Origin of the sequence: Kluyvera ascorbata ATCC 33433, from assembly GCF_000735365.1 — a bacterium.
Classification (GTDB): domain Bacteria; phylum Pseudomonadota; class Gammaproteobacteria; order Enterobacterales; family Enterobacteriaceae; genus Kluyvera; species Kluyvera ascorbata.
In genome coordinates, this window is the sequence record NZ_JMPL01000005.1 from 1 (window position 1) to 57,671 (window position 57,671).

General features: G+C 51.8%; 49 protein-coding genes and 4 pseudogenes (1 of these 53 running past the window's edge). 12 read left to right on the top strand and 41 right to left on the bottom strand.

Annotation, left to right across the window (positions count from 1 at the left end; genetic code table 11):
- The 13 genes from GKAS_RS02380 to GKAS_RS24740 all read right to left on the bottom strand — a co-directional run.
- Positions 1–353 (bottom strand): site-specific integrase (locus tag GKAS_RS02380; RefSeq protein WP_035891884.1); only part of this gene is annotated, 353 nt, incomplete at its 3' end.
- 60 nt (positions 354–413) lie between these two features.
- On the bottom strand, positions 414–2,033 hold the full coding sequence (locus GKAS_RS02385) for a TraI domain-containing protein (RefSeq protein ID WP_016807924.1): 1,620 nt from the start codon (positions 2,031–2,033) through the stop codon (positions 414–416).
- Positions 2,034–2,099: 66 nt separating this feature from the next.
- Complete coding sequence (locus GKAS_RS02390) at positions 2,100–3,608, bottom strand: UvrD-helicase domain-containing protein (RefSeq protein WP_026055876.1); 1,509 nt, start codon at positions 3,606–3,608, stop codon at positions 2,100–2,102.
- Positions 3,609–3,918: 310 nt separating this feature from the next.
- Positions 3,919–5,775 carry a DUF2357 domain-containing protein gene (locus GKAS_RS02395; RefSeq protein ID WP_016807926.1) on the bottom strand — a complete coding sequence of 619 codons (1,857 nt, stop codon included), beginning with the start codon at positions 5,773–5,775 and terminating at the stop codon, positions 3,919–3,921.
- An 11-nt stretch (positions 5,776–5,786) separates the two neighbouring features.
- A complete protein-coding gene (locus tag GKAS_RS02400) occupies positions 5,787–8,345 on the bottom strand; it encodes an AAA family ATPase (RefSeq protein ID WP_016807927.1) in 2,559 nt (852 codons plus the stop codon).
- Between the two features lie 338 nt (positions 8,346–8,683).
- Positions 8,684–9,616, bottom strand: a complete 933-nt coding sequence (locus GKAS_RS02405) for a DUF1281 domain-containing protein (RefSeq protein WP_016807928.1) — start codon at positions 9,614–9,616, stop codon at positions 8,684–8,686.
- A 105-nt stretch (positions 9,617–9,721) separates the two neighbouring features.
- Positions 9,722–10,708, bottom strand: coding sequence for an ArdC family protein (locus GKAS_RS02410; RefSeq protein ID WP_016807929.1), 987 nt, complete (start codon positions 10,706–10,708; stop codon positions 9,722–9,724).
- Between the two features lie 81 nt (positions 10,709–10,789).
- Positions 10,790–11,137: a hypothetical protein gene (locus tag GKAS_RS02415; RefSeq protein WP_016807930.1), complete on the bottom strand. Its 348-nt coding sequence runs from the start codon at positions 11,135–11,137 to the stop codon at positions 10,790–10,792.
- A 67-nt stretch (positions 11,138–11,204) separates the two neighbouring features.
- Entirely contained in the window at positions 11,205–11,807 is a 603-nt protein-coding gene (locus GKAS_RS02420; RefSeq protein WP_016807931.1) for a DUF3085 domain-containing protein, read from the bottom strand.
- Positions 11,808–11,882: 75 nt separating this feature from the next.
- A complete protein-coding gene (locus GKAS_RS02425; RefSeq protein ID WP_016807932.1) occupies positions 11,883–12,530 on the bottom strand; it encodes a hypothetical protein in 648 nt (215 codons plus the stop codon).
- Between the two features lie 84 nt (positions 12,531–12,614).
- Positions 12,615–12,980: a hypothetical protein gene (locus GKAS_RS02430; RefSeq protein ID WP_016807933.1), complete on the bottom strand. Its 366-nt coding sequence runs from the start codon at positions 12,978–12,980 to the stop codon at positions 12,615–12,617.
- A 78-nt stretch (positions 12,981–13,058) separates the two neighbouring features.
- Positions 13,059–13,433, bottom strand: a complete 375-nt coding sequence (locus GKAS_RS02435) for a hypothetical protein (RefSeq protein ID WP_016807934.1) — start codon at positions 13,431–13,433, stop codon at positions 13,059–13,061.
- On the bottom strand, positions 13,426–13,794 hold the full coding sequence (locus tag GKAS_RS24740; protein WP_045282254.1) for a hypothetical protein: 369 nt from the start codon (positions 13,792–13,794) through the stop codon (positions 13,426–13,428). Before GKAS_RS24740 ends, GKAS_RS02435 begins: the two co-directional genes overlap by 8 nt.
- Positions 13,795–14,197: 403 nt before the next feature.
- Between GKAS_RS24740 and GKAS_RS02445 the strand changes: the two genes are divergently transcribed.
- The 3 genes and pseudogenes from GKAS_RS02445 (at position 14,198) to GKAS_RS02455 (ending at position 16,013) form a co-directional block, all read left to right on the top strand.
- Positions 14,198–14,500 carry a PIN domain-containing protein gene (locus GKAS_RS02445; protein ID WP_016807936.1) on the top strand — a complete coding sequence of 101 codons (303 nt, stop codon included), beginning with the start codon at positions 14,198–14,200 and terminating at the stop codon, positions 14,498–14,500.
- A gap of 28 nt (positions 14,501–14,528) precedes the next feature.
- Positions 14,529–15,237: pseudogene (locus GKAS_RS02450) on the top strand (IS1 family transposase).
- A gap of 78 nt (positions 15,238–15,315) precedes the next feature.
- A protein-coding gene (locus GKAS_RS02455) for an IS1-like element IS1A family transposase (RefSeq protein WP_100214959.1) occupies positions 15,316–16,013 on the top strand; the annotation gives its coding sequence in 2 pieces (ribosomal slippage) (positions 15,316–15,565 and positions 15,565–16,013; 699 coding nt in all).
- Positions 16,014–16,027: 14 nt separating this feature from the next.
- On the opposite strand, the pseudogene GKAS_RS23590 reads toward GKAS_RS02455, so the two are convergent.
- The 4 genes and pseudogenes from GKAS_RS23590 to lacI form a co-directional block, all read right to left on the bottom strand.
- Positions 16,028–16,168, bottom strand: a pseudogene (locus GKAS_RS23590) (maltose acetyltransferase domain-containing protein); the annotation flags it as partial.
- Between the two features lie 65 nt (positions 16,169–16,233).
- Entirely contained in the window at positions 16,234–17,487 is a 1,254-nt protein-coding gene (gene lacY, locus GKAS_RS02460; RefSeq protein ID WP_035891885.1) for a lactose permease, read from the bottom strand.
- Between the two features lie 51 nt (positions 17,488–17,538).
- The gene (gene lacZ / locus GKAS_RS02465; protein ID WP_017145107.1) at positions 17,539–20,610 is read right to left on the bottom strand and encodes a beta-galactosidase; all 3,072 of its coding nucleotides are present in this window, start codon (positions 20,608–20,610) and stop codon (positions 17,539–17,541) included.
- A 121-nt stretch (positions 20,611–20,731) separates the two neighbouring features.
- Positions 20,732–21,813 (bottom strand): annotated as a pseudogene (lacI, locus tag GKAS_RS02470) (DNA-binding transcriptional repressor LacI).
- A 293-nt stretch (positions 21,814–22,106) separates the two neighbouring features.
- On the opposite strand from lacI, the gene GKAS_RS02475 reads away from it, so the two are divergent.
- Positions 22,107–22,313, top strand: a complete 207-nt coding sequence (locus tag GKAS_RS02475) for a YdgH/BhsA/McbA family protein (protein WP_016809494.1) — start codon at positions 22,107–22,109, stop codon at positions 22,311–22,313.
- A gap of 190 nt (positions 22,314–22,503) precedes the next feature.
- Here GKAS_RS02475 and GKAS_RS02480 read toward each other — a convergent pair whose 3' ends face one another.
- Both GKAS_RS02480 and GKAS_RS02485 read right to left on the bottom strand, forming a co-directional pair.
- Positions 22,504–25,488, bottom strand: a complete 2,985-nt coding sequence (locus GKAS_RS02480; protein WP_016809495.1) for a Tn3 family transposase — start codon at positions 25,486–25,488, stop codon at positions 22,504–22,506.
- 54 nt (positions 25,489–25,542) lie between these two features.
- Positions 25,543–26,166, bottom strand: a complete 624-nt coding sequence (locus tag GKAS_RS02485) for a recombinase family protein (RefSeq protein ID WP_016809496.1) — start codon at positions 26,164–26,166, stop codon at positions 25,543–25,545.
- A gap of 424 nt (positions 26,167–26,590) precedes the next feature.
- Between GKAS_RS02485 and GKAS_RS02490 the strand changes: the two genes are divergently transcribed.
- From GKAS_RS02490 to GKAS_RS02500, 3 genes are read left to right on the top strand one after another with little or no spacing between them, the layout of a single operon-like run.
- Complete coding sequence (locus GKAS_RS02490; protein WP_016809498.1) at positions 26,591–28,069, top strand: SulP family inorganic anion transporter; 1,479 nt, start codon at positions 26,591–26,593, stop codon at positions 28,067–28,069.
- 17 nt (positions 28,070–28,086) lie between these two features.
- Entirely contained in the window at positions 28,087–28,914 is an 828-nt protein-coding gene (locus GKAS_RS02495; RefSeq protein WP_016809499.1) for a universal stress protein, read from the top strand.
- A gap of 60 nt (positions 28,915–28,974) precedes the next feature.
- A complete protein-coding gene (locus GKAS_RS02500) occupies positions 28,975–29,523 on the top strand; it encodes a glycosyltransferase (protein ID WP_016809500.1) in 549 nt (182 codons plus the stop codon).
- On the opposite strand, the gene GKAS_RS02505 is transcribed toward GKAS_RS02500, so the two are convergent.
- From GKAS_RS02505 to GKAS_RS02535, 7 genes are all read right to left on the bottom strand, one after another.
- Positions 29,520–30,077 (bottom strand): recombinase family protein, encoded by a 558-nt coding sequence (locus GKAS_RS02505; RefSeq protein ID WP_003100847.1) that lies wholly within the window; start codon positions 30,075–30,077, stop codon positions 29,520–29,522. The genes GKAS_RS02500 and GKAS_RS02505 overlap by 4 nt on opposite strands.
- Positions 30,071–30,442, bottom strand: a complete 372-nt coding sequence (locus GKAS_RS02510; protein WP_003100853.1) for a hypothetical protein — start codon at positions 30,440–30,442, stop codon at positions 30,071–30,073. The genes GKAS_RS02505 and GKAS_RS02510 overlap by 7 nt, the downstream gene beginning before the upstream one ends.
- On the bottom strand, positions 30,439–30,939 hold the full coding sequence (locus tag GKAS_RS02515; protein ID WP_003100856.1) for a hypothetical protein: 501 nt from the start codon (positions 30,937–30,939) through the stop codon (positions 30,439–30,441). Before GKAS_RS02515 ends, GKAS_RS02510 begins: the two co-directional genes overlap by 4 nt.
- A complete protein-coding gene (locus GKAS_RS02520; RefSeq protein ID WP_003100858.1) occupies positions 30,936–31,262 on the bottom strand; it encodes a hypothetical protein in 327 nt (108 codons plus the stop codon). Before GKAS_RS02520 ends, GKAS_RS02515 begins: the two co-directional genes overlap by 4 nt.
- A gap of 254 nt (positions 31,263–31,516) precedes the next feature.
- Entirely contained in the window at positions 31,517–31,873 is a 357-nt protein-coding gene (locus GKAS_RS02525) for a cupin domain-containing protein (RefSeq protein WP_000215515.1), read from the bottom strand.
- Entirely contained in the window at positions 31,863–32,264 is a 402-nt protein-coding gene (locus GKAS_RS02530) for a HepT-like ribonuclease domain-containing protein (RefSeq protein WP_001293886.1), read from the bottom strand. The genes GKAS_RS02525 and GKAS_RS02530 overlap by 11 nt, the downstream gene beginning before the upstream one ends.
- Positions 32,261–32,551 carry a nucleotidyltransferase family protein gene (locus GKAS_RS02535; RefSeq protein ID WP_001247892.1) on the bottom strand — a complete coding sequence of 97 codons (291 nt, stop codon included), beginning with the start codon at positions 32,549–32,551 and terminating at the stop codon, positions 32,261–32,263. The genes GKAS_RS02530 and GKAS_RS02535 overlap by 4 nt, the downstream gene beginning before the upstream one ends.
- Before the next feature lie 158 nt (positions 32,552–32,709).
- Between GKAS_RS02535 and GKAS_RS02540 the strand changes: the two genes are divergently transcribed.
- Together GKAS_RS02540 and GKAS_RS24745 are read left to right on the top strand one after the other, a co-directional pair.
- On the top strand, positions 32,710–35,676 hold the full coding sequence (locus GKAS_RS02540) for a Tn3-like element ISPa38 family transposase (RefSeq protein ID WP_015065644.1): 2,967 nt from the start codon (positions 32,710–32,712) through the stop codon (positions 35,674–35,676).
- A gap of 826 nt (positions 35,677–36,502) precedes the next feature.
- Complete coding sequence (locus GKAS_RS24745) at positions 36,503–36,787, top strand: hypothetical protein (RefSeq protein WP_129008949.1); 285 nt, start codon at positions 36,503–36,505, stop codon at positions 36,785–36,787.
- A gap of 69 nt (positions 36,788–36,856) precedes the next feature.
- On the opposite strand, the gene GKAS_RS02550 is transcribed toward GKAS_RS24745, so the two are convergent.
- On the bottom strand, positions 36,857–37,756 hold the full coding sequence (locus GKAS_RS02550; protein WP_026056053.1) for an integrase domain-containing protein: 900 nt from the start codon (positions 37,754–37,756) through the stop codon (positions 36,857–36,859).
- A gap of 1,195 nt (positions 37,757–38,951) precedes the next feature.
- Between GKAS_RS02550 and GKAS_RS02555 the strand changes: the two are divergent.
- A pseudogene (locus GKAS_RS02555) lies at positions 38,952–39,629 on the top strand (IS630-like element ISEc33 family transposase); the annotation flags it as partial.
- Between the two features lie 50 nt (positions 39,630–39,679).
- Here the strand turns inward: GKAS_RS02555 and GKAS_RS24750 are convergent.
- The 3 genes from GKAS_RS24750 to GKAS_RS25235 form a co-directional block, all read right to left on the bottom strand.
- A complete protein-coding gene (locus GKAS_RS24750) occupies positions 39,680–40,228 on the bottom strand; it encodes a hypothetical protein (RefSeq protein ID WP_221891797.1) in 549 nt (182 codons plus the stop codon).
- A gap of 211 nt (positions 40,229–40,439) precedes the next feature.
- The gene (locus GKAS_RS25460; protein ID WP_323807205.1) at positions 40,440–40,682 is read right to left on the bottom strand and encodes a DUF4113 domain-containing protein; all 243 of its coding nucleotides are present in this window, start codon (positions 40,680–40,682) and stop codon (positions 40,440–40,442) included.
- A 35-nt stretch (positions 40,683–40,717) separates the two neighbouring features.
- Positions 40,718–41,260: a DinB/UmuC family translesion DNA polymerase gene (locus GKAS_RS25235; protein WP_050547113.1), complete on the bottom strand. Its 543-nt coding sequence runs from the start codon at positions 41,258–41,260 to the stop codon at positions 40,718–40,720.
- A 53-nt stretch (positions 41,261–41,313) separates the two neighbouring features.
- On the opposite strand from GKAS_RS25235, the gene GKAS_RS02570 reads away from it, so the two are divergent.
- Both GKAS_RS02570 and GKAS_RS02575 read left to right on the top strand, forming a co-directional pair.
- Positions 41,314–42,422, top strand: a protein-coding gene (locus GKAS_RS02570; RefSeq protein ID WP_100214960.1) for an IS3 family transposase whose coding sequence is annotated in 2 segments (ribosomal slippage) — positions 41,314–41,575 and positions 41,575–42,422 — 1,110 coding nt in all. Because the reading frame shifts where the segments join, the coding sequence is not laid out codon by codon here.
- 351 nt (positions 42,423–42,773) lie between these two features.
- Positions 42,774–43,151 carry a hypothetical protein gene (locus GKAS_RS02575; RefSeq protein ID WP_016808242.1) on the top strand — a complete coding sequence of 126 codons (378 nt, stop codon included), beginning with the start codon at positions 42,774–42,776 and terminating at the stop codon, positions 43,149–43,151.
- Positions 43,152–43,182: 31 nt separating this feature from the next.
- Here the strand turns inward: GKAS_RS02575 and GKAS_RS02580 are convergent, their stop codons facing one another.
- From GKAS_RS02580 to GKAS_RS02640, 11 genes are all read right to left on the bottom strand, one after another.
- Positions 43,183–44,691 carry a conjugal transfer protein TraG N-terminal domain-containing protein gene (locus GKAS_RS02580; RefSeq protein WP_016808243.1) on the bottom strand — a complete coding sequence of 503 codons (1,509 nt, stop codon included), beginning with the start codon at positions 44,689–44,691 and terminating at the stop codon, positions 43,183–43,185.
- A gap of 2 nt (positions 44,692–44,693) precedes the next feature.
- Positions 44,694–45,032 (bottom strand): hypothetical protein, encoded by a 339-nt coding sequence (locus GKAS_RS02585; RefSeq protein ID WP_016808244.1) that lies wholly within the window; start codon positions 45,030–45,032, stop codon positions 44,694–44,696.
- 10 nt (positions 45,033–45,042) lie between these two features.
- Positions 45,043–46,518: an integrating conjugative element protein gene (locus GKAS_RS02590; RefSeq protein ID WP_016808245.1), complete on the bottom strand. Its 1,476-nt coding sequence runs from the start codon at positions 46,516–46,518 to the stop codon at positions 45,043–45,045.
- Complete coding sequence (locus GKAS_RS02595) at positions 46,518–47,510, bottom strand: TIGR03756 family integrating conjugative element protein (protein ID WP_016808246.1); 993 nt, start codon at positions 47,508–47,510, stop codon at positions 46,518–46,520. Before GKAS_RS02595 ends, GKAS_RS02590 begins: the two co-directional genes overlap by 1 nt.
- Positions 47,507–47,905: a TIGR03757 family integrating conjugative element protein gene (locus tag GKAS_RS02600; RefSeq protein ID WP_016808247.1), complete on the bottom strand. Its 399-nt coding sequence runs from the start codon at positions 47,903–47,905 to the stop codon at positions 47,507–47,509. The genes GKAS_RS02595 and GKAS_RS02600 overlap by 4 nt, the downstream gene beginning before the upstream one ends.
- A 962-nt stretch (positions 47,906–48,867) precedes the next feature.
- Positions 48,868–50,172, bottom strand: a complete 1,305-nt coding sequence (locus tag GKAS_RS02605) for a 5-methylcytosine restriction system specificity protein McrC (RefSeq protein WP_016808248.1) — start codon at positions 50,170–50,172, stop codon at positions 48,868–48,870.
- 3 nt (positions 50,173–50,175) lie between these two features.
- Complete coding sequence (locus GKAS_RS02610) at positions 50,176–51,315, bottom strand: AAA family ATPase (RefSeq protein WP_016808249.1); 1,140 nt, start codon at positions 51,313–51,315, stop codon at positions 50,176–50,178.
- Positions 51,316–51,869: 554 nt separating this feature from the next.
- Complete coding sequence (locus GKAS_RS02620; protein WP_016808251.1) at positions 51,870–54,089, bottom strand: Eco57I restriction-modification methylase domain-containing protein; 2,220 nt, start codon at positions 54,087–54,089, stop codon at positions 51,870–51,872.
- Positions 54,086–55,180 (bottom strand): DNA adenine methylase, encoded by a 1,095-nt coding sequence (locus GKAS_RS02625; protein WP_016808252.1) that lies wholly within the window; start codon positions 55,178–55,180, stop codon positions 54,086–54,088. The genes GKAS_RS02620 and GKAS_RS02625 overlap by 4 nt, the downstream gene beginning before the upstream one ends.
- A 691-nt stretch (positions 55,181–55,871) precedes the next feature.
- The gene (locus GKAS_RS02635; protein ID WP_016808254.1) at positions 55,872–56,249 is read right to left on the bottom strand and encodes a hypothetical protein; all 378 of its coding nucleotides are present in this window, start codon (positions 56,247–56,249) and stop codon (positions 55,872–55,874) included.
- Positions 56,246–57,671, bottom strand: the 3' portion of a protein-coding gene (locus GKAS_RS02640; RefSeq protein WP_016808255.1) for a conjugative transfer ATPase. It continues 1,433 nt past the right edge of the window; only the last 1,426 of its 2,859 coding nucleotides appear in the window; its start codon lies off the right edge, out of view — the gene reads right to left on this strand; the stop codon is at positions 56,246–56,248. Before GKAS_RS02640 ends, GKAS_RS02635 begins: the two co-directional genes overlap by 4 nt.

A 57,671-nucleotide genomic window follows, 5' to 3' on the forward strand; every position in this document is an offset into this window, starting at 1 on the left:
GGTTTAAAGTCCGCTTTTTTCTTTCTGTCCCGCTGTACAGTGCAATTGTTAAAAGGGTTTTTGCCCGCAGGCAATAAACCACTTTCCATAGCATAGTTATAGAGGGCCCTGAGATGTGCAATTTTATTGTTCCAGGTCTGCGCCGATTGTTGCTTTTCTCTGAGTACATGTCGCCGCCATCTGAGTACTTCATGATGTGTAACCATTGATGGGGTTATGTCTGCCCCCGTAAATTTCAGGAATCCCTTTACAACCTTTGCGTAGCTCCATTCTGTTGCAGCTCGCAGGTTTCGGGCGAAGAAGTACTCCTCAAGCAATTCTTCCCATGTCGTATAATGGTTTTTGTCAGACATACAGCATTTCCTTTTTCTAAATCAAGCTGCCCTTAAGGGCCCTCATGGACTGCCCCTCCTTCACAGGAAAGACAGAAGCCCGCTGTCTTCAGGGGAAGACGCCCCTCTGAAAAGGTGTGTAGTCTTGACAAGATATCCACTTACAGGTTTAAACGTGCCTTCTTTGCCAGGCGAGTGGTACAGTTTTGCTTTAATAAAACGCTCTCCCCTGCGCACCCTGTGAATATGCAGCTTCTCAAATTCAATTTGTATGGAATCCCTGCTTAGCTCTGCTCCGCTTTCTCTGATGTAAAGATAAAATATGTCCGGAACCCTGAGAAAGATGAACCCTGCAACTGCATGCGCCCTCGAATCAGGCTGATTAATATCAATTCGCTTGCTCTTAAGTCCTTCAGAAAGCCACCTGACAAATTCAGTGCCAGTCTGTTTTTTTATCACTGTTTTTTGTGCGTCAATGTTAATGCTGTGTAAAGGGATGTTATCCTCTACAGCGCGTTCAGGGAAAGAGTCTTCTGCTACTGTCTGATTTATCTCAGGCTTATCAGCTTCGGGACTTAGTTCATTAAGGGGGGAAAATTCTGGCACACTTTCTGCTCTCGTACTGATTGAAGGCTCTTCATCACATGCTTCAGTCCCGGTCATATCAGGCTCTGCAATTGCACTGAACAGACTTAGCAGCATCTCTGTATCAGCCTTCTCTGTTTCGTTTGGATCACATTCCGTAATCTCGCCTGCCTTTTCATTGCTGACGAGATTGCTGTCATCAGCCATCGGCACCGGTGCAATAGAAGATGCGAGTTGAATACCCTGCAAATCTGGAACTTCTGGCGATGCAGTTTTAAGTTTTGCTTCTACTGACGGTTCTGATTCAATCTCTTGATCAGACGGCGTTTGCGTAACTGAAAGGGCCGGCTCTATGAGGGTGTTAACTTTCTCATTTGCCCCGGATACCTCCAGCGAAGGCGATTCCACCTTTTCAGCAGCTTGCTTCATTAAGCTTCTAATAAGTGGCATCGCCGGATGCTGGTTCCATAAGGCCCCGGTAAGATTGCCCAGAGCTTCGGGATTTTCTGCCAGCCATCCTGTCGCCTCTGCTGGCACAAGTTGTCCTGCTGCCAGCGCTGCAAAAGCTGAGGAGTTGTCAGCTTCCCGGAAGCGAAATCGATAAGGTGAGTCCGGAACGGTTATTCCCGGAAGCCAGCTTTTACCATCAAGCAGCTCACCCTCCAGAGACGCCAGGAGCGGCAAATGCCAGAACAGTGCAGACCAGAAAATGACTGCATTCCACATCACGTTTTGCTCTGCCTGCTCTTCTGGCGCAGCTCCGGGTGGAAACATGTATCCTTTGGCCAGTCTGACCGCACAGGTTGTGAACTGCAGCGTAAGGTCCCCGAAGCCGTCTGACTGCGACCACCTTCCCTGCTGTGTTGCCGGCACATTCTGTACCCTGGCCAGTAAGCCATGCAGTGGCGTTATATAAAACCGGTGATAAACATCCGCCGGAAGTGAGCTGTTTTCCCATATTTGTTGCAGGCAGGTTTTTCTCAACGGACTACAGCACAGCGTATCGACCGTACGCGGAGTGTGGTAGCCGGCAGGTGTGACAGCGGATACATGATGTGCTGGTTCCGGTTCACCTTTTGAAAACAGAAACCTAAGGGTCCTGATTCTGTCGCGCATGATTTTCTCCTGGTATAGGGCTGCCCAGTGTTGTGACACTCCCCGCGCTTCACCATAAAAAACCAGTTACTCACTCTCAGAAGTTTTTCCCGTTTCTTCGTGCCTGTCGGCGCTCTCTCCATTTCCGGACGGTACGTTTTCGTGCGTCGTCTCGCGGTTTTTCCCGCCTTCATCGCTCAGCCAGCGCATCAGTTCGTTAAGCACAAGCGTTCTTCTGGCCCGGGTGACAGCCACGTACAGCAGGTTAGTCTCATCCTGCCGCTCATCCTGCGAAAGAAGCGGGTCGGTAATGTCAGTAAAATCCTCACTCAGCATTACCACCGGCCATTCCAGCCCTTTGCTGCGGTGTGCGGTTGAAACCGTGACCTGAGCGTCTTTCTCATGGGTTACCACCTGACGGCGCATGATGGCCAGCTTTTGCGGTAGTGGGAAAAAGTCATCGAGAAGACGAATGGCCTGGTTCATCTCCACGTCCTGTGTGGCTTTTGCTATTGAGCAGTATTCATCAAAATCCCGGTAGTCCCGGCTGAGGCGCGGGGACTGCATCTTTTCAGGCATATCGGCGGAGAACCAGTACAGGTTTTCCAGCTCCTCTGTTTTGTAGCCTTCAATCCCCCCGACCCAGAAGACATTTTTCTCCATAAGGCTCGCCGTCAGGGCACTGCCGATCACGCCGGATACCGTCCGGCTCAGTACAGCAATATGCTCAGCCCCTGCCGGAAGGCTGCTGACGACAGCATCCTGCCCCCCGTTACCTGTCACGCGCTTTTCCTCTCCGGCACGTTCAAGCAGGATGTTGGCCATCCGCGCGACCTCAGGGCCAAACCGAAAACTCGCTGTCAGCCACAACCGGTCTGCCTGCACCAGCTGCGGGGCTCTCAGTGCATTATCTGCCCCCCGAAACCGGTATATCTGCTGGTAACGGTCGCCGACCAGAATGACCCGGCAGGGCTGATTCAGTACAAATGCACTGGTCACCGGATTGGCGTCCTGTGCCTCGTCGAAGAGGATGGTGTCCCAGCGTTTTGACAGGTCAGGATGAGAGAGCTGGAACAGTTTAAGGTAGGTGTCGTGCGTGACGGGAAAGACTGAATCAGTACGGCTCATTTCATACCAGAGGATTTGTATTGCCCCCAGAATTTTACCGGCATCGAGACCGTGGCGATCATCCTCAGACGGCAGATGTATCAGCCCCGGCTCGGGGTCAGCACTGCAGAGGAACATGTTCAGCCCGCTGAGCGCCAGCCGCGCCAGCGCCCAGTGGCGGGTATTGAGCTTTCTGGCCACATCCGTAATGCGCAGACTGGCTGTCAGCCGGTCACGGAAATGTTTGCCGAAACGGGCCCATGCAAGCTGATGCGACGTTTTACACTCTACGTTATAGGGGAATTTGCGTTCAGCCTCATCCCGCACAGCGCGATTATAGGCGAGGTAAAGCATTTTACTTTCCGGGTTGGCTTCAGCGTAACTCACTAAAGTGGAGGTTTTACCTGTACCGGCAAAGGCATTCACCACGAGATGATTGCCCTTCCACTCGATGATGGCGTTTTGTTCGGCTGTTGTTTTCCAGGTCACTGTGTTCTCCCGCAGCAGCAGATGTAAAAAAACAGCCTGACAGCGGGAAGCGTGCACTTCGAGAAAAAACCAGATCCCTTTTTTCAAAGATAAAAAACGCCCCCGAGCGGGAGCGTAAAAATGATGATCTTATTTTTTTATACTACGTATACATGACAAGTTAGCAACATCCACAAACTTGCGCTGACGTTAACAATAATCGCTATCAATTATCTTAATTGGTCTTTCATTCACTCTCTCCGCTATTCACGCACTATTTTTATCTATAGAATTCTTCAGGAGATATTTAATTTAAAACTTTACAATCCCCCTAAGCACTTAAAACGTTCATTAAGTAGCGACCTTGACCTTCTGTGTTAACACGTTGCTCCATAAGAGTTACCATCTTTAAAAGAGAATGTTGGAAACAATTATTACTTATATACTCTTCCCCAGGAGAAATGGTAGCGCATAATAAAAATGGCATAGCTGGCCTATCCGAATAAATATCAAATGATGAATTATGGAAATCTCTAATGAGTAGTTTCTCATCAGGATTTAAAATAATCAAACCAATGATGGAACTATTTGCATCTGAAATAGAATGAAGTCCATGAAGATATTTAAGCGTTAACTCAGGTAAATAATGTAAAAAGGCTTTATCAGTAGAAGTATACTTCGCATCAAGAATGAGATACTTGTCAATACCATTCCCATTGCTAATATGTATTACAAAGTCGGGAGATCGATTAGAAAATCTCCCTGAGGAAGAACGATGAGTCACCATACCATTGTAAGTTGTCCATCCTTCACTGTTAACCAAACCTCTTAGGTCTGCCATGGGATGGGTGGCCATCCAATATTTTGGCTCATATAGTAATTTTAGAGTAGCCCCTTTTCTAAGATTAAAAACAAATGATATTGATTCATTAACTGGTTCGGGCGCGGATTTAGAGCCTATATGCTGTCCTAATATCTCTCTTATATAGAAAAGAGAATAGTATTCAAACAATTTTGGAATGCTTTGTATGGATAATAACTCTTCTTGAACACTCCAATCAGGTTTCCCAAATCGGTACCAGTCAACGATCTTTTTGAAAACAGAAAGGTATAAAGGATCCTTTTTGGCTTTCATTGTAAACGTGGGCACTCCGATTATATTTTTTTTTGCAGGCATCACCTCTGCCATTATCCTTTTAAGAGAATGTAAATCTGATAATATTGATTTGCATTTTAAAATTTTTCGCCCATTAATACTCTTCTGAAATTTTTGTATTTGAGAGAAAAAACTAACATACCCTAAAGGGCTTCCATTTATTCTATTTGGATACTTATCAGGGTTTTTGAAGCCTGAAAGAAGAGAAGAAGTGGTTTGAATTAAAGTCATAACAAAACCATGCAAAACTTGATTTTCATAAACGTCAGAATCTTCTACTGCCTGGTGCTCAATAAGCTTTCTCGCCCCATAAAGCTCATCGTTAAACTCCAAAATTGCACTTTCATATGAATCTGTTTCAAATAGCTCATCAGTGTTGCTACATAGCCATGACAGCGTCAAATCATCAATATTTGTGTTGTCACTCGGATAAACATATTTCTCCCGACTTGTTAATTTAGAAATAGGTCTTTGTATTATTTTTCTTATCAGGGTTGTCGTTATTTCGACAATGCTTTCAATTTGTTCTAGTAAAATTTCAGCAGGAGTATCCCCATTTTTGAAACCTGCTTTCCGCCGAGTTACTCTGAAAAAAGCACAAAGAGCATTACTATCGATTTTTGCTATATAGTTCAGCATCTTATCAACTCGCTCTGCATTTAACTTTTTTGCCAGAACTTCTATCGATTGAAAACTAAAAAGTTCAGTCCTTTCACCGTATTGAGCTTCAAGTACTAATTCGGCTATTCCATAGTAATTATGGAAAAAACATTCATATGAAAAACGCCCTAGCCTTTTGGGAAGCCATCTGTAAGTCCAAAGCTCGCCTACACGTTCGATTAAAGTAGGTTCCACTTCATTTTCGTATAATAACAAAGAAATCTTTTCGTAATAGTTTTCACTCGTAAAGGCTATTTCTATAGCTTCATCTTCAAGAATGAATAATGATGAGTTGATTTTTTCATCGATTAACTTCAGTTCAAAAGCATCTCCCTGACGCTTCCCCCCTAAAATTGAAACCTTAATTTTCATAATCAACAATCCTAAAAATAAGAGTAAGATTCGCTATAAATATCACCATTATTTATTATATTTCTAAGTGTTGCTTTAGAAATATGAAGATCAAACTCCACAAGCTTTTGCTCAAGATTGTGCAATCTTTCTTTGAAACCTGCACCGTACCCCTCAATCAATGGCAAAACGTGCTGATTTATTGCAAAATCTAGAGGCTGAACTTGTAACCCTTCGATTTCATTAGCAATATAGCAATACCTCTTCATTGCATTATATTTTCTTTGACTGACTCTAACAGAAGTAGTTCTGGTAAGAGGAGCTTTTAATATTTCTATTATTTCATCAAGTAAGTTCTCCTCTTCCGTCGTAAAAGAAGACTCATATAAGCTCACATCAAAACAACTTTCCAACCATTCGTTTTTCACAGCGCCTTCAAATGCTAAAGATCTTATAACGTTCGATTTAAATTCTGCGTTGTGATTTAAACCTATTACGGGTACCCGGTCGATTAACCTTGGCGATAAACGTTCAGTTGACGCATCATTGTTAATAGTTGCTATAAAACGCACACCATCAGCCACGGTAATATATCTTTCGTCTTCAGATGGAATGCCAGAATCAATTTTTCTATTTCTTCCTTCGGGATCACACATACCTAGAAAGTCTGACCAATAGTGTTCGACGCTAGACAGGTTGGCCTCATCAAGTAGAATTATTTTCAAATAATCTGGATTATGATCACTCTTCAAAAACTCATAAAGACCTGTACGGGCTGGCTGGTAAACGTCTTTTAAGGAATTATAAAATCCTAAGATGTCTCGGCTTGATACCCAAGCTCTTCCGACTGGAATATTAATAAAGTTACTAGTATTGTATGTATTCTCACCATTAGTCAAGCCCATATTTTGAGCTAATCTAATAGCCGTGGAGGTTTTTCCTGTTCCCGGAGGGCCTGATAAAATTGTCATGAATGATTGATTCAAGCATATAATTAAATTCGCCATTTCATCAAATGAAAAATTCCTTCCATTATCGTTGCTAAATGAATCAACTAAGTAATTAATGTATTCTTTTCTGTTTTCTTTATTCAGTTCGATAGTTGATGGATTTATCTTTGTTTTATATATTTTCGGCGTGCTTTCTCTTGCCCTGCCACCATTCAAGAGAGTTTTGAGGTTTTGTATTGTTTGTATCTCTACAGTTTTTTCCAGAAGCTGTGGAGAGTTCAAAGTTGCTTTTTTAAGTTTAAGTGCTTTCTCAGCTGATTCTTTGTCTTTTTCAATATCCTCTTTAAGCCTTTTCAGATAATTTATTTCTTCATTCAGAGAATTATAATCATTTACCCTAGACTCCATTGAGTAGAATTGTTCAAGCTTAATGCTTGCATTTTTAATGTTTTCTTCTAACTCAGCATTTTTTTCCGTCAAAGCCTGCTGTTTTTGAAGGAGAAGGTCATGAGCATCTTCAGCAGACTGTTTTTTTATTCTCTCAAGTTCTTCTCTAGCCCTGACCTTTTCATATTCAACATTTTTTAATTCAGAATCTAATTCTGCTTTTTTATTTGTTATTAGCCTTTCTAAATCACTTATCTCTTTATTTAATTTACTCTTCTGTACTCGAGTAACTTCCTCTAGTTCTTTAGACTTTTGCTTAACCAGCAGGTCTTTATTTTTGCTGAAATAATCATCTAAATAAAGCCTGCCATCCCTACTTTCTGCTAAAAACTCTTGAACAATCTCTTGGCCGAATGGACTTGAATCTAAAAATTCTCCAAGTAGCTCCTTAAGTCTTTTAAGACGCTCGCTATTCTCTAATACTTTATTCTTCTTAACATACTCATCAATCCCTTGCGACAACTTTTGCGCTTCACTTTTTCCTAAAGGAGATTTATTTTTCGAAAATCCATTTCCAAATCCATTTTTGGTGAAGTAAGAAACAAGCCTTGTATCTGAAATGTAATCTTTTTGCTCAAACAATAAACTGGAGAGGTCTTTCAAATTTTTAATATATTTTCTAACTTCACCTTTAATAATTAACTCATAAGAAAAATCATTAGCTATAATTTCCTTTAAATCAAACCTTGCTATATGGTCTTGTTTAAGCTGTAAGGGTGACGGTGTAGATAAAGGAGATAATTGCCAATTGTTATCTTGTTTGGAGGCTTTAAACGGTCCATATACATAGCCCTCATTCTCAATAAAGAATTGAGCGCTAGGGGCGTCAATATCATGACCAAGGAAACCTGTTTTTATATCGGGGAGAGCAGATTTTATAATTGGAATAAAGTAGCTTTTATCGAGCCTTTCTACTTTACTTCCAAGTCCAAAATGCTTTTGATGTCTTGTATTAATTTTCCAGTCATCATCATTGCTTTCGTAATATTCATTAAGAATAAATAATTCATCATATCCAAACTGCTGGCTTATATTCAAAAATCCTTTGGAAATAAATATTCCTCCATTAGGAAAATCGCTAGGATCAATTTTTTCATAATTTCCATTTTCATCAAGATAAGCAACAGGAATCACAAGCCCCATATCAGGGTTAACTGTATGATTTTCTTCCTTTATAACCAATAACCTGTTCATAGAACCTCATTCGAAACCATAAGAAACGTTAATATTAATATGCTACTATTAACATGTTGAAATCATTATTAAGAATTAGCTTAATTATGAGCATTCCTTATAGAACGACTTGAAACATTTAGCAATGGATGGTAGTTGAAAACTTCTTGTTTTTGGTAAGTGGCAGGTATTGATTTGAACTCCTTAGCTCGCCAAAAAGAATTATCATTAAATTCAAATGGTTAATTATTCCGTTTGAAGCCACAATAAAAAGGAATGCATATCCTGGTCAACTGGCCGTCGGCTGAGAAAAAAATGCCACGGCAGAGCCGTGGCTGAGTCAACGGAGGAACAGGCTTTTACCCCCGGACCTCACGATATGATGCAGGTTCCTGAGCCGGTGAAGCGGGCTCATCGCTGACGAGATAAAGCACCTGTCCGGGTTGAGGCGCGCCGGACGCGCCTTTGTGTCCGTCAACATGCTCACCGCCGTCATAGCAGTCGTAACCGCTGAGCCCGCTCACGGGCTCGCTGTAGCTGTGACGCACCTCGCAGTCAAACACCGCTGAGATTTCCCCGACAACCTCACCTGACGGCGGGAGCCAGGGCATATCCATCTGCAGCGTAAGACTGTTAGGCGTATGGCGCTGCCAGTTGACGTTGTGCCCGGCCGGCCACTCCATGCCGTACTGCCGGCAGTAGAGGCTGGTTGTGGTCGACACACCGGACATCAGCCCCCCGGAGCCGTTCAGCTCTGCTGCCAGCCGCGTAGGTATGACGGCCAGCATATCGCAGGGCTGGGAGCGTTCAGGATACTGGCTGAGCCGCTCCCAGGCAGTTGCAGCATGAGACTCATCGCCGGCGCTGACCAGACCAAACCAGTCGGTATACTGTCTGGCAATCAGCTCCGCCATAACCTCACGTGCCGGGTCGGGAATATTCTCCCATTTCAGCGCGCCCAGACCTGACTGGTGATAAAGCCGGTCCACGGCTCTGATGGTTTCCGCATCGAGGATGGCATCCTTCAGCAGGAGCGCCAGCCAGCTTTCAAACGCCTGATTGGCCGCAGTGGAAAGCCCGGTGCCTGCACGGACCAGCCCCTGACAGGGCGGATACGACGTGGTCCGCACCGGCTTGAGTATCCCCGCCGCGCCAGCCAGAAACAGCTGTATGCTCTGCTGCACTGCGTGGCGGTGACGCGGTACGTCAGTGCCGTTTATCCACTGCAGCATGACATCGATGCAGACTGATTTACCGGTGATTTCCAGGCGGTTATGACACCATTCGGACATAGTGAATACTCCTCTTTCATAAAAAAAAGAGGACACAGCCCCGTGAGGAGCGGTGTCCTCACGGGACGGCGACAGTTACGGAATAACCGTCACCGGATAAGTTAATTACGCCGCCACAGCCTGACTTTCAGGCAGTGCCAGCAGATATTCCGACGCTTCCCGGGCATGCCGGCAGGCGCGGAACAGGGCCTTTTTGTCAGATTTCAGCACCTTCAGCCAGTGGTCCACATAGCTGTCGTGCTGAACCTCACCGAACACGCCGAGCTGAGCACACAAAAACGCGCTGCCCATTTCGGCGATGAGCTCCTCAAAGGCATACACCGGGTCCCCGAACTGCCGGGATGAGGAGGTTATCCCCTCCCGGTTAAGTCGCTTCGCATGACCGGTACTGTGTACAAGCTCATGCAACAGCGTGGACCAGCAGTCCGCTTCCGTAAAAAACTGCTCAGCCATCGGCATCACAATTTCATCCGTCAGCGGGCGGTAATATGCCCGGTTCTGAGGCAGCATCCGGTTTTTAACCCCAGTGGCGTTAAACATCCGGATCACCCTGTTCATCACGTCCGGACAGAGTATGCCGTCCTCATCCACCGTCGGTGGTTGCTCAGGTGAAGCCGCAACCTCTGCCGGCAACCCCTCACACTGCTCAGCGTTGAACAGCTGCAGGGGTTTGAGCATCGGCACGGTTTCCATCAGCGGTTTACCGTCACTGTCATAAAGGCGGTTACCTTCGCGATCCTCTGCCTGCTTCGTCCAGTCCTTATAAACCACCGCCAGGGTGGCTTTCTCACCCTTACGCACCTGCCCGCCAGCCTGCTGCGCCTGCCGGTAAGTCATCCAGCGGTTATTGCGAAAACCCTGCTCTTCCGCTGACATCCAGAGAAGCAGGACATTCACGCCGCTGTAGTGACGTCCGGTTGTGGCATTCAGGGGCAGACCGGCCAGACCGCTGCCGGCAGCCGCGCGCCACGGCTTACGCCAGGGCGCTACGCCGTTTTCCAGCGCGACAACAATGCGGTCGGTGATCTGGCGATAAAGGTCAGTCGGTTTTGCCGGACGGCGAGCCGCCTTGCGTGAAGTCGTTTTTTTCATGAGATATACCTTTAATCAGAGGCATACCCCTGCGCCGGCGAGCGCAGAGATACGCCCGTCGACGGGAAATTCAGAGGTCAGTTACCATGCGGCATAAAACCACAGGTATTCATGTTCAAAGTCAAAATCACTGAGCAGGCTTTCCAGCCTGTCACGCAGGGTGAAAACGTACTGCAGCCGGCGCTGAAGAAGCGGATTATCCTCATTCCCCTCTGTAAATGTCGCAATCGCACAGTCCAGCCTCTCTTTCAGTTGCTGAATATGCTCGCGTGACAGTTCCAGACAGGTCGCGTTTTCCACCTCACCGACGTGCTTATCCAGCCAGGTAATCAGTGAAAAATCGCGGCTCAGTTCACACACCGGATGATACGGTGCCGGTACTGCGACGATCTGCCGGTGCTGGCTGTAGAGAAAAATATCCAGTCCCATACGGGCCTCCTTCGGTTCAGAAAGAGGCAGGAATCTTTCCGGCAGGAAAAGTCCCTGCCGGGGTGAATTAACGTCCGGTTATTCGCAGCGCCCCCTGCGGGGTCACCTGCGATAACCTGGCCTGCAGCCTGCCACAGGCGTTCAGAAAAGTTTGATGATCTTCAGGCTTCGCCCGCTTACAGCTGATGAAGGCCGCCTGCGTCAGCAGACGCACGGCGTTTTCACGCCAGCGGCAGAGTTCATCAGGCCCGACACAGGCACTGAAGTGACAGACTGCACTCGCCAAAAGCTGATCGGCCTTCTGGCGATACTGCGCCACTTTCACCCGGTCAGTCGCAGCGGTGAGCACCTGTATCTGTGTGTCGGTAATCAGGAGCCTCAGGTCCGTCCTGCCGGACAGTACAGAGGTGGCTACCGCGTCGCTTATCGACAGTGATTCAATGAAATCATCGCCGCCGGCAAGCAGGCGTGCCGTGTCGTACCAGTCCTCATTTTTCTGAGGGTGACACCCTGCGGCATACGCAATACGCGGCACCGGATCGTTGCCCTGCCAGGCACCGGTGGCCGGCATAAGATAAACACCCTCATCCTTTGCCAGGTGAAGCTGGCCTCCCTGCATACGGGCGGTTAGCAGGACGTTAGTCAGGTCTTTATTGTCGAAAAAAAGCATGGGGCTCTCCTGTAAAAACGGGAGAGCCGCTCCGTCCGGAGTCATCTCTCCCGACGGGGTTAAAGTCAGTACTGTTTAAAACGAGTCAGATTTTTCCGCGACCCGCTTCAGTTCGTACAGATGGAATTCCGCCAGCACGAAGGCATTCCAGTCCTCATTGCTCAGCACCCGCTCACCACCGGAGAGCAGCTGCAGCAGCAGGGAATCAAACGCGCCCTCGCCTACCGGTGTTTTCAGTACCGACTGAGGCGCGGTCAGCGTCGGCTGCTCAGGCAGACCGAGATGTTGTTCAATCCAGCGTAACGGTAACGCCCAGCTGCGACCCTCGTCTGAAGAATGTATCCGGAAGCTGTCCGGACACAGGTTATGCAGCAGGACCATCACAATACGTGCAAAGAAATCGCAGGGCTGATGCTGAAAATCCAGCTCCTGGATACTCAGCGTATTGCGGTTGCGCTCCCGCTCTATAGTCATGTTGACCGGCCAGACACTGCCGCCTGTGTCGCCACGAAACGCCATGACATCAGCAACCGGAAACAGGTCAGCCGCGCGATTAAGCGACGGCAGATACGTATTCCCCGGACGCAGACGCACCGGCAGTTGCCAGAAAGTTTCTGTGACGGCCAGAACGAAAGCATGCCAGTGTCGCAACGGAACCGTGCTGACATGCTCGATGGTGTAGACAACCGACATGGAAGCCGGCGAAGAAAACTGGTTTTTCATCGATAAATCCTCCGCGAATAAAAAAGGGGGGATTTATCCCCCGGACGGGAGTAAATCCCCGTCAGGGTGTGTTCTGTCTGCTGATTACATCCGTTCGAGAGCCGCTATAGCCCGATCACACCGGGCATCCTGGATACCTTCATCCACGGCCTTCTCCCAGAAGGGCCGGTTAATTTCTTTTCCCAGCTCGTCCAGCGTGAAGAGCAGATTTTTAGACGTATCAGGCAAAGGCGGAATATCGCCTTCCCCGAGTAAAAAGACAAACCAGCCATAAGCTGTGCCGGTCCCAATGATGGAATCTTCCAGAAACGTCAGTTCATTCGTTTCATCCCGGTCCGTATGAAGATCGAGACGCTGAAATGCCCTGATGCTCAGGAGTTCACTCTCAAGCAGGCAAAGCCAGCTGAGCGTGTCCAGTGGAGTTTTAAGCGTATAAACGTCTGTGTGCATGGGTATATCCTCAGGTAAATAACGGGATATCCCCGTCAGGGTCCACAACATTTCACGGTCACGGCCTTCATCAGCCGATCAGTGCAGTGCATATGAATCAGATTGCTCCTGATACACATATTCAGGATTAAAGCGGAGGCGTTGCAGCACAGCTAACGACAGTGGATCAGCGAAATTTATGCCAGAAACGGCCACACCATCCAGTATGTCGCCGGCCTTAACCCGGGAAGAATATCCGTAATACTGACACCAGACGCAAAGTTCGGGGTCAGCCGGATCACAATCACCGAGCGGTGCGACAAAAACCTGTTCGCCACAGGAGACGTTATCTCTGAGGATTTCGCCCCTGATGAAAACGCCACTTACGGGGCCATACTGAGCGGGACATACATCCCGTCGCGTCTCAGACATCGACAGAATACGAAAAGTGACGTCGTGCAGTGCTTCAGTCATGAGAATGCCCTCCGGAAAGAAAACGGTAGCGCAGGTGTGCCAGATGCTGTGCCTGACGGCAGGCATGGCGGTATGCGTTTCGACGACCTGTTATTCCCTCAGGAAAGGAAACCGGCAGGCGGTGAAAAACATACTCGGCGCGGTGGCAGCCTGTACGAACGGTAAGAAAGACGTTAACGCCCTGGTCTTTGACAGAAGAGATATGAGCACGGACGGCATAATTGCCCGAGCCGTTGACATACCAGTTGCTGTTGCGATGCAGATAAATGAAAGATTTCAATTTCCGGACAGCTGCGTCAGCAGACTGCTGAAGCTGAGTAAGGATATGTTCAGGGAAAATCGCAGAAGAGATGACAGACATTGTGTTTCTCCATAAAAAAAGGAAACACCTGCCCGAGCGGGAAGTGTTTCCCGTCGGGGAGTCAGAAAAAACAACATTCTGACTGTCTGGTTAGTACAGAAGGAACCTTTATCGTCGCGTCATAGTGCGCTTAAATTGACGATATCTGCTCTCAAAGGTGTGCAGATTTACCAATTTTTTGCCCCTTTTCAGGTTACAGGAGCTTTTGTTGTAGCCACCCGAAGGCGATTCTCACAGGCTACTGAATCATTGGTGGTTGCAAAAGCAACGTATAAGCCTGTTCATTTTCAAAACAAAACGCAGATCTGTCAAGCCGCAGATAACCTTGTGTACTGAATCATACAACAAGTATTGGATGAGACTTATACTGAACCATCCCCCCAACCATCTCAGGAAGATGATCATGGAACTCATTACCCGCCTTGTTTATATCGATACATCTGCCTATGAACGAAAGCATTTTCAGTTTGGCTTATACATTCTTGAAAAACTGGAGAATTTTGCATCACATGATAAAGTGCGTATCCTTGTTACTGACATCACACGCAGAGAAATTGAATTACATATTCGTAAAAACGCTGAGGAAGCCTTAAAAGAACTTAATAAATTTCAGAAAACGTATGCCCCGATACTGAGAACTACTCCGGCGCATGTACCAACAGAGATATTCGTAAAACCAGGTAATGCTGCCAACTTACTGATTTAGTGTATGATGGTGATTTTAAGGTGCTTGCGTGGCTTCCATTTCCATCAGATGTCCTTCCTGCTCCGTTACTGAAGGCGTGGTGCGTAACGGCAAAAGCACTGCCGGACATCAGCGCTATCTCTGCTCTCATTGCCGTAAAACATGGCAACTACAGTTCACTTACACCGCCTCTCAGCCCGGTACGCACCAGAAAATCATTGATATGGCCATGAATGGCGTCGGATGTCGCGCCAGTGCACGCATTATGGGCGTTGGCCTCAACACGGTTTTACGTCACTTAAAAAACTCAGGCCGCAGTCGGTAACCTCGCGCATACAACCGGGCAGTGATGTGATTGTCTGCGCTGAAATGGACGAACAGTGGGGCTACGTCGGTGCTAAATCACGTCAGCGCTGGCTGTTTTACGCGTATGACAGGATACGGAGGACGGTTGTGGCGCACGTCTTCGGTGAACGCACTCTGGCCACACTGGAGCGTCTTCTGAGCCTGCTGTCGGCCTTTGAGGTCGTGGTATGGATGACGGATGGCTGACGGATGGCTGGCCGCTGTATGAATCCCGCCTGAAGGGAAAGCTGCACGTTATCAGCAAGCGTTACACTCAGCGCATTGAGCGACATAACCTGAATCTGAGACAACATCTGGCAAGGCTGGGACGGAAGTCACTGTCGTTCTCAAAATCGGTGGAGCTGCATGGCAAGGTCATCGGGCATTATCTGAACATAAAACACTATCAGTAAGTTGGAGTCATTACCCGATGCACGGTGATGCTGCCAACTTACTGATTTAGTGTATGATGGTGTTTTTGAGGTGCTCCAGTGGCTTCTGTTTCTATCAGCTGTCCCTCCTGTTCAGCTACTGACGGGGTGGTGCGTAACGGCAAAAGCACCGCCGGACATCAGCGCTATCTCTGCTCTCACTGCCGTAAAACATGGCAACTGCAGTTCACTTACACCGCTTCTCAACCCGGTACGCACCAGAAAATCATTGATATGGCCATGAATGGCGTTGGATGCCGGGCAACTGCCCGCATTATGGGCGTTGGCCTCAACACGATTTTACGTCACTTAAAAAACTCCGGCCGCAGTCGGTAACCTCGCGCATACAGCCGGGCAGTGACGTCATCGTCTGCGCGGAAATGGACGAACAGTGGGGCTATGTCGGGGCTAAATCGCGCCAGCGCTGGCTGTTTTACGCGTATGACAGGCTCCGGAAGACGGTTGTTGCGCACGTATTCGGTGAACGCACTATGGCGACGCTGGGGCGTCTTATGAGCCTGCTGTCACCCTTTGACGTGGTGATATGGATGACGGATGGCTGGCCGCTGTATGAATCCCGCCTGAAGGGAAAGCTGCACGTAATCAGCAAGCGATATACGCAGCGAATTGAGCGTCATAACCTGAATCTGAGGCAGCACCTGGCACGGCTGGGACGGAAGTCGCTGTCGCTCTCAAAATCGGTGGAGCTGCATGACAAAGTCATCGGGCATTATCTGAACATAAAACACTATCAATAAGTTGGAGTCATTACCCTTTTTTCAACTTCTGATGGATGCGAGTGATTGAACTCATACATTAATGTTTTCCCACGAAGTCTTTTTTCAGGTAAGCCTTCGCACATATCGGTAAATAGCTTGCCTGCTTTTATTTTTTCTGTCATCGACATGTTCATTTTTAACATTCCGTCCTGATAAGTTGGTCGGATAAGGCGCTCGCGCCGTATCCGACATTAATTTCTTAAGCGTCTTCATTCACCTGGCGACGCAGCAGGGAAAGTGGGCCGGGGCCGCTAAGCGTGAACACGGAAATTAAGGTGAAGCCCAGCGCCACCAGACCCAGCACCAGGTAAGCGCCCTGGAAACCGATGCTTTCATACATATTGCCCGCCAGAATAGACATAAAAATCATCGCCAGTTGCTTAAAGAAGCAGAAACAGACCAGATAAATCGTCGCTGAAAAACGCACTTCAAACTGGCTGGTAATATATTTAAAGCTGCCCACCAGCAGGAACGGTACTTCAAACATATGCAGCGTTTTCAGAATAACCACTTCCAGTGCTGAGGTAGCGAACGATGAGCCAATAATACGTACTGACATAATAGTGCCAGCCAGCAGCAGGGCGTTTTTCCCACCGATGCGATTAATGATCAGTGGCGCAAAAAACATAATCGAGGCGTTAAGTAATTCGCCCATTGTCGTTACGTAGCCAAATACCCGCGTACCCTGTTCACCGGTAGCAAAGAACGAAGTAAAGAAATTAGCAAACTGTTGGTCAAAAACATCGTAGGTGCAGGAAACGCCAATAACATACAGTGACAAAAACCACAGTTTTGGCTGTCTGAACAGTTCCAGCGCCAGCTTAAGGCTAAATGCCGAATGGTTGGCACCTACCGCATTGGCAACCGTGGCAGAAGAGGGCGCATCCGTTTTGGCGAAAAAGAGTAAAACGGCGAGGAGGAGTGCACAGCCAGAACCCAGCCAGAAAACAAACTGATTATTGATGGTGAACATGATGCCGACAATCGAGGCACACAGCGCCCAGCCAACACAGCCAAACATCCGCGCGCGACCAAATTCGAAATTACTGCGACGGCTGACTTTCTCGATAAATGCCTCTACTGCTGGCGCACCGGCGTTAAAACAAAAGCCTAGATAAATACCACCAACAATCGATCCTACTAAAATGTTGTATTGTAACAGTGGCCCGAAGATAAAAATAAAGAACGGCGCAAACATCACTAACATGCCGGTAATAATCCACAGCAGGTATTTGCGCAGCCCGAGTTTGTCAGAAAGCAGACCAAACAGCGGTTGGAATAATAGCGAGAACAGAGAAATAGCGGCAAAAATAATACCCGTATCACTTTTGCTGATATGGTTGATGTCATGTAGCCAAATCGGGAAAAACGGGAAGTAGGCTCCCATGATAAAAAAGTAAAAGAAAAAGAATAAACCGAACATCCAAAAGTTTGTGTTTTTTAAATAGTACATAATGGATTTCCTTACGCGAAATACGGGCAGACATGGCCTGCCCGGTTATTATTATTTTTGACACCAGAGCAACTGGTAATGGTAGCTACCGGCGCTAAGCTGGAATTCCGCCGACACTGACGGGCTCCAGGAGTCGTCGCCACCAATCCCCATATGGAAACCGTCGATATTCAGCCATGTGCCTTCTTCCGCGTGCAGCAGATGGCGATGGCTGGTTTCCATCAGTTGCTGTTGACTGTAGCGGCTGATGTTGAACTGGAAGTCGCCGCGCCACTGGTGTGGGCCATAATTCAATTCGCGCGTCCCGCAGCGCAGACCGTTTTCGCTCGGGAAGACGTACGGGGTATACATGTCTGACAATGGCAGATCCCAGCGGTCAAAACAGGCCGCAGTAAGGCGGTCGGGATAGTTTTCTTGCGGCCCTAATCCGAGCCAGTTTACCCGCTCTGCTACCTGCGCCAGCTGGCAGGTCAGGCCAATCCGCGCCGGATGTGGCGTATTGCTCGCCACTTCAACATCAACGGTAATCGCCATTTGACCACTTCCATCAATCCGGTAGGTTTTCCGGCTGATAAATAAGGTTTTCCCCTGATGCTGCCACGCGTGGACCGTGGTAATCAGCACCGCGTCGGCAAGCGTATCTGCCGTGCACTGCAACAACGCTGCTTCGGCCTGGTAATGGCCCGCCGCCTTCCAGCGTTCGACCCAGGCGTTAGGGTCAATGCGGGTCGCTTCACTTACGCCGTCGTTATCCAGCGGTGCGCGGGTGAACTGATCGCGCAGCGGCGTCAGCAGTTGTTTTTTATCGCCAATCCACATCTGTGAAAGAAAGCCTGACTGGCGGTTAAATTGCCAACGCTTATTATCCAGCTCGATGCAAAAATCCGTTTCGCTGGTGGTCAGTTGCGGGATGGCGTGGGGCGCGGAGGGGAGTGTCACGCTGAGGTTTTCCGCCAGACGCCACTGCTGCCAGGCGCTGATGTGTCCGGCTGCTGACCATGTGGTCGCGTTCGGTTGCACTACGTGAACCGTTAGCCAGAGTTGTCCGGCGCTCTTCGGCTGCGGTAGTCCAGGCAGTTCAATCAACTGTTTACCTTGTGGAGCGACATCCAGAGGCACTTCACCGCTTGCCAGCGGCTTGCCATCCAGCGCCACCATCCAGTGCAGGAGCTCGTTATCGCTATGACGGAACAGGTATTCGCTGGTCACTTCGATGGTTCGCCCGGATAAACTGAACTGGAAAAACTGCTGCTGGTGTTTTGCTTCCGTCAGCGCCGGATGCGGCGTGCGGTCGGCAAAGACCAGACCGTTCATGCAGAACTGGCGATCATTCGGCGTATCGCCAAAATCACCGCCGTAAGCCGACCACGGATTGCCATTTTCATCATATTTAATCAGCGACTGATCCACCCAGTCCCAGACGAAGCCGCCCTGTAAACGGGGGTACTGACGAAACGCCTGCCAGTATTTAGCGAAGCCGCCAAGACTGTTACCCATCGCGTGGGCGTATTCGCAAAGGATCAGCGGGCGCGTCTCTCCAGGCAACGAAAGCCATTTTTTGATGGACCATTTCGGCACAGCCGGGAAGGGCTGGTCTTCATCCACGCGCGCGTACATCGGGCAAATAATATCGGTTGCGAAGGTGTCGGCTCCGCCGCCTTCATACTGTACCGGGCGGGAAGGATCGACAGATTTGATCCAGCGATAGAGTGCGTCGTGATTAGCGCCGTGGCCTGATTCATTCCCCAGCGACCAGATGATCACACTCGGGTGATTACGATCGCGCTGCACCATTCGCGTTACGCGTTCGCTCATCGCGGGTAGCCAGCGCGGATCATCGGTCAGACGATTCATTGGCACCATGCCGTGGGTTTCAATGTTGGCTTCATCCACCACATACAGGCCGTAGTGGTCGCACAGCGTGTACCACAGCGGATGGTTCGGATAATGCGAACAGCGCACGGCGTTAAAGTTGTTCTGCTTCATCAGCAGGATATCCTGCACCATCGTCTGCTCATCCATGACCTGACCATGCAGAGGATGATGCTCGTGACGGTTAACGCCGCGAATCAGCAACGGCTTGCCGTTCAGCAGCAGCAGACCATTTTCAATCCGCACCTCGCGGAAACCGACATCGCAGGCTTCTGCTTCAATCAGCGTGCCGTCGGCGGTGTGCAGTTCAACCACCGCACGATAGAGATTCGGGATTTCGGCGCTCCACAGTTTCGGGTTTTCGACGTTCAGACGTAGGGTGACGTGATCGGCATAACCACCACGCTCATCGATAATTTCACCGCCGAAAGGCGCGGTGCCGCTGGCGACCTGCGTTTCACCCTGCCACAAAGAAACCGTCACCCGCAGCTCATCGCGCAGCTCGCCGTACATCTGAACGTCTGCCTCCAGTACAGCGCGGCTGAAATCATCATTAAAGTGAGTGGCTACATGGAAATCGCTGATTTGCGTGCTCGGTTTATGCAGCAACGAGACGTCACGGAAAATGCCGCTCATCCGCCACATATCCTGATCTTCCAGATAACTGCCGTCACTCCAGCGCAGCACCATCACCGCGAGGCGGTTTTCTCCGGCGCGTAAAAATGTGCTCAGGTCAAATTCAGACGGCAAACGGCTGTCCTGGCCGTAACCGACCCAGCGCCCGTTGCACCACAGATGAAACGCCGAGTTAACGCCATCAAAAATAATTCGCGTCTGGCCTTCCTGTAGCCAGCTTTCATCAACATTAAATGTGAGCGAGTAACAACCCGTCGGATTCTCCGTGGGAACAAATGGCGGATTGACCGTAATGGGATAGGTCACGTTGGTGTAGATGGGCGCGTCGTAACCGTGCATCTGCCAGTTTGAGGGGACGACGACAGTATCGGCGACAGGAAGATCGCACTCCAGCCAGCTTTCCGGAACCGCTTCTGGTGCCGGAAACCAGACAAATTGCCACTCACCATTCAGGCTGCGCGACTCTTGGGAAGGGCGATCGGTGCGAGCCTCTTCGCTATTACGCCAGCTGGCGAAAGGGGGATGTGCCGCAAGGCGATTAAGTTGGGTAACGCCAGGGTTTTCCCAGTCACGACGTTGTAATACGACGGCCAGTGAATCCGTAATCATTGTCATAGTTGTATCCTGTGTGAATTGCTATCCGCTCACATTTTCGCATAACATACGAGCCGGACACATAGAGTGTAAAGCCTGGGGTGCCTAATGAGTGAGCTGACTCACATTAATTGCGTTGCGCTCACTGCCCGCTTTCAAGTCGGGAAACTTGTCGTGCCAGCTGCATTAAGGAATCTGCCAACGTGCGGGGAGAGGTGGTTTGCGTATTGGGCGGTAGGGTGGTTTTTCTTTTCACCAGTGAGACGGGCAACAGCTGATTGCTCTTCACCGCCTGGCCCTGAGAGAGTTTCAGCAAGCGGTCCACGCTAGTTTTCCCCAGCAGGCGAAAATCCTGTTTGATGGTGGTTAACGGCGGGATATAACACGAGCTGTCTTCGGTATCGTCGTATCCCACTACCGAGATATCCGCACCAACGCGCAGCCCGGACTCGGTAATAGCGCGCATTGCGCCCAGCGCCATCTGATCGTTGGCAACCAGCATCGCAGTGGGAACGATGCCCTCATTCAGCATTTGCATAGTTTGTTGAAAACCGGACATGGCACTCCAGTCGCCTTCCCGTTCCGCTATCGGATGAATTTGATTGCGTGTGAGATATTTATGCCAGTCCGCCAGACGCAGACGCGCCGAGACAGAACTTAATGGACCGGCTAACAACGCGATTTGCTGGTGACCCAATGCGATCAGATGCTCCACGCCCAGTCGCGTACCGTCTTCATGGGAAAAATAATACTGTTGATGGGAGTCTGGTCAGAGACATCAAGAAATAGGGCCGGAACATTAGCGCAGGCAGCTTCCACAGCAATGGCATCCTCGTCATCCAGCGGATAGTTAATGATCAGACCACTGACGCGTTGCGCGAGAAGGTTATGTACCGCCGCTTTACAGGCTTCGACGCTGCTTCGTTCTACCATCGACACCACCACGCTGGCACCCAGTTGATCGGCGCGAGATTTAATCGCCGCGACAATTTGCGACGGCGCGTGCAGGGCCAGACTGGAGGTAGCAACGCCAATCAGCAACGACTGTTTGCCCGCCAGTTGTTGTGCCACGCGGTTGGGAATGTAGTTCAGCTGCGCCATCGCCGCTTCCACCTTTTCCCGCGTTTTCGCAGAGACGTGGCTGGCCTGGTTCATCACGCGGGAAACGGTCTGATAAGAGACACCGGCATACTCTGCGACATCGTATAGCGTTACTGGTTTCACATTTACCACCCTGAATTGACTCTCTTCGGGTGCTATCATGCCATACCACGAAATGTTTTGCGCCATTCGGAGGGGGCACGCCGAAGTGAGATTCAAAATGCCGACGTCAGTTCACAGGTGGGTAATGATACCAACGTGTTGATTTCGTATTTTCACTGACACCAGGATCATCCTGATGTTACAAGGATTGAATGACTACAGATTAAAATAGTCATCAACAGGTTGACAGCATTACCCAGAATATCGCAGCCTGGCTTAAGTCATCCATTTAATTATTAATCAAGGGATTATCAATGAAAAATATCATGACGTTATTCCTCTCTATAATCCTGCCTTTTTCAGTCTGTGCTCAAACCGTGACGGCAACAGGCGATACACTGGAGCAGACGGAAGAAAAAATTCGCCAGCAGGCTGACAAGCAGGGTGACAGGTATTATAATATTACCGAAGCCCGCATGGGAAATAAAGTACATATCACAGCAGAAATCCTGCCGAAATAAATAGTTCGGGGTAATACTGCCCCCTGATTTTACAGGTATGGATATTGACGCGGTCAAAGATATTAATATCAATATTACATGCTGAAGGTTTTTATTTTTGATTCATTAATAACTTTATAAACTATCATGGGTGGGGAACTGCGAGTTACCCGTACATGGGGTCCGCTTGGAAAACGGAAAATATCCTACGCTAAGCCTCTTTTTTGTACAGACTGACATCAACTGTGCGTAACGGTCGATATTTACCGGATCCCAGCTTAAGATTATTACGCCAGATGTAATCTCCGCTCAGGTTGATATGCTCCCAGCCCAGAGGGGACAGGTGAGAAACCAACGGCTCATTAATCTGGAGCCCCTTTCGTTTTAGTGATTCGATGGCCCTTTCTATATACACCGTGTTCCACAACGTGATCGCCGCAGTCAACAGCGTCAGCCCGCTGGCGCGATAGCTTTGATTTTCCAGCCCCCTGTCTCTTATTTCGCCCAACCGGTGCATAAAAACGGCCCGCGCAAGCGCATTGCGGGCTTCACCCTTATTTAAACCGGCTTGCACACGACGACGCAGGGCCGGATCGCGAAACCAGTCCAGCATAAACAACGTTCGCTCGATACGGCCAATTTCCCGTAACGCTTTTGCCAGGCCGTTTTGTTTGGGGTAGCTGGCCAACTTTTTTAACATCAGCGAGGCGGTTACCGTGCCCTGCTTGATCGAGGTCGCCAGGCGCAGTACCTCATTCCAGTGTGTCTCAATTTCTTTGAGATTCAGACTGGTCGTGGATATGATTGACTGAAGCCCAGAATATTTTTCCGCCTTTCCATGAATGAATAGCCGTTTGTCATGGAGATCCCGGATCCTTGGTGCAAATGCAAACCCAAGTAGATGCATTAGCGCAAAAACATGTTCAGTGAAACCCGCTGTATCGGTGTAATGCTCCGTAATTTCCAGGTCGCTTTCGTGATAGAGCAACCCATCCAGCACATGGGTAGAGTCCCTGACCCGGCTGATCACTTTGGTATAAAATGGGCTGTATTGGTCTGATATATGTGTATAAACCTGCACGCCGGGTTCCTGACCGTACTTTAAATTCACCTGTCCGGCATAGCGGCCATGACTTCCGACTCGAAAATTCTGGCCGTCGGAGGATGACGTTGTACCGTCCCCCCATGATGCTGCCAGTGGGCACTTTTTTTGTGCATTCACTAGTTCGGCAAGCGCGGCTGCATACGTTTCATCCCTGATGTACCATGCCTGAATGCTTTCCAGCGACGCTTTTGTGGTTCCCGGGCAGGATTCTGCCATTTTAGTCAGCCCCAGGTTGATACCATCTGCCAGGATGGTGGTCAGCAACAGCTTTTTGTCTTTTGGTCTGACGTGATTATTTTTGAGGTGAGTAAAGTGGCGGGTAAATCCCGTCCAACTGTCCACTTCATCTAATATCTCGGTAATTTTTGGGTGCGGCAGCATGCCGTAAACCAGGTCGGCAAACGGTGATACAATCGAAGGAACGCTGTTATCAAGAGGCGTGACCTTCACACCTTTGTCCGATATATCAACATCAGGCAAATCACCGGCAATCGCCATCGCATTGACCTCTTCCAGTCGCGACGCCAGCAGTGTCATACGGGAGTGAAGGTATTCCTGGCAGTCTGTCGGAATGGCAAGCTGTAACTGTTTCTCTTTGAGTGATTTTTCAAAATCAGCAGGAGGAATGAGGTAATCGTCAAAATTCCTGTAGCGTCGTGATCCTCTAACCCAGATATCACCAGATCGCAATGCGCCTTTCAGCTCATTCAGTACACAGAATTCATAATACCGGCGATCGATACCCGATGGCGTTATTACCAACTTTTTCCAGCTCTCAGGGATAAACTTTACTGGCGCTGTTGACGGAACCTTGCGGAGTTGTTTGCGGTACATTTCTCTGACGGTATCCAGCGCATCACCGAGTGGCAGTGCTGAAGGGGCTGCACTGAACTGCAATGCAGACAACATACGGGGCGCATATTTACGCAGCGTGCTGTATTTTTCGGTGATCAGATGAAGCGGATCAAAATTATCCTTTCGGGCCAGAAACTGTGTTTCCTCCAGACTGGTGATAAATTCCGGCCAGGGAAGTACGTCTTCTATCGCCGCCCAGGGATCTTCTCCTGACTCCCGTGCGTTTAGCAGCGCCTGCCCAACAGTAAGATATTGCCTTAACTTGCTCTGGATGAGTTTTCCTGTTTTCTGAAGCCGTTCGGCTTGTGTGCGCTTTGCCCTGCTGAACAAGCTACCCAGGATACGTTCGTGTAGTTCGATGATTTCATCGGTAAGCGTTGCCCTTGCTTCTGAGATAATACAAACCAGCACGGCATAACGACGTGTGCCGGAGAATTTTGCCAGGTCCCTGCTACTCATTTTCCGGCCTTCGCGAGCCAGTTTCAGCAGTCGGTTCTGGTGAACGGAAAGCGTAATACCTTCCGGCAGTGCCAACCCCTCAATGGCATTCAACCGATCAATATGTTGCAGCACGTTTTTACCGTTAATCTTACCCGGGGGCTGAAGCAGCCAGGCAAGACGGGAAAGTTGCTCATCACCTGATGCAAGCAGATTATCCAGTGCTGTTTTATGTCGTTGTTCCAGTTGCGTCGTCAGTGTAGAAAATACGGCTCTGTCTGCAAGTGTTGCGGCTTCAGCAAGGGTTCGCTCCATCACATCAACGGAAGGGAAAATAACGTTGTTGTTGTGCAACCAAGCGAGCATCTCTTCAGCAAGAATCAGGCCTTTGTCGGTCCGCATGGCGTGCGGATATAAATGGCGGATGCATGTTTTTTGCAATGACCTGTTGAAAGGCACTAATCCCAAGTAGCGATAGAGTTCGGCAAGATGCTCCCAACGGGTTTCCTCCCTCGTTGCGTACTCTCGCCATAAATCAGGTTGAAGTTTCAATCTCTCTGCCACTCTGGACATAACGCCATCGTGAGGGAGACTGTTTTTGTCTGGAGTAAAACCCGGCCCTCGCAGATAACAGAGTAAAACGGCAAAGCCCAGGCGGTTAGCGGGTCTCCGGTGTTTGTTGATGAGGACCAGATCCTGCTCACTTAAAAAGCACATCCTGGTTAGCAGAATGTCATCATCCGGCACAATCAGTAAGCGTTCTTTTTCATCACTGCTCAGTATCTGTCGCCGTGGCATAAATGCTCTCCCTGCATACGGACGCTGTCCGCTTGGACGTTCAAAATATACGCATCAAGAACATGCTTTGAGTTTAACAATGCGTATAACCGTTCGTTCTGAAACGCCACACAACCTTGCGGTATCACGGATGCTCTGCCTGTTTTTAACCCGAAGCTCTATGATTTTTTCATGCAATTGATGATCTGCCTGACGTCCCCGAAATTTACCGGCCACCTTGGCTTTCGCTATCCCTTCCTCTTGGCGCCGGCGACGATCCTGATAGTCTTTGCGAGCTATGGCGGCCAGCATATCAAGCATCATTCCGTTAATAGCCTTAAGTATTGCAAGGGTAAAGTCATCGCCAGCATGTGTTGCAAGAGCCATATGGCTCGTTGGGAGGTCAAGACTGACAACCACAAGGTGTTTTTCCTGGATAAGATGCTTTAGTTTTTGCCAGCCCTCTTCATCCAGGCGCGAAAGGCGATCAACCTGCTCGATGAGAATAATGTCACCAGGTGCAGCATCATCAAGTAACCGTAAAAGTTCTGGCCGTTGAAGTGATGCCCCGGATACATTTTCGGTGTACCAACTGGCCAGCCGAAATCCTTTTTCTTCAACAAAGGCTTTCATCCGATTTTTTGCTCGGAGAGCATCCTGTTCTTTTGTTGATGCGCGGAGGTAACCATGAATGTACATTTTTCACCCATTTATGACGTTTAAGTGATGATCATAATGTACGTGACAGATAGGTGATGATCCAAGGGGAAAATGGCGACACTTTAGGCTATGACACTGGGGTATACATTAATGGCACATTTAATCCATGATTGACCCTGTTTCAGTTTCGTTTATAGTAAGACGCTGTTTGCCTTGGCAGACTCCGCGGCCAGCCTTGAATATCTTCATCTGGTTTATCTGATCCCTGAAGGTGTACACACCGACCATCAAGGAGTAATAAAAACTACCATGCATATGACGCCACCCTGAGTTTTCCCCTTCTCTGTCGTTCTGAGTAACCCTCAGCGCGCACTCTTTAACATCCCGTCTGCGGATGTGCTTTACCGTATCTAAATTTTTTGCCCTTTACGGGCTGACTGTATTCAAAAACTGAGAAACGACTATGTTGCTGTCCTCGACGCGTAAGGACTGGCTGGGTAACGTCCGTGGAGACGTCCTCGCCGGTATTGTTGTCGCGCTCGCGCTTATCCCTGAAGCGATCGCCTTTTCCATCATCGCTGGTGTTGACCCGCAAGTTGGGCTCTACTCTGCGTTTTGTATCCCGCTGATAATCGCCATCTGTGGTGGTCGTCCAGGGATGATATCTTCGTCAACCGGTGCTATGGCATTGCTGATGGTCACCCTAGTGAAGGACCACGGCTTGCAGTATTTACTGGCAGCCACCGTTCTTACAGGTGTGATTCAGCTTATTGCGGGCTATCTGAAGCTTGGAAGCCTGATGCGCTATGTTTCCCGCTCGGTAGTTACCGGTTTTGTTAATGCGCTGGCGATCCTCATTTTCATGGCGCAGTTGCCGGAGTTGACCAACGTCACCTGGCACGTTTACGCCCTGACGGCGGCCGGTCTAGGCATTATTTATCTGTTCCCGTACCTCAATAAAACCATCCCCTCGCCGCTGGTCTGCATCGTCGTGCTGACCGGGATCTCCATGTGGCTGCATCTGGACGTACGCACTGTCGGCGACATGGGTAAGTTGCCGGACAGCCTGCCAGTATTTCTGTTACCCGATGTACCTCTCAATCTCGATACCCTATTAATCATTCTGCCTTATTCCGCCGGCCTTGCCGTGGTGGGGCTGCTTGAGTCAATGATGACCGCGACTATTGTGGATGACATGACCGATACACCGAGCGACAAGAACCGGGAATGCAAAGCACAGGGTATCGCCAACATTGGCGCCGCATTTATTGGCGGTATGGCTGGGTGCGCGATGATCGGTCAGTCGGTGATCAACGTGAAATCTGGGGGGCGTGGCCGCCTCTCCGCACTCACTGCGGGCGTTGTCCTGCTTTGTATGGTGGTTTTCCTGCGTGACTGGGTCTCACAAATCCCAATGGCGGCCCTGGTCGCGGTCATGATCATGGTCTCTATCGGTACCTTCTCCTGGGGGTCGATCGCTAACTTACGCAGCCATCCACTGTCAACCAGTGTCGTCATGCTGGCCACCGTGGTGGTAGTGGTCGCCACGCATAATCTGGCGTATGGCGTCTTAACCGGCGTTCTGATTGCCTCATTGAACTTTGCCACCAAAGTGGCCCGTTTTATGGCGGTGTCGTCCGAACTTAAAGCGTCAACGCGGATCTACACCGTAGCCGGTCAGGTGTTCTTTGCTTCTGCCGATCGGTTCATGAGCCACTTCGATTTTCGCGAAGCGGTGGAGCACGTAGTCATTGACGTCTCACATGCCCATTTCTGGGATATTACGTCGGTCAGCGCACTCGACAGGGTGGTTATTAAGTTCCGCCGTGAAGGCACGAACGTGGAAATCCGTGGAATGAATCAGGCTACCCGCACAATTGTTGACCGCTTCGGGGTGCATGACAAACCTGAAGAAGTGGAAAAATTAATGGGCGGCCATTAACAGTCAGGAGAACAGAGATGAACAATACCGTTATTGCCTGCGTTGACGGCTCACCGTCTACCCGACCTGTGTGCGAATACGCGGCCTGGGCCGCCAATCTGCTGGATGCGCCGCTGTCCCTGCTGCACGTACTGGAGAAAGACGTACATCCTGCCGTGTCAGATTTGACCGGAAGTATCGGCATTGATAGCCAGGCGCATCTCACCGAAGAGTTGGTGAAAGTTGAAGGAGAGCGTAACCGATTATTAATGGCACAGGGCAAAGCCATACTGGCTAGCTGTGCGAAGTTGCTGAATGATGCTGGTCATGCTGATGTTCAATTACTGCAAAAACATGGCGCGTTGGATGAAATCCTGGCTGATTTAGGGGATGTTCGCCTGATGGTGCTGGGCCGCCGTGGAACGCAGAACCCGGTTGGCAGCCACCTGGAAAGCATTATTCGCCTGCAGAAAAAACCGGTACTTATCGTGCCGGAGGCTTATTCTCCACCATCCAAAGTTATGTTCGCCTATGATGGCAGCGATGAGAGTCGCAAAAACCTGACGCGCCTGACACTTAGCCCGCTACTCAATGGCCTGGTTTGCCACCTCGTGATGGTTAAGGGGGATACACGAGCCTTGCAGGAAGCACAGAGTGTGCTGCAAGCAGCTGGCATCGCGACCGAAAGCCACCTACTGGAAGGTACATCCGTTGCTGAGGCGCTCTGCCGTCACGCTAATGAAAACGACATTAACCTGATTGTGATGGGTGCCTATGGCCATTCGCCATTGCGGCGATTCTTTATCGGCAGCAACACCACCGCCATGTTGGAAAAAACACAAATCCCACTCTTAATGCTGAGGTGATTATTGTCCCCGGAAATAACTCCGGGGACAAATAAATACATTCAATTTACTGGAGTGAACATGAAACATGAAATTGCGGTGAGTGTAATAATCCCCGTTTACAACGCAGAAAAAACCATCAAATCCTTGATCGAAGATATCTTATTAGAAGACAGGATCAACATTGAAGTTATTATCGTTAACGATGGTTCCTCAGACAACACGTCAACGATAATTAACTCCATAAAGGATGGCAGAGTTCAAGTTATTGAACAAAATAATAAAGGTGTATACGCGGCCAGAAATAATGGATTAGACAAGCATAAAGGCCAGTGGGTCATGTTTCTGGATGCCGATGACGATGTGTCTGAAGGATTCATTTATAACAGGTACATCCAGGCTTCCAGCCATAATGCCGATGTGCTTTTGTCCAATGCCTGGAAGCTTTGGCATGAAAGCGATAATAAAAAACCTGTACATACCAACCAACCTTATGATGAAATTTTATCCGGCAATGCGTGGGTAAGTCACGCAGTAAAAGTCAGGGAATGGCCACATTACTTTTGGTTACAGATAGTTAGATCTGACTATATGGGGTCGTCTCAGAAAACGGAAAATAAAGCACGCTAAGCGTGCGTGGAGGCTGGCACCCAGCGGTACAGCGTCGGAATGGACACGCCGAGGTTCTTGGCCACGTCCTTGGGCGGCACCCCGCTGGCCAGCAGCTTCTTGGCCGACTCGATCTTGCTGTCGGTCATCTTCGGCTTGCGGCCGCCTTTGCGGCCGAGCTGCTTGGCGACTTCCAGCCCGGCGCGGGTGCGCTCGACGGTCAGCTCGCGCTCCATTTCGGCAAGGCTCGCCATGACGTGGAAGAAGAACCGCCCGGATGGTGTGCCGGTGTCGATGGAGTCGGTGAGGCTCCTGAACTGGACACCGTGCTTGTGCAGATCGCCGACCAGATCGACCAGTTGCTTGACCGACCGGCCCAGCCGGTCGAGCTTCCAGACGACCAAAGTATCGCCTTCGCGCAGCATTTCGAGCGTCTTGGCCAAGCCAGGCCGGTCTGCCCGCGTGCCACTCACCTTGTCCTCGAAGACCTTTTTACATCCGGCCTTGCTCAAGGCTTCGCGTTGCAGCTCCAGGTTCTGATCCTGCGTCGAGACGCGCGCATAGCCAATCAACATGGCTTGTCTCGCGCCCGGTCGATGCGTTCCTGCATCGCCTGCATCACTTCTTCGTGGGTGTACGATCTGGCGTTGGCGTCGGTGGCTTGCCGCAGGGCTTCCTCAACCTCGCGCGTCATCCGCTCGTAATCCTCCGGCCACAGCGCTTGCTCCATGCGCAGCGACGCCTGACCCAGCAGGTGCAGCAGGCTGAACAGCCGCATGTCGTTGGTGGCGACGATGCGCTCCCGAATCTGCTCCTGAATAGCTTCGCTAGCCCGATGCGCTTGTGGTGTGGCAGTCCCCTCGTAGTCAGCGGGGAATTCCGCTTCCTCGGCAATCCTTGCCCAGGCGCTGGCCAGCGCCTCGATGGTTGACGTGCTCATTTCCGCCGCTCCTGTGCTCTTTGGCGAATCAACCGGCCAAGGGGCCTCGACGCGAAAACCAGCAGCATCACGCCTATCGGATACCAGGTCGAGAAGACCACCAAGGCATCGAAGGCTGGCCGTCCGGTGTTGGTAGGCAGTACGGCGGTCACAGCCATCAACCCGCCGACCGTCCAGATGATGCGCCACACGTAGGGCATCACGCGGGGCACGTAGCCGTCATCGAAAGCGGTCTGGTAGTAGCGGCGCAGGCCGCGCTCGGCAAGCGCCTGGCGCTGCCGCTCCGACAGCGCATCCGTCCGGCCATACCAGCGCCGGAATGGTGGACAGCGCAGCAGCAAAGGGGTGAAGAGGATCATCACCGCCACGATCGCGACACCCCACGCCATGACGGCGCCGGCATCGGGCCGCTTGGCGTTCTCGATCACGGGCGCGAAGACGCCCGGAGCACCGATCATCCAGAACAGCGCAATGTGCTGATGGAAGGAGAGCTTCATTTGCTCATCCACTTGCGCAGCAGGCGCTTTTTCAGGGAGGCGCGTTCTTGCGGGTTGCGTCCCTTGTGATTGGCGATGCGATCCGCCGTGGCGGCCTGGCGCTTGACGGGCCAGTAGGAGCGGCCATCCTTGCCCATCGACCAGACGCTGCTGGCCTGGTTTTCCAGCAGGGGCAGATGGGCGCTCAGGGCTTCGGGCGACGCGCTGGTCAGCGCCGTGCGCTCACGGGTGCGCCAGCGCTGATGCCAGAGCTTCTTGTCCTCGCGCTCGCTGCCGCAGGTCGTGTGCCCGACGATGGGTGTTTTGCGGCGGCTGCGGCTCATAACGTAGTGGTCTCCAAGAACATTCAGGACTGATCCCAGGCGTCGATGGTCAAGACCTGATCGGCAGGACAGGCGGCTACGCGGTCGGGAACTGGATGGTGTTCAGTCTCATGCCGACCCCATTCGATTGATCGCGTCGCTTGCGGCACGCTGCGACGCAAGGAGGTTTGCGACCTGGTTTAGCAGCCGTGTCCGCTGCATGTCTGTTACCTATCTCCCCGACCGCTCATTGGACCAACTCCAGAGATTGGGCTCTATCGCTCAGCCAATACGAAACCGGCATTGGCTGATGCCACAACCGAGACTAACACAAATGGCTCGGTACCTGTATTTCGCGCCCCGTGCACTTGGCCCGGTCTTGCCACGGCTATCTCACCTTCCCTGAGGGCACGAACAATCCCATTGCCCTGAAAGTAATCAGCCATTCCCGACAAAACAGTCCACGTGTCTTGGCCGTGAGGATGAATGTGAGCCGCAATTTCCTGCCCGGGATGGACATGCCAAACCACGATAATTGAGTCTCGGGTTTCAAGCACAACGGAACGAATAGGCTCGCCTTCGGACGGCTGAACATACTCGGCTACAGAAAATATTCTCGATTCAACAGTCATCGGAGATCCCTCTTTCACAGTTGTCGTTACGGTCTTCATCGTCGGCATCCTGACGCACGGCGGGCAATTGCTGGAGCAACGCCGGCAGCCATTCCTGTACCGTCTCCCACACCACATCGAGGTTGATGTCGAAATAGCCGTGAGCCATGCGATTACGCATATTGCGCATGCTGCGCCACGGCACGTCGGCATGCGCCTGGGTGAACTCGACGTAGCCATCCATCACCTTTGTGGCCGCCTCGCCGATGACGATCAGGCTCATGATGACGGCCTGCTGGGTGCGCTTGTCGGCCAAGAAGTCGTCCTTGGCCATCCCTTCCACGAAGCTGCGCGCATCGGTTGCGGCCTGCTGAATGTGGTCGAGGTAATCGGGCAGGCGGTTCTCGCTCATATCGGTTGCGCCTCCGCGAGCACCTTGGCCCGGAACTTCGGCGGCAGGTCGCCGGGAGTCAGCAGATCGACGTCAACGCCGAGCAGCGATTTCAGTTCTTCTTCCAAATCGCCCAAGTCCAACAACGTGGCACCGGGCAGCGCATCGACCAACAGGTCGAGGTCGCTGCCATCCCGGTCGGTGCCATGCAGCACCGAGCCGAAGACGCGCGGGTTCGCGGCGCGAAAGCGGCCTACCGCTTCACGCACTGCGCTTCGCTTCATGTCAAGCACAACAGACGGTCGCATGCGCATCCTTTCTTATCGAAACTCGTTGAGATGATATGCAATCAAGAATAGAATTTCAAGAACTATTTTCGAGAATCGCAATGCCTTGATTCCCGTGCCGCGCCGGTTGCCTTGGCGGGCTTGTCACAAACCTACGTTTTCAAGAAGAAGGAAACCGCATGCCCCGCCGTTCGATCCTCTCCGCCGCCGAGCGCGAAAGCCTGCTGGCGTTGCCGGACACCAAGGATGAGTTGATCCGTCACTACACGTTCAGCGAAAGCGACCTCTCCATCATCCGGCAGCGGCGCGGCCCGGCCAATCGGCTGGGCTTCGCGGTGCAGCTCTGCTACCTGCGCTTTCCCGGCGTCATCCTTGGCGCTGATGAGCCACCGTTCCCGCCATTGCTGAGACTGGTCGCCAACCAGCTCAAGGTCGGCATCGAAAGCTGGGACGAGTACGGGCAGCGTGAGCAGACCCGACGCGAGCACCTGGTCGAGCTGCAAACGGTGTTCGGCTTCCAGCCGTTCACGATTGGCCACTACCGGCAGGCTGTCCAGTTGCTGACCGAGCTGGCCATGCAAACCGACAAGGGCATCGTGCTGGCCAGAGCCTTGATCGAGCACCTGCGGCGGCAGTCGGTCATTGTGCCCGCCCTCAACGCCGTCGAGCGGGCGAGCGCCGAAGCGATTACCCGCGCCAACCGGCGTCTCTACGACGCCTTGGCTGAGCCGCTGACGGACGTGCATCGCCGTCGCCTCGACGATCTGCTCAAGCGCCGCGACAACGGCAAGACGACGTGGCTGGCCTGGCTGCGGCAATCCCCGGTCAAACCGAACTCGCGGCACATGCTGGAACACATCGAACGCCTCAAGGCGTGGCAGGCGCTCGACCTGCCCTCCGGCATCGAGCGGCTGGTTCACCAGAACCGGCTGCTCAAGATCGCCCGCGAGGGCGGCCAGATGACGCCCGCCGACCTGGCGAAGTTCGAGCCGCAGCGGCGTTACGCGACCCTGGTGGCGCTCGCCATCGAGGGCATGGCCACCGTCACCGACGAAATCATCGACCTGCATGACCGCATCCTGGGCAAGCTGTTCAATGCCGCCAAGAACAAGCATCAGCAGCAGTTCCAGGCATCCGGCAAGGCGATCAATGCCAAGGTGCGGCTGTTCGGGCGCATCGGCCAGGCGCTGATCGAGGCCAAGCAAGCGGGCCGCGATCCGTTCGCCGCCATCGAGGCCGTCATGTCCTGGGATGCTTTCGCCGAGAGCGTCACCGAAGCGCAGCGGCTCGCGCAACCCGAGGACTTCGATTTCCTGCACCGCATCGGCGAGAGCTACGCCACGCTGCGCCGCTACGCGCCGGAATTTCTCGACGTGCTCAAGTTGCGGGCCGCGCCCGCCGCCAAGGACGTACTCGACGCCATCGAGGTGCTGCGCAGCATGAACAGCGACAACGCCCGCAAGGTGCCCACCGACGCGCCGACCGAGTTCATCAAGCCGCGCTGGCAGAAGCTGGTGATGACCGACACCGGCATCGACCGGCGCTACTACGAACTGTGCGCGCTGTCGGAGCTGAAGAACGCGCTGCGCTCCGGCGACATCTGGGTGCAAGGCTCGCGCCAGTTCAAGGACTTCGAGGACTACCTGGTGCCGCCCGCGAAATTCGCCAGCCTCAAGCAGGCCAGCGAATTGCCGCTGGCCGTGGCCACCGATTGCGACCAGTACCTGCATGACCGGCTGACGCTGCTGGAAACGCAGCTCGCCACCGTCAACCGCATGGCGCTGGCCAACGAGCTGCCGGACGCCATCATCACGGAGTCGGGCCTGAAGATCACGCCGCTCGATGCGGCGGTGCCCGATACCGCACAGGCCCTGATCGACCAGACGGCGATGATCCTACCGCACGTCAAGATCACCGAATTGCTGCTGGAGGTAGACGAATGGACGGGCTTCACCCGGCACTTCGCCCACCTGAAGTCAGGCGACCTGGCCAAGGACAAAAACCTGTTGCTGACCACGATCCTCGCCGACGCGATCAACCTGGGCCTGACCAAGATGGCGGAATCGTGCCCCGGCACGACCTACGCCAAGCTGGCCTGGCTGCAAGCCTGGCACATCCGCGACGAAACCTACGGGGCGGCACTGGCCGAGCTGGTCAACGCGCAGTTCCGACATCCCTTCGCCGGGCATTGGGGCGACGGCACCACGTCATCGTCGGACGGCCAGAACTTCCGCACCGGCAGCAAGGCCGAGAGCACCGGCCACATCAATCCGAAATACGGCAGCAGCCCAGGGCGGACGTTCTACACCCATATCTCCGACCAGTACGCGCCGTTCCACACCAAGGTCGTGAACGTCGGCGTGCGCGACTCGACCTACGTGCTCGACGGCCTGCTGTATCACGAATCCGACCTGCGGATCGAGGAGCACTACACCGACACGGCAGGGTTCACGGACCACGTCTTCGCGTTGATGCACCTGCTGGGCTTCCGCTTCGCCCCGCGCATTCGTGACCTGGGCGACACCAAGCTCTACATCCCGAAGGGCGATGCCACCTACGAGGCGTTGAAACCGATGATCGGCGGCACGCTCAACATCAAGCACGTCCGCGCCCATTGGGATGAAATCCTGCGGATGGCCACCTCGATCAAGCAGGGCACGGCGACGGCCTCGCTGATGCTCAGGAAGCTTGGCAGCTACCCGCGCCAGAACGGCCTGGCCGTCGCCCTGCGTGAGCTGGGACGCATCGAGCGCACACTGTTCATCCTGGACTGGCTGCAAAGCGTCGAGCTGCGCCGCCGCGTGCATGCCGGGCTGAACAAAGGCGAGGCGCGCAACGCGCTGGCCCGCGCCGTGTTCTTCAACCGCCTGGGGGAAATCCGCGACCGCAGCTTCGAGCAGCAGCGCTACCGGGCCAGCGGCCTCAACCTGGTGACGGCGGCCATCGTGCTATGGAACACGGTCTATCTGGAGCGGGCCGCGAACGCCTTGCGTGGCCACGGTCAAGCCGTCGATGACGGCCTGTTGCAGTACCTGTCGCCGCTCGGCTGGGAGCACATCAACCTGACCGGCGATTACCTCTGGCGCAGCAGCGCCAAGATCGGCGCGGGCAAGTTCAGGCCGCTACGGCCGCTGCAACCGGCTTAGCGTGCTTTATTTTCCGTTTTCTGAGACGACCCCTATATCAGGAATAACAATCTGTCATTTCATGATGGCCGGAGTCATAAAGATATTTTATGGACGATGGAATTGGCGTTGGCAAATGGGCGTTTCTACATATCAAAAGATATGGACTACACCTACAAGTACAATAATGAATCCATCACAAATCGCGGTGATTATTTCGACGTCAGAGCAGAATGCTATATTGATGTAATATCTAAAACCATCGGCCACGCAAAGTCGAAAAAAATAATGATTTGAGCGTATCGCTGTTTAGGCATGCCCTATATGAGGCCAGACACTTCCTTGGTTTATATAGAAAAAAGGTGAGGGGCAAATAAAAAATAAGGAGGTTATTTGTTAAAAAAATAGCATATAGAGATTTAGTAAAAGGTGTATATAGCCTTAGTGATATTTTCTTTTTACTAAAAGTTTTCGTAAAAACAAAAAAATTCACTGATGCTAGCCCGAAATTAAAATGGATAATTATATTTCTATTGGCTTAACATGGGGAATACTTATCTCGCTGCGAATGCCGTAGTTAATCCAGCGATACGTGACTGACGGTGAGTAATTGGTAGCATTATATCTTTCATTTTACCCTCCCATTACTGGGGATCCCTCAGTAATAGGTGGTCTTTCGTCTCCGCTTCCTTGGTATATGCAAACTTGATACGGGCACGATGAGCTATCAACATACTCGTGAGGTAGTATTGGTGATTTTTTAGCTATCACCATAGACCCGTGAAGCAATCTGTACGAAAAACAGGCTTAGCGTAGGATATTTTCCGTTTTCCAAGCGGACCCCTACATGTCGGGTAAAACTCACCCATCATCATGTACAGCAACTCCAGACTCCCCACTGGCAGCAGTACTTGCGGATATCTTGTCAAGAAAAATGCGAATGACTCACACACCCGGAATAAAGAAACGATATTTTTTGCATGTCAAAACAATTATCAGATTAAAAATAAATCCAACAAGTAAAAAAGAGACAATCAATCCTTTCAGAAACGGAAAGTCAATAAATGAAACAGTAAGACTTGCTGGCGCATCAAGCATTAAAGCTATTCGAACATGTAAATTTACTGATTGATAATTTAAAGAAGCCACAGCCCTGCATGAGCTGTGGCTGTACATCCTGAAAATTCAGTAGCGATACAATCTATTCTTTTTCCTTACGAAAATAAACTTGTTTAATATAACGCCCCCGACCATCTCCATGGCCCAGGTCCATTGAAACTAATGCCTCGGATTCATCGCGACTCATTCCATTTTTAATATGGTGATTTACAGCATCGCGGGAGTAAGCGTAACGTAAACTGTGCGGCGCATTTTTACCATTCATTCCGGCCTCTCTTACAATATTACGGTAGCGATCAATAGCGGTATGCAGAGAGGGTTTATCAATCAGTTTTCCGTTATGTTCACTGACATAACTAATTGCCTTGTCAAGAATTGATAAAACTTTTTCGCGATTAAAAACTGTCGTTTCCCTTGGACGTCCGCCTTTAGTCCCGAAAACAACACGGACACGCTCATGATTATTAATCAGTGCCTGCCTCCATGTCTTTAAAGACTTTGCAGACTGAACGGTTTCTTCTGTTCTCAATCCAAGATATCGGGAAAGTTGCACAGCAAGAGCAACGCCCTCGTCTTTTCTTTGGGCAAAACTGACCACAGCATTAAGTTTTTCGTCTGTAATGGGAAGTTTAGTTCCATCCCGGTTAGCACCAGAAATCCCGAGCGCCTGATTACTCAGGTTAATGTGACTGGGATCGGCCAGTTTATTTCTTCCTGCTGATAATAAAACAGAACGGATAGCAGACATCTCATTCTGTAACGTCCTGAGAGATAAACTATCTGCCTTCCTGCTCTCAATATACTTTTCAATATGGGAAGTTTTGATATGTTTTACGTCCCTGATCTGAATATTCAGTTCAGACAGTCGTTCAGAAAAACGTTCTGCGATTCTTGAACGGTCAGCCACCGTTTTATAACTTCCCCGCCCCTGACGGGCAAGCGTGACGAGTTGTTTGCACAGCTGTTTACTGAATCTGGACATTTCACTCTCTCCAAAGGCATACACGTCCCTCTGCTTGTAAAGAAGCAGACGGATCTGTAGACCAGCAATTCATTCCCCGACGACACGGTTGCTGTTGCGCTTCCTGCGTCTCGACTGGTATCTGTGCATCGGGGCGGCGAATTGTTGAGTTCTTGCGAGGCACCCCAGATCTCTGATCTGTTTGCTGCTTATGCAGAGCTGACTTACGTCAAGCTGCCTCCAACACTACTGCTCGTAGTGTCGCCATCGATACCGAGTCGATTTCCTCCTTACTGATAGTTGAACGTTCAGACGGCCTCCCGTCGTGCTTACGTTGATGTGAAAGTGATTTTAAAACCGCACTGACACGGGCTACATGTTGGTCAGATGGTAGTAAAACGTTGAAAACCACGTCTTACGTGGGTTGAGACGTTATGCGCTGCGCGCGTCACTTGGTAGTGTCTTCGCCACTTCACAAGTGACGCCGCGCAGCTTCGTGCTCCTAATGCAACTCCGTAAGCGGCCAAATGTACCAAATGGCCTTATCCGTCGATGCAAAAGTCGTACGAAACTCAGGGCGTATCACTGCAAATGAGAAGACGTTGAACTGATGCCGTTCACAGAACGGAAGTGAATTGAAACTGGCAGATTTGCTACACAGTAAACCTTCATCGCCGCGTCATAGTGCGCCTTCATAGACGATATCTGCTTTCAAAGGTGAGCAGATTTGCCACATTTTTCATGTACTCCCTTTCAGGCTTAGAGAGTTTTATTGTGCAGTCACCCGAAGGCGCTCCTCACAGACTGCCGGAACATTGGTGGTCGCAGCTTAAGTGCGACTGTAGCCACCCAAAGGCGCTCATCACAGGCTACAAGAGCATTGGTGGTCGCCAGTGCGACAGTACAACAGTTTGATAGTACCAACAGGGAAATACGACGTCAAATGGATGTAGACATCGTTTTTTGGGTGAGTAATATGTAGTTTTCTCCGATGAAAGTGGTTGATATGGATATTTTAAAACAACGCCTTATGATTCTGATTTTCGGATTATCTAACTTTTTATTCTTTTATTTATTATTAACCTCTATTGATCTAAATATATTCTTAATGACTAAATAGATGCGCGGAATAGTAGATCACTGAAAGGGAACTCAGCCCGGATTGTGCGATCTGATCAATCGCCAAACCAACCAAAACCACCAACCGGACTGAGCGATGCCGATCATAGCACCAATACCCCGTGGCGAACGACGCCTGATGCAGAAAGCTATTCATAAAACGCGCGATAAAAATCATGCCCGCAGACTCACGGCCATGCTGATGCTTCATCGGGGTGAACGGGTCAGCGATGTTGCCAGAACTCTCTGTTGTGCCCGTTCATCCGTTGGTCGCTGGATTAACTGGTTTACGCACTCAGGTATTGAAGGCCTGAAATCCTTACCCGCAGGGCGCTCCCGACGCTGGCCTTTTGAACATATCTGCACCCTGTTACGTGAGCTGATAAAGCATTCTCCCGGCGATTTTGGTTATCAACGTTCACGCTGGAGCACCGAATTACTGGCATTAAAAATCAATGAGATAACCGGTTGCCAGTTACATGCAGGAACCGTTCGCCGCTGGTTGCCATCTGCGGGGCTTGTATGGCGCAGGGCCGCGCCAACTCTGCGTATCCGTGACCCACATAAAGATGAAAAGATGGCGGTAATCCACAAAGCGCTGGATGAATGCAGCGCAGAGCATCCGGTATTTTATGAAGATGAAGTGGATATCCACCTTAATCCTAAAATCGGTGCGGACTGGCAGTTGCGCGGACAGCAGAAACGGGTAGTGACGCCGGGGCAGAACGAAAAATACTATCTGGCCGGCGCACTGCACAGTGGCACGGGTAAAGTCAGGTAGTTATCATTAACACATAATGATAACTACCTTTTCCCGATAAAATATCACTCACCTATAGCCACGGAATGAATTTCCTTCATCAACTTCTGTACGCCAGATCCCGATAGCCTTTCTGCAGATGCCGATGAATATGTTATATAGAGTTTACTTCCACTCCCGTTTTTTTCAATTTCTACATCTAAATGATCGTTATCATTCCAGTCAGAGCCCATTTTATAATAGCTACCAGGTATTGCCTCCCAAACTGGATGTGCATCATCTTCAGCGGCCGCTTTCCATGCCCCGTCATTAGAGCTATTCCGTAAACTATCCAGCTCCTGACTTGACATAAACTTGTAATGTCTTTTTATTCTGGCAGCAGCAGTATCTACATCAACAGCTACAGTATAATTTTTAGACTTGGATTCTTTTTTTAATGACTGAGGTAAATGCATTGGTGTCGTAACATCAGTTGATGGGTTAGAGTTTCCCCTCAAAGAGTTCATTATACCTGAAGCACCATGACTGATTTTATTATTTGTATCTGCTATTTCCTGCATGCTACAGGCTGTGACAAGAGCAGGAATTATTAAAATGGCGGTAAGACTCCTCACGATCCATATCCTCCAAACATATTTACTAAAAAAGCGGTCAATGAAAAGTACGCTTGACTTATTCACCATGTAACAGACTGTAAACCCTGCCGTATAGAGTTTGTAATGTCAATGGTGCGGTTTTGAGCAAATATAAAAAAGATTACCTTACTCTGACAATATCATCCAATCTGTTTGTAAAAGCGGGCGAAAGTCTTTCTATTCGCATCTTTCAGCCTGTGGCATCACTTTTAATGCCCTGCCCTGCAAACCAGACTGAACCCTTACCAGAGCTGTTAATGCTGTCTATGAGTGTCATTAATTCATCGCTATTACGATGAGGCTGAAGGTCATCGAACAGGGTAAGTTGTAATACTGCCGCGCTGCGAAAATCGGTGAGAATTACACCTGCGCGTTGATAACGATGCCCCGGGATGAATATTGTTTCAAGAGCTCTTACAGCCGCCTTGATGATATCCCGGGAATCACGGGCCGGAACAGCAAGCTCCGTTACAGCCTGATTTTAAAGAACGACTCATTCTCTGCAAAGGGACTGGTACTGATGAACACCGCTACTCGTTTACAAAACTGGCGCTCTGCGCGTAACTTTTCCGCTGCACGTTCGGCATGAGCGCAGACGGCCTGATGGATGCTGAATTCATCTGTAGGTTTTTCTCCAAAGGAGCGGGAGCATATGATTTGCTCCTTTGGAGCTGTAAACTCTTCAAGGCCCAGGCAGGGCATGCCGTTGAGTTCTCTTACTGTTCGTTCAACAACCACTGAAAATTGCTTACGAATAAATGAAGGAGACAGCTCAGACAGCTGGAGTGCATTGTTAATCCCCATCAACTGCAATTTTTTACCGAGCCGACGGCCAATACCCCAGACCTCTTCGACTGGCACCAAGGCCATTAACTTTCGCTGTCGCCCTATATTGCTCAGGTCAACTACTCCTCGCGTAGCTGGCCAGCGTTTACTTGCATATTGGGCCAGTTTAACCAGAGTTTTCGTTGGGCCTATCCCCACTGACCCTGACCCAAAATCCTGTTCCATTCAGAAACAGAATTCCGGCATGATAAACACTCCCCTGAACGGAGGTGGTGCCGATGAAAAAGTCACGATTCACCGAAGAGCAGATTGTTTTTGCCCTGAAGCAGGCTGAACTGGGTACGTCAGTGCCGGACGTCTGTCGCAAGCTGGGCATTTCGGATGCCACTTTCTATACGTGGCGTAAAAAATACGGTGGTATTTCTCCTTCGGAGCTGAAGCATATGCGGCAACTGGAAGAGGAAAATCTGCGGCTGAAGAGGCTGGTTGCCGATCTGAGCCTCGACAAGGCGATGCTGCAGGACGTGCTGGCAAAAAAGAGCTGACGCTGGCACACCTGCGCGAATGGGTCAGGGATTTGCAAGCCCGCTACGGGGCCAGTGAGAGACAGGTCTGTTTTGCGCTGCGGGTCAGCCGCAGCTCGTTTCGATATCGTTCTGTGGCCGCCGACGACAGCGCACTGCGGCTACGCATCCGTGAGATAACCGAAACCCGGGTTCATTACGGGTACCGCCGGGTACACGTGATGCTCAGGCGGGAAGGCTGGCGCGATAATCACAAACGGATCTACCGGCTTTACAGCGAACAGGGGCTGTCACTGCGTCTCAAACGGCCACGCCGCAATAAATCGGCCCAGCGCCGACAACCGCAGCCTCAGGGTCTGTATCCGAATCACGTCTGGGGCATGGATTTTGTCTCTGATGCGTTGTTTGACGGGCGACGACTGCGCCTGCTGACGGTTATCGACCTGTACACCCGCGAATGCCTGGGGATCTGCGTGGGGCAGAATTTGCGTTCAACAGAAGTGGCAGAAATGCTGAACAGCATAGCGCTCAGACGTCCTTTACCTCAGTTGCTGAAAACCGATAATGGTTCTGAATTTGCAGGTAAAATGCTGGACAGATGGGTGTACGAAAGAGGCATCAGAATCGACTTCTCACGCCCGGGAACACCGACGGACAATGCGACGGTGGAGTCCTTCAACGGCAGGTTACGGCAGGAATGCCTGAACGAAAACTGGTTCATGTCCCTGGAGGATGCACGGTGCAAAATCGAGGCCTGGCGCATACACTATAACCAGAGACGTCCCCATTCTGCGCTGGGCTGGATGACGCCATCTGAATTTGCTGAAAAGTCTGCCGGTTGCCTGAATATGCAGCCAACATGAAGCCGGTTATTCCTGATTATGACTGGAGCATATTCGGGGTCAGGGTCATATGAAGACATTACTAACATCACGGTGTATTAATCAACGGGGAGCAGGTCAGGGCTGCATGGCGAGCGCTACAAAACGGGCTTTCTCTTCGGGAGTATAACGGCGGCGCTTTTGCTCGCCAGTGATCACTTCGATTCTTTGCACAGGACACTCCTTAAACATAGCTCTTTGCCTATGTCTTACTGGTGAAGTGTCCGGTTTAAACGGGGGCTATTACAGGATACTAATAGCCCTTGTTAATTGCACAAAAAATCGGCTATGGCTATAGTGGTCTTTAAGGCTTACCTAGTATGGAGGAATGTAATGCCTCAATCTCAAAAAAATCGAGCTTGGAATCGTGGAGCAAGACTTGCAATCCTTTATAAGCAAATGAAAGTTAATCTCCTGAATCTTGATAAAATTTGCGTAACATTGGCAAAGAAAAATAGAATACCTACATGGATTGGCCATATACCCTTGATTCTGGTTTTTGCCGGCACTCTAGCAGGGCTTTTGACAGTGGGTTTTGTGATCTCCGCATGCCTGATCTTTCTTTTATGTATCACCTTCATTGCAAAAAATGTCAGCTCGTCAGCTCCTGACGATGATGATTCAAGCACAGGCCCCGGTTACAGATATGGTAAAGATGGATATGGTTATTATACGGGTTCTGATGACATTACGTCTGAGAAACTAGATTAAGCGAGGCATTCACGCCTCGCTTAATATGCCATTATAAACGAACACTTTTTTTAACTGAATCTACAGCTGCTCCCCCGGTTTCTTGAGGTTTAGCAACCCCAGTTTTAAGTGCCCCAGAGATTACATCGCCTATTCTTACTCCCGCCCAAGATAATGCTCCTAACCAAACGGCAGGCAGTACAATAAACATCGCTCCCATAACCAGATTCATAATAAGGTCATCGGTACTGTTCTGCAGCCCTGCCATATTAAAGCGGCTGTGAGTGTCTGAACTGTACAACGCGGTTAACAACCAGCTGTCGAGCCAGCGCGCCAGTTCCCACCAGAATGTCAGGAAGTTAAGAGCAAATATCACAAAGGTCAGCGTAATAACGGTTTTGAATTCGTAGGCCGCAAATGCCAGGATCAGCGGCAGCATGACATATATTGCCATCAGCAGGATGGCCTGCACCATTGGCAGCGCCTGCCGCATCGCATCGAACGCCGGGAACGCGGCCAGACTGCCGAGGGCCGTACCGCCAATGGAGGCCACGCGCGCCGCGGCATTATCCAGGGTAAAATCGGCGTTGCCGCCATAGCCGGCATACACGTGACCATTCTGTGAGACCGTCAGGCTTTCCGGGCTGACCAGACGACGGATGACGGCTTCCTGATAGTCACTGTCGTTAAAGCCTGACATTTTCATTGCGGCCGAGATACGCAGCCACATATCGGGGTCGGCCTGGTCCTTCACCCGTGCTTTCAGTCCGGTGTCCGTACTGCTCCACCACTCGCTGCAGGTGGGATAGCCTCCTCTTCCTGTATTGGGCCGGCCGCTGTCCCGGCTGTCGGTCCACGGGAACGCAGCCCGGGGCAGTTTGGACTGCAACGAAGGATAATACCGGCTCAGGAATGTACTGCTGCCAATCCATTCGATATCACGCAGCGTGGTTTTGTCCTTTGTCTGGCCCTGATCCTGTTGCTTCCACAGATACAACGCAACCGAATAGCAGTCGTTGGTGAAGTCCTGCAGTTCCTGCGCCAGCGCTTTGTTGTCGATACGCGTATGCTGCACTTCAAAGCGGATCTGGCGCATGTCAGGGCGGCAGGGAATGGTCGCCACGGCTGCCTGGGTTACCCCTTTTGAGAGTTTATGAATCAGCACCCACCATACCGGTGCTGCAGCCGTCTGGCCGTTGAGACTGGTGACCACGCCGGCATAGCCGCTTTCATCCGGCGCTTTTGGCGTCCACACACCACAGCTCTTTGCCCGGGTTGTGTCGTACTGCATCGTACTGAGGCTGACATTAATCAGCGGTACGCAGCAGGCAATCATCACCAGGAAACCGGCATACAGCGCGTTCTCGATACGGGGCAACGACAGCATCCCCTTGTTGCCTTCATCCTCCCCCTCTTCGCGGACCCTGAGCCAAACCCCCACCACCTTAAACGCCAGCGGCAGGACAAAAAGCCCGGTACTCAGCAGGACATTCCACAGGCCGTTATTGATCACCCAGCCGAGCAGCGTGAGAAAATACTCAAGATAGCTGTTTGTCGTCATCTTCAGGCTCCCGGACCGGTAAACATCGCGTACTCACATAACGCGATAAAAAGTACACTGACCACACTGATGCGCAGCAGTGGTCGCCTGTACGACTCTTGCAAACCCGGCGCATGCCGGATTTTCAAGAGGCCCCACGCAACCAGCGCATACAGCGCCAGTCGCCATATCAGCCAGCCGTAGCGCGTCGACTGCATCCAGCTCCGGAATGCAGCAGCTTCAGTCGGATGTTTCATGGCGGTGTCAGCCACCATCAGTGAGACCACCATGAACAGCGCCATGCAGGCGAGGAAAATGCCGGCACGGGTCAGGACTTTCCTGACAGTCGTTTTTTTACGCATCCTTATTCCCTCATTCAGCCGACTGCGGCGCTGCCATCTGGTTGAAGCGACTGTCGGTATTGTCATCAGACTGGGTCTGCGGGTTGGTTTCGACGCGCTGGTTCTCCCTGTCGATAATGGTCAGCACCGAATTACGTGACAGTTCACGCTTCATCTCCATCTCGTTTTTCAGCGCCGCGATTTCCCGATCCAGCGCCTCAATACGCTGGCCGGCGGTATCAATGGCCTTTGGCTGAGCGGCAGCATTCGGCTCCGACATACCGGTAACCATCATGCGACGCATCAGCAGCGCCGTTTCCACCGTGTCAGACATGGCCAGCTCGCCTGCAAGGCGGGCGGTCAGGGCCGCGTTATCCGGATCACGCTGCAGGGCTTTAATCACGCCGGCCGTCACCGGCAGTCCGCCTGTTTTCAGCTTCGCCAGATTCGCGGCCGTGGGCTTTTCCGTACCGTTGACGAGCCTGACCAGCTGCTCAGCGTTGGCTTTGGTTGCCTCTTCCAGCAGTGGGGCAAAGCCGGTGCCGGCAACGGTCGTACCGGGCTGGTCATCCGCATCACCGCTGGTACATTCGCTCGCGTTGGCACAGGTGCGCATCGAACGATCGCCCAGCACCTTCACGGTCATGGCCGCCGCCTCTTCCGCGCTGCCGAATTTAGAGCATGCGCCACCGTTACAGCTGCTTTCGCCGACAGTCGAATTAGCGGTGACAGGCAGACCGTTCATCATGTTGTAGCCGGCAGCAACAAGGTCATGGGTGACACGGATGGCGGGCTGCCCCGCCCCCCCACGTTTCTGACCGCCAATCCAGTTATTGCCCGACGTGCCGGTGACTTTCCGCCCCGCCTCATCTGCACGAACCGCGTCAGTGTCTCCGCTGTTCACAACAGACTTGTATTCATCCATCATGGCCTGCTGCGTCCAGTTACTGCTGTCGCTGAAGTCCATCATCTTTTTCGCCATGTTCTGGCAGTTGAGCTGCGCCTTGTCGAATGACACATTGGCCTGAAGCACGCCGTTTGTGAGCATGTCATACAGACCGGGGTTGGCCCGCTGAATGACCATCGCCGGCAGACTGGCCACCGCGCCGGTGGCCCCCTGAATCACGTCGCCCATCAGGTTTTTAAAGCCTGATGTGACGCCGTTGAGCTGGTTGCCGACGGTGGTTTTCAGGTCAAAATTGCCGCACATCAGGTCACTGCTCCAGCCGGTATTCAGCCCCAGCTTCTGCATATTGCCGCGCGTGGCCGGCTGGGAAATGACCGAGCCGCCGCCGAGGGTGTAGAACAGTTTGTCTGACACCGCCCCATCCACGGACTTGCCGTAACCGATGGCGCTGTTGTTCACCTGCGGCAGGGACATGCCCAGGATGGTATTGTCATCATCGGCTGCGTGCGCGGCCGGGAGGACGTTCAGCAGGGAGCCGGTCAGCAGCAGGCTTACGCGAGCGGCTGAAAATGAAGGTGTTTTTTTCACGGTTTTCCTCATCAGATATCAGTGCTGCCCAGAAATGTCTGCCCGCGTCGTTTGCAGCAGCTGTAGGGCTGCCAGAACGCAAAGGCTTCGTTGTTGTCGCTCGCGGCGGTGTGGCTCCCGTCCGGGAAGACGGCACATGACTGTGTCATGTGGGGGGCCAGCCGCTGCCATTTGTGATTGCGTGTGCCGGTGTTTTCCTTAACCTCGCCCGGTGGCCAGTACCCGTCATGACGGTTGCCTTTGAGCACCTGATACACATGCGGCTGCCCGGCGCGGGTGATAATGTCTGCGACACGCTGTGCCACCACGGCAGAGGCTTTATCATCATCGGTCTGGCTGACAAACCCCGAACGGGGATAGACGTTGCCCCACATATTTGCTGCGGCCTGACTGCCGATTTCCCGCTGGCCGGGCACAAGCGCCTCCGGATAGAGGGACTCCGGCACGCCCGTGCGCCAGGCCGCCGAATCCAGCGTACTCAGGAAGTAAGGCATTAACGGGGTGGCTGCGGTATCACAGGAATAGCCCGGAATACTGCCGCCAATCAGGGAGGTGGCCGGGTGGCCAATCGCATCGGCATATTTGAAACGGACGGCAGACTTGCGCTGGCCGGGATTTTTCATGTCGGCCGGATTGGCTCCTCCGGCAGAAACACCGGAAAGCCCGCTGGTCACAGCACTCTCTAACCCGCCGGCGGTCTGGCTGACAAACGCCATTTCCTGCCACGGGTTGCCGCCCGGAGCGACATAGGTCGAAACGACTGTCTGAGGAATGAAGTGGGTGACTTTGACCGATGTGCGCACCTTGCAGCCAAAGGGGGTGCAGAACAGCCAGTAACAGATGCCACTCACACGCCAGCTGATACAGTTTTGCGACACGGCGCTGGCAATAATCTGCGCGGTGTTAAGTGCTGCAATAGCTGCCGGCGCGGTTGCCGTACCCAGTACCGTGGCAACCGCCAGCGAGCACACCGTGGTTCTGATGCGGGAAGGTTTTGTATTCACTGACCACCTCCCCGGTTACGCAGGGAAGTGGCCACGGCCACATCCGTGGTGCCGTACACCACATCGCGGTCATCAAATACCACAGCCGGCACTTTTTTGATGCCCAGCTCCCAGGCCCGGACCACCTGCCGATAAGAATCGTTTAGTTGCAGCTGTTTTTGTTGCCAGGCAGGAGACGTCATAATCTGCCTGACCTGTGCTTCGGCCTGCTGCGGGTCTGCAGGCAATTCCCCGAACATGTCGGCCTGCAGCCGGTCAGGACCATCAAGAAGGACCACCGGCACGTCCGGCGGCAGATTTGTCGGCAGATGTTGACTGTCGGTGAAGAAGACCGTGCCGGCCAGTGCGAATGCCGGCAGCAGAGCCGGCAGGAAAACAAGAGGGGTCAGTTTCATGAATCGGGACTCCGTCAGACTGAATCGTCTGTCAGCGTGCCCGCGGCCGTTCATAAAAGCCGCAATAAACTCATTTTCAGAACTCAAAAATTAATCTGCAAGTTTAGAATTTTCCTTTCCCACTGCTTTACCTGTTCTGACTGACCGCTGCGTGCCCAAGCCGTGTGAAAACTGTTTTGGTCGCTTAATCTGAGAAAAACGGGGCTGAAAACTACGCTCATACGTAAAATTTGGCTCAGCTAAACAGTCGAGTAATTACAGATTTTGCGTAGGTGCGCGAACTTCAGTTTTGGGTTAGGGCCCATAGCGCAGTCGGACTGACGGCTCGGTCTGAGGAGGATCCGGGGGCGGACTAAACCGGGCAGTGGCTGAAGTTTTGATGATCAGCAGCAGGCACTTTGGAATGCCCCCGCTTCCGCAGACAGTATCTGTCCTCACGGTGAGGCCTTTTCGAAGGCCTCCGGACTGACGCCTTCCAGGTGACTGTTAAACCCGTGGCGATTCATCCTTTTTGACTTACGCAGCATACACCAGATGGCTGATGCAGAGTTCATGGCAGGGATAATATGTTTAACCTGATAGAGGATCGTAATCCCGGTGAAGTAATACCCATCAAATCATTTATGAAATGTCCGCGCCTCGTGCGGGATGAAAATAAAGTTTAATACTAACTAACGGCAAAAGCCGCCTGGATCGGTGTTTTTTTGTTCGAAAAAGGAGGGGTTATCATCCTAAACCAGAGGCCGGGCGCACCTGCCGGTCGGATCCGTAGAAATAAAGTTTCATACTTAGCGATTAGAAAGCCTTAAAGGCATACTGGTACGCCAACGCTTGGAACTACTTAACCTGCTGTTATGGCGCAGTCAAGCTCCTGGCTGCCGACAATGTTAAACGTTTTCAGACCGCCCCTAAATGTAAAATCAACCATCGCTAAATCTGTTAGGAAGAAGCCCTTGAATCAATCACACAAAGGCTGCTGTAACCCCAGCAGCCATGTTTGCGGCAAATAATCTGAGAGCTCCCGCCCTAGAAATCAGGCGGCTCTCGATCTGAATGCCCACGATTTGCACGGCATCCACCACAGCCTTTTCAAAGACAGTGCACGTCCCTACGGGCTGCGGGGCATCGCTTGGTTGTGCAGGATAGGCTAGTGCCACTAGGTTGCATCCAGTAGCCTTGGAGAAGGCCAGGGCTTCGTAGATGTCAGCTTCACTGATGCGAAGCTGTCCCTTCTCCACGTGGCCCTTGTACTTGGCATCCAGCAGCATCCTGGGCCTTGTTCCATCGAGCTCAATTACACAGTCTGGGTACACTGAAAGCTTGCTCACAGCACCGGTAATCATCCTGATCTTAGTGCCTAAGGGATAGCCCTGTTGGGGCACTACGGCACTGCGACCAAAGCCCAATCGTGCGGCCACCGTTAACAGATCTTCCCACACGCGCCAGGTATTCACTAAGTAACCAGGTGCATGGGCCTGTCCCTGCTTGTAGTTAAGCCCCAGGCCTCCGAGCACATCGATAGACAGCTCATGCAGTGGCTTCCACGCTCGGTGCCGTGCAGGAATGGGGTTTCGACGGTTAGCAGCAACGTTCTGAGGCGAAAGGTCCTCAATCAAACGCACCAGCGAACTTGCGGCTGAAGGGTCACTTACTTCAGGGAGTAACTCCCTGGCCGCTGCCACGATATCCCCGTTCCAACCGTTCTTGCGATCAAAGCGAATGAGCTCTTGCTCAAAGCCATCAGGTGAAGGAAAGATGAGATCCACCGGATCAGGATCCCCATCGATGAAGAAGTCTGCTTCACGCACACTACGATAACTGCGCAGTGGCCGACGTTTACGGGCCTCGTACATGCTCGTGATGGAACGAGCTACTAGCGTAGACAAATCCCTTGGGGTACCACCTGATGCCGATAAGCGTTCGGAAGCCAAGAGCCGCCCATGACGTGAAAGCGTGGAGAGGAAAAAGAAATCTTCGCGCCACGCTGCATCTGTGTCGTCGAGCCCCAAAAACTTGGGAGCAACTTCCAGTTCCAGTGAAGGTGCCAGGCGAATGAGGCCCGCAAAATCGATGGCACGTGTGCCCTTGGCATCCACACTGATAGGGTTGTAGCTAAGCCTTAAGCTCGACGCAATCCGGCTCCCAGCCTCCAATAAAAGGCTGTTGGCCTTCGTGCGATCCACCCCAATCGCTTCAGCAATCGCACGGCTCAGGTCAACGGGTGTACCGTACTCAATAAGGGACAGCCGTGTTCGGGGGTTCACCACGTGCTACCCCCTCGGATTGGCAAATGCCCTGAGAGCTGCGTAGATATTGTTCTCAGCAAAATTCGTGGGCCCTTCAAAACGAAAGCGTAAATCATCCGCAAAAGTTGTCTCGGTGAGCTTGAACGGATTAAAGGCTGGCCCATCCAGCGCATTAAGAGCCGCTGCAATTCCTCGTGTGTCCCCGAAGAATACCTCTTCCACGTGTGCCCGCACCTTCGCCCACCCTACACACAGCGTGCCCAAAGCTTCATTAAGGCCCAATGTTTGCGGCTTCACATCCGACATCAGTACACCATGCCCGATCTGAAACTCGGGACCACGGCCCAGAGCAATTTGCGCGTTTACAGCAATCCAGGCACTCACCGAAGCCTCCAAGGCATCGTTCACGCTGGCAGGTACATCAGGCAATGCATTGACACCCTTGGCACCCAAACCGTAAAACGTCCGCAAAGCCGCCTCATCGGGCTCTAGGCGCATAGGTTCCCAACGACGCAAGAACGCGACATCCAAGGGCTCCACAGACGCATCGGCCTGATTCATCGCAGCCAGGATATAGAGGTCATGGGGCAGTGCGTATTCGATCACATCACCAGAGACGGGATCGAGCATTTCAAAGAACTGCGTTTCAGCAAGTTTGGCCCCATCAGAGGCCAAGCGTTTATCGGACTCAATGGCCACAATGGCACCACCGAACACCTGCACCGCAGGACCTCGGTTGATCTCATCAATGATCAACAGTGCAGCCCCATTGGCACCCTTCGCATGCTCACTGGCACGGTACAGAGTCCCCTTCACGATGGTGAAGTCTGGGTCTCCTGCTGTCTTGTTGACCGCAGGCGTGATGCCCGATAAGAAATCGCGGTACTTGGAGTTTTGGTGGAAGACCGTCCGAAAGACTTTGCGGTCCATCTTGGTGGGTGCAGGAATGTCTTTAACAACCCCAGCAGCAGGGGGAATAGGGATGCCGCCCATGGGATTGAGCTGCGGTGGGCCACCTGCAGGAGCAAGACCAAAGGCTGTTTCAAAGGCCAAAGCAACTTCGGCCAAGAGCTTGGACTTGCCCGTGCCAGGTGCACCAGACACCAGCACGTTGCGCGAACGTGCGAGTAGCTTTAACACCTGTTTGCAGTTTTCACTTACCATTACAGAACCTACGCATGTTCGTGAAGTCGATATAGCCAATTACGGCTCGATTAGCAGCCCGCTGTGCATCCAAACAACTCAATAGCTCTTGAGCAACTGAAGGATCCCAAACGCCTTTAACACGAAGAGTTGCTTCTTCCGCGAAGTGCGGCCAAACCGACTGGTCATGAAGCTGAATCAGAAGCAACAAAACGCGATTCCCAATTCCCCCTGATGGCATTCGGTCCGAATCAAAACATGAAAATTTCGGCACCTGAGAAATCCATCCCTCTCTCGGCCGAGACTTTGTGGGTGACATAAACTCAGCTGCTCTTGATACAACCTGTGTTGAGTCCGGCTCGTTCCAAAAGAAGGTACCTTGATGTACTGCCTTTCCACCCCGGAGAATTTTATTGGGAAATATCAACTCAACAGCTGGCAACACCGCCTCGTAGGGAAATCGAAAGTCTCTTGCCCCCCCTCCAGAATCAGAGTCATTAGACTCCGCATCAGCTTTCCGTCGATCTCCCTCAACAATCTCCTTGTACAGAATTCGAGCAACCTGTCCCGCTCCATTAGCCATGAATTTTGGATCCTTCTTCTATTTCTTCGCCCCCCAGAGCGAACTCAGAGGGTACATAAGCAATCGCCCCCAGCGCGCGTGCCTGCATCGCACGGTGCGACCAAACTGTAGACAGACTTCCTGTGCGTTTTGCCATTGCAGCCAAAACATTATCTCGGGTAATTGTGGACTTGGCCTCACCTGGCAAGCCCACTTGGCCCCGATCCAAAAGCGGGAAGTCTTGGAGCACTAACTCCATGTCCTTCAAATCGAGCCCATAGGCCACGGCCACTTCCGCATCAATCTCCCCACGAAGCTGCGCCATGCGCTCGTAGGTTTCACGAGTAGCCCCCGCACTGTCAAGTGTGCGCAATTCGCGTGCAGCACTCACCAGCCTCTTCCATGGCAAACCATCTTTGGCGAGTTTTGGCATGGGCACGCTTTGCAGCAGGAAGTAATTCACCGTCGTAGTGAGCACACGCCGAAGCATCCAGTCAAAGGCAAAACTGTTAGCGATGGACACCCACACCAGCAGCCGTTCTTCTGATGGGTCTTCAGGGAAAAGGATCGTGGGCACCTTATTGCCACAGACCACCCCAGCAGGAATTAACGAGGCCATGAGCGAACGCTCATTGGTCTGACCCGCAATGTCGCAAAAGCCCACACGCAGCACGTCCGCACGGTGCTGGTTAGCACTGGGCATGTCGGAGAGACGAATCCAAAACTGGGGGGCAAGGCGTGAGTCTCCGATGGCATAAGCCTCCCACAACGCACGGCGACCAGTGCCTGACACGTGGCCTTTTACACCAAAGCGATGCGCCTGCACCATTCGACCTTCCACCAGTGGCAAAGCGCCAGGCGTGGCACGCCCCAGGAACTTAGGACGCTCCTTGGTCATATCAACTTCACGGCAAAACTTCGGGGTCCAGCCATAACCAGGCTCTTCCCACGAAACACCTGCTTCTCCGATCTTTGAGAAGAGCTTCCACTCAGACACGTTACGAACCTCGGGCAGGCTCAAATCGCCCCGAACACCCGCAAGTGCTGCACGCCCAATAGTGGCAGTTCCCGTAATCTCCAATCCCGTAGGGGTGCCCCGCTCATGCATGAGAGTGATGGGCTCACGCTTGCTCTTTTCAGAGCCAGCCTTAGTGAGAGCCACGGCCAGGAACTTAAAGCGTGTGTCGATCGTAAAGAACCGTGCACGGTTATCGATGATCGACATGGACACGCTTTGGCTCGCATCAAAGATTTTCTGCCGCATGGCGCGGGTACCTTGCGAGCGAATGAGCCCACCCGGAATTAGTGCAACCACCACACCCTGCTTTTTGCAGAGTTCAAAAAAGAGGTCCGTGAAAGCAATGTATAGGTCTGGCTCTCCATTACCCAAATCGGGATAGCGAGCCAACAGGCGACGAGAGTAGTTCGCTACCTCATTGCGCTGCTGGGCAAACAGATCCTCATCAAGCCCATGAATTTGGGCCCCGTAGTGGCGCTTGGTGCCTGAGGACTTCAAGAATTCGTGCCGTGAGAGCTTGACCTTTTCCCATGGTGGATTGCCGATCACCGCATCAAACCCCTCAGGGACCATGGCAGTCCAAACCTTGCGATCAGCCATCAAGCTATCGCCACAGTACCAACGGGCACGCATAGCCTTAAGAGTCGATACATCATCAGTGAACGAAGCAAGCGCAAGCAGTGCCGCACGCAAAGAGTTGCCAGAAAGATCCGCTGCATACACACCGTGAGCCAACCAATGCGCCGTCTTGGCTCTATCCATACCACACACTGCGTGAGTCAGCGCTGCTAGCAAAATTCCTGCACCGCAGGCAGGATCAATCACCTTGCTCTTGTGTGTGAGCTTGGGGGCTGCGAGCTGCGCCAGTCGTGTAGCCAGGCGAAAATCCGTATGGTAGGCGCCCGTGCTTTTTCGATCCTGCTCATGCAAGACCTCACGCGCCAAGACACTCAGTGCCAAAGCAGGGTGAATAGGTGAACGCTCGATGGCACTTGCTACAGGTACCGCAAGCTCCAAAAGATCTGATGCTGCGCGCTTGCTCTTGACTCCAAAAGCCTCATGAAACGCCGTTAGGTCAAACCCGCCAAAACGCGCTGATGCTGCCTCCAAAACTTGAAGCCGAAGCTCAAAGCTGGTTTCCCCTCCCACAGCCTGAGTGAGTGCCGCTTCTGCTGGGGCCAGGTACTCTGATTCAACAGGCCGAGGAGAACTCATGCATAGCTCCTCACGAGAACGGGTTTGATAGCTTTAACTGTTTTTGACTGGGCTTGGGGAAGCTGTGCCATGGACCGTTTCACGACCACCAAAAACTCATTCACATCGGACGCCGAGCTACTGGCTGCCTTGTTTGGCCGGTATCGACCAATGGCGCCCAAAGGGTACATTGTGGACGAGCCGATCTTAGAAAGCTCAGCCTTCATGTCCTGCATGCAGATGTGCCCTTCACTACTGTACGAGAGCAGTACCCTTTGAGCCTTCAAGCCATGAACCAGACGCGAGAGTGTTTTGAGAGCACGGCTCTTGTAGCAAAAGTCAGAAGCCAAGGCCTTCCATGGACGAAGTCCCGCAACCCCCTCCACCACAGGCTCATCGCCAAGAGCCACCGTTTCAAGGATGTGGTAATAGCTCGCGTATTGACGCTTGGTGTACGGGGGGTCCAAATACACGAGGTCGTGTGCAACATTCGGAACGTCGAACACATCACCCACGCTAGCCTCAACACACACTCCAGTTTCTTTGAGATCACGGCAACGCATGGCAATCTTGTTTTGAGATTGGCTTGTCCATTTGGAGAGGAAGCAGCCAAAAGTGCCCGCAATGTTGGCAACGCGGTTCAGTGCACTAAAGAGATCGGCAATCAATAGCCTCTCCTCAATTTCGTCAATATATCCGGCACCTTTCCACTCAACAATCAAGCAGCGCATAGCGTCTATCTTAGCTGCATTTTCTTCGGTGAAGTACCTACGCTCAATTCCACACGTATCGATCGAAGCGGGGCTATAAGTGCGCCACATAAAATCATGCAATGGCTTAACTGCGTTTAGCTTGCTAACAGCACCAGAGTACCCACCAAGTTTTTTGAAGGTCACCTGATCATGGCTGATAAGACGTGCCCCAGCAGAGATAACAGCTGAGTGCAAGCTATCATTAATCCGCACATTCCAACCATGCTCCGCAGCAGCCTCAGCTACAGCTCCAGTTCCACAAAAAGCATCCACAAAAAACGCGCCCTTTCTAGGCGGCCCAATGTGGGATGCTATCTTGTCGACGAGTCTAGATTTGGAGCCAATATAGCGAAAAGTCATATAGAAACCCCTACGTTTTTTTTACGGCCAGTTACTGCTCGACCCTGACCAAGTTCTTGGCTGGCTTCTGGGCTTTGCAACACAATGCCTTTGTGGTCGCAATAGTCACAAAGGAGTACCTCAAGCATATTCACCATGCTCCGCTGCTCATGCTCCGCTGCCTTCTTTAAGGCCTGTTTGAACTTTCTGGAAACTCTTAGATTTAAGGTCTCACTTTTGAGGTCAGTGAATCGCATGAAAACGCCCCGCATATGTCTGTGCAATTGCGTTATTGTATATGCACACATACTGAATAGATACACTATGACAGCGATTCTTAACCTTACGTACAATGCAGCACTTTTCACTCGCGGACCAGACGGCATCCTTCATGGTTTCTCCTACTCCGAAGGCGAGCTATAGGGAATCCTGACTGCTTAGCAATACATTTATCCAATTTTCGACGTATCTCGAGTCTTAATGTGCCAGCCATAACAAAGCCAACGTCCTAGTTGATATCATCAACATAGCGCACGTTGGCTTAGGGTGAAACTCTATTTTCAAGGAGGAAACTTTATTTTCATCCCACACCTCGCGCGTTACCGTTTTACTAAAACTCGCCAGTCATAAAAAAACCGGCCCCAGCGGCCGGCATCAAAAAAGCATTCTGTTCTTTTTGTTATCATGCTCCTGGTGAAGACAAGTTTTCGTTTTAAACGTCCAGCCCGTTAATCCACAGCATCAGATACGCCAGGTCGGCCGAATCCGGCACCGTGATATACCAGCGCGGATGCGCATACTCCTCTTCCTGCGGCCAGCTCGTCTGTCCCGTCACGGTGATAAGGATGTTCACCGCCTGCTTCAGCTTTCCCTCAAGATAGATGGCCACGCTGCTGCTGAGTCCCACCCGGTGCGGGTGACAGGTCATTCTGACCGGACCGGTCAGGCGCTGCCTGAGCATTGCCCGCAGCCTCACCAGGTGCTGATGGGTCGCCGGGAGCACACCGGGCTCCCCCTGAGGCGACAGGGTGAACAGGGCTGAGCCACTGTGCTCATGAATAGTGGGTTCAGGGTACTTCAGTGTCATCATACCGTGGCAGGCTCCTGTTGTTTTTCCGTCAGACCGCGCAGACGGTCCAGATTCTGCGCGACGCGTTTTGCCGCCTCCAGTTCGCTGCAGTGAAATTCATTCATCAGCGCCCGGCGTTCGGCTTTCTCTTCTTTTTCCGTCATGCCCAGTGCCAGGAAGAGACTGGGCGGCACGGCACGAAACAGCGCTTCGATCCGTTTCGCCAGCACCACGCCTTCCGTATAACACCCCGACAGTTTACTGGCGGAAAGCAGCACCGATTCCTGCTCCGGCGTGAGCGCGCGAAAACGGCTGATATCTTTGACCTCTTCCGGAGGCATGGTCAGACAAATCCACCATTCCGCCATGTTAAGCATCTTTTCGGCAATGTCTGGGTAATCCTTAAGATTCTGGGTGGCCAGCCACAACCAGGCCCCGAGCTTACGCCACATCTTGACCACCTTGGTCATGTACGGCGACAGCAGCGGATTAACCGTCACGATATGCGCCTCATCCACCGTGAAGACAATATCCCGGCCCAGGAACTGGTCACGCTCCGCGATGTTGTTAATCATGTTGGTCATCGAGACCATGGTCAGGGCCATCTGCGCCTCGTAGCCCTCACGCGCCAGATGCCCCAGGTCGACCAGCGTCACGTCCGCTTCCGGCCACAGCTCCCCTTCACGGTTGAACAGCTCCGCTTCAAAGCTCCCGGCCTGAGTGAACATGCCCAGGGATTCCGCCATTTCCGCCGCTTTCGCCTTGCGCTGGGCATTGCGGACATTGATGACGCCCTCATCGTTGTCAGAGGCAATGTCGTACAGCGCCTTCTGCAGGTCAGACGGCAGCATCTGCCGCCCTTCCTTATACGTGGCATGTGCCGCCATCAGCAGCGCCTCACGTATCATCGCCCTGTCGGCACGCTTAAGGTCAGCCTCTTCTTTCGGGTCACCGCCGGTGATCATCATGCGCGCGGAGATTTCCATTTCACCGAGAACGTCACGCTTGTCATCCTCGCCATCGTCGTCCGTGTCGATATCCGGCAGGTCGCTCTCATCAACGGCCTGGGCGGCCAGGCCTTCTTCCACCAGTTTGTGAGCATCAGCAAACGGCGGCAGACTGACGCCGCTCCCGGGTTTGACGCTGATTTTATTCACCGTCAGCCCGAGGCTGTCAAAGAAGTCGGCCAGCAGGCCGAACGAATTCCCGGCCTCCGCAATAAACAGCCGCGGACGATGGACGGCCATCAGCTGGGAGAGCGCGGCACACAGCGTGGCCGACTTGCCCGCCCCGGTCGGGCCGAACAACAGCAGATGCGCGTTCTGGGTGCGGTCGAGCTTGTTGAGCGGATCGAATGTCAGGGTATCCCCGCCGCGGTTGAAAAAGCTGAAGCCGGGGTGCCCCGTGCCGGTTTCCCGCCCGGTTACCGGCAAAAGTCCTGCC

Coding starts and splice junctions, on each gene's coding strand:
- lacZ (WP_017145107.1), bottom strand. CDS start 20,610: ATGACAATGATTACGGATTCACTGGCCGTCGTATTACAACGTCGTGAC.
- GKAS_RS02525 (WP_000215515.1), bottom strand. CDS start 31,873: ATGACTGTTGAATCGAGAATATTTTCTGTAGCCGAGTATGTTCAGCCG.
- GKAS_RS02475 (WP_016809494.1), top strand. CDS start 22,107: ATGAAAAATATCATGACGTTATTCCTCTCTATAATCCTGCCTTTTTCA.
- GKAS_RS02405 (WP_016807928.1), bottom strand. CDS start 9,616: ATGTCCGAATGGTGTCATAACCGCCTGGAAATCACCGGTAAATCAGTC.
- GKAS_RS02635 (WP_016808254.1), bottom strand. CDS start 56,249: ATGATGACACTGAAGTACCCTGAACCCACTATTCATGAGCACAGTGGC.
- GKAS_RS02490 (WP_016809498.1), top strand. CDS start 26,591: ATGTTGCTGTCCTCGACGCGTAAGGACTGGCTGGGTAACGTCCGTGGA.
- GKAS_RS02535 (WP_001247892.1), bottom strand. CDS start 32,551: ATGCGACCGTCTGTTGTGCTTGACATGAAGCGAAGCGCAGTGCGTGAA.
- GKAS_RS02410 (WP_016807929.1), bottom strand. CDS start 10,708: ATGAAAAAAACGACTTCACGCAAGGCGGCTCGCCGTCCGGCAAAACCG.
- GKAS_RS02515 (WP_003100856.1), bottom strand. CDS start 30,939: ATGAAGCTCTCCTTCCATCAGCACATTGCGCTGTTCTGGATGATCGGT.
- GKAS_RS02505 (WP_003100847.1), bottom strand. CDS start 30,077: ATGTTGATTGGCTATGCGCGCGTCTCGACGCAGGATCAGAACCTGGAG.
- GKAS_RS02510 (WP_003100853.1), bottom strand. CDS start 30,442: ATGAGCACGTCAACCATCGAGGCGCTGGCCAGCGCCTGGGCAAGGATT.
- GKAS_RS02610 (WP_016808249.1), bottom strand. CDS start 51,315: ATGGTAAGTGAAAACTGCAAACAGGTGTTAAAGCTACTCGCACGTTCG.
- GKAS_RS02500 (WP_016809500.1), top strand. CDS start 28,975: ATGAAACATGAAATTGCGGTGAGTGTAATAATCCCCGTTTACAACGCA.
- GKAS_RS02540 (WP_015065644.1), top strand. CDS start 32,710: ATGCCCCGCCGTTCGATCCTCTCCGCCGCCGAGCGCGAAAGCCTGCTG.
- GKAS_RS02435 (WP_016807934.1), bottom strand. CDS start 13,433: ATGACTGAAGCACTGCACGACGTCACTTTTCGTATTCTGTCGATGTCT.
- GKAS_RS02400 (WP_016807927.1), bottom strand. CDS start 8,345: ATGAACAGGTTATTGGTTATAAAGGAAGAAAATCATACAGTTAACCCT.
- GKAS_RS02530 (WP_001293886.1), bottom strand. CDS start 32,264: ATGAGCGAGAACCGCCTGCCCGATTACCTCGACCACATTCAGCAGGCC.
- GKAS_RS02445 (WP_016807936.1), top strand. CDS start 14,198: ATGGAACTCATTACCCGCCTTGTTTATATCGATACATCTGCCTATGAA.
- GKAS_RS02415 (WP_016807930.1), bottom strand. CDS start 11,137: ATGGGACTGGATATTTTTCTCTACAGCCAGCACCGGCAGATCGTCGCA.
- GKAS_RS02420 (WP_016807931.1), bottom strand. CDS start 11,807: ATGCTTTTTTTCGACAATAAAGACCTGACTAACGTCCTGCTAACCGCC.
- GKAS_RS02385 (WP_016807924.1), bottom strand. CDS start 2,033: ATGCGCGACAGAATCAGGACCCTTAGGTTTCTGTTTTCAAAAGGTGAA.
- GKAS_RS02625 (WP_016808252.1), bottom strand. CDS start 55,180: ATGACTTTTCGCTATATTGGCTCCAAATCTAGACTCGTCGACAAGATA.
- GKAS_RS02425 (WP_016807932.1), bottom strand. CDS start 12,530: ATGAAAAACCAGTTTTCTTCGCCGGCTTCCATGTCGGTTGTCTACACC.
- GKAS_RS02520 (WP_003100858.1), bottom strand. CDS start 31,262: ATGAGCCGCAGCCGCCGCAAAACACCCATCGTCGGGCACACGACCTGC.
- GKAS_RS02620 (WP_016808251.1), bottom strand. CDS start 54,089: ATGAGTTCTCCTCGGCCTGTTGAATCAGAGTACCTGGCCCCAGCAGAA.
- GKAS_RS02480 (WP_016809495.1), bottom strand. CDS start 25,488: ATGCCACGGCGACAGATACTGAGCAGTGATGAAAAAGAACGCTTACTG.
- GKAS_RS02600 (WP_016808247.1), bottom strand. CDS start 47,905: ATGAAACTGACCCCTCTTGTTTTCCTGCCGGCTCTGCTGCCGGCATTC.
- GKAS_RS02585 (WP_016808244.1), bottom strand. CDS start 45,032: ATGCGTAAAAAAACGACTGTCAGGAAAGTCCTGACCCGTGCCGGCATT.
- GKAS_RS25235 (WP_050547113.1), bottom strand. CDS start 41,260: ATGGAACAGGATTTTGGGTCAGGGTCAGTGGGGATAGGCCCAACGAAA.
- GKAS_RS24740 (WP_045282254.1), bottom strand. CDS start 13,794: ATGTCTGTCATCTCTTCTGCGATTTTCCCTGAACATATCCTTACTCAG.
- GKAS_RS02575 (WP_016808242.1), top strand. CDS start 42,774: ATGCCTCAATCTCAAAAAAATCGAGCTTGGAATCGTGGAGCAAGACTT.
- GKAS_RS02550 (WP_026056053.1), bottom strand. CDS start 37,756: ATGTCCAGATTCAGTAAACAGCTGTGCAAACAACTCGTCACGCTTGCC.
- GKAS_RS02495 (WP_016809499.1), top strand. CDS start 28,087: ATGAACAATACCGTTATTGCCTGCGTTGACGGCTCACCGTCTACCCGA.
- GKAS_RS02430 (WP_016807933.1), bottom strand. CDS start 12,980: ATGCACACAGACGTTTATACGCTTAAAACTCCACTGGACACGCTCAGC.
- GKAS_RS24745 (WP_129008949.1), top strand. CDS start 36,503: ATGTCGGGTAAAACTCACCCATCATCATGTACAGCAACTCCAGACTCC.
- GKAS_RS02485 (WP_016809496.1), bottom strand. CDS start 26,166: ATGTACATTCATGGTTACCTCCGCGCATCAACAAAAGAACAGGATGCT.
- lacY (WP_035891885.1), bottom strand. CDS start 17,487: ATGTACTATTTAAAAAACACAAACTTTTGGATGTTCGGTTTATTCTTT.
- GKAS_RS02395 (WP_016807926.1), bottom strand. CDS start 5,775: ATGAAAATTAAGGTTTCAATTTTAGGGGGGAAGCGTCAGGGAGATGCT.
- GKAS_RS02590 (WP_016808245.1), bottom strand. CDS start 46,518: ATGAGGAAAACCGTGAAAAAAACACCTTCATTTTCAGCCGCTCGCGTA.
- GKAS_RS02580 (WP_016808243.1), bottom strand. CDS start 44,691: ATGACGACAAACAGCTATCTTGAGTATTTTCTCACGCTGCTCGGCTGG.